The sequence below is a fragment of the Paraburkholderia sp. EG286A genome, assembly GCF_040965375.1.
Taxonomy (GTDB): Bacteria; Pseudomonadota; Gammaproteobacteria; order Burkholderiales; family Burkholderiaceae; genus Paraburkholderia.
Genome location: NZ_JBFRCB010000003.1, coordinates 1,250,170 through 1,306,682 on the forward strand (window position 1 = coordinate 1,250,170; position 56,513 = coordinate 1,306,682).

Annotated in this window: 50 protein-coding genes, 1 tRNA gene and 2 pseudogenes (2 of these 53 only partly in view); 22 read left to right on the top strand and 31 right to left on the bottom strand. The window is 65.6% G+C overall.

The features are described from left to right. The 13 genes and pseudogenes from clsB to AB4Y35_RS18530 form a co-directional block, all read right to left on the bottom strand. Positions 1–740 (bottom strand): annotated as a pseudogene (gene clsB / locus AB4Y35_RS18470) (cardiolipin synthase ClsB) (its annotated part extends 553 nt beyond the left edge of the window); the annotation flags it as partial. A 103-nt stretch (positions 741–843) separates the two neighbouring features. After that, positions 844–1,320 carry a dihydroneopterin triphosphate diphosphatase gene (gene nudB, locus AB4Y35_RS18475; RefSeq protein ID WP_368687541.1) on the bottom strand — a complete coding sequence of 159 codons (477 nt, stop codon included), beginning with the start codon at positions 1,318–1,320 and terminating at the stop codon, positions 844–846. A gap of 148 nt (positions 1,321–1,468) precedes the next feature. After that, positions 1,469–3,274: an aspartate--tRNA ligase gene (aspS, locus tag AB4Y35_RS18480; RefSeq protein WP_069262905.1), complete on the bottom strand. Its 1,806-nt coding sequence runs from the start codon at positions 3,272–3,274 to the stop codon at positions 1,469–1,471. A gap of 63 nt (positions 3,275–3,337) precedes the next feature. Further along, positions 3,338–3,979, bottom strand: coding sequence for a DUF502 domain-containing protein (locus AB4Y35_RS18485; RefSeq protein WP_042266455.1), 642 nt, complete (start codon positions 3,977–3,979; stop codon positions 3,338–3,340). 98 nt (positions 3,980–4,077) lie between these two features. Beyond that, a complete protein-coding gene (locus tag AB4Y35_RS18490; RefSeq protein WP_368705352.1) occupies positions 4,078–4,434 on the bottom strand; it encodes an FmdB family zinc ribbon protein in 357 nt (118 codons plus the stop codon). Positions 4,435–4,651: 217 nt separating this feature from the next. Continuing rightward, positions 4,652–5,302, bottom strand: a complete 651-nt coding sequence (locus AB4Y35_RS18495) for a methyltransferase domain-containing protein (protein WP_368705353.1) — start codon at positions 5,300–5,302, stop codon at positions 4,652–4,654. 27 nt (positions 5,303–5,329) lie between these two features. Beyond that, a complete protein-coding gene (ubiB, locus tag AB4Y35_RS18500; protein WP_368687537.1) occupies positions 5,330–6,907 on the bottom strand; it encodes a ubiquinone biosynthesis regulatory protein kinase UbiB in 1,578 nt (525 codons plus the stop codon). An 18-nt stretch (positions 6,908–6,925) separates the two neighbouring features. Then, entirely contained in the window at positions 6,926–7,561 is a 636-nt protein-coding gene (locus AB4Y35_RS18505) for an SCP2 domain-containing protein (protein WP_368687755.1), read from the bottom strand. A gap of 171 nt (positions 7,562–7,732) precedes the next feature. After that, positions 7,733–8,749 carry a Tim44 domain-containing protein gene (locus tag AB4Y35_RS18510; protein WP_368705354.1) on the bottom strand — a complete coding sequence of 339 codons (1,017 nt, stop codon included), beginning with the start codon at positions 8,747–8,749 and terminating at the stop codon, positions 7,733–7,735. Between the two features lie 36 nt (positions 8,750–8,785). After that, positions 8,786–9,517 (bottom strand): bifunctional demethylmenaquinone methyltransferase/2-methoxy-6-polyprenyl-1,4-benzoquinol methylase UbiE, encoded by a 732-nt coding sequence (ubiE, locus tag AB4Y35_RS18515; protein ID WP_133182926.1) that lies wholly within the window; start codon positions 9,515–9,517, stop codon positions 8,786–8,788. Positions 9,518–9,607: 90 nt separating this feature from the next. Further along, positions 9,608–10,021 (bottom strand): gamma-butyrobetaine hydroxylase-like domain-containing protein, encoded by a 414-nt coding sequence (locus AB4Y35_RS18520; protein ID WP_368705355.1) that lies wholly within the window; start codon positions 10,019–10,021, stop codon positions 9,608–9,610. Positions 10,022–10,099: 78 nt separating this feature from the next. Continuing rightward, the gene (locus AB4Y35_RS18525) at positions 10,100–10,525 is read right to left on the bottom strand and encodes an HIT family protein (protein ID WP_342921248.1); all 426 of its coding nucleotides are present in this window, start codon (positions 10,523–10,525) and stop codon (positions 10,100–10,102) included. Positions 10,526–10,566: 41 nt separating this feature from the next. After that, a complete protein-coding gene (locus AB4Y35_RS18530) occupies positions 10,567–14,619 on the bottom strand; it encodes a DUF3683 domain-containing protein (protein ID WP_368705356.1) in 4,053 nt (1,350 codons plus the stop codon). A gap of 549 nt (positions 14,620–15,168) precedes the next feature. Here AB4Y35_RS18530 and ilvA point away from each other — a divergent pair. Genes ilvA through queF form a run of 3 tightly spaced genes read left to right on the top strand, consistent with a single transcriptional unit; the run spans position 15,169 to position 18,449 of the window. Continuing rightward, positions 15,169–16,695 (top strand): threonine ammonia-lyase, biosynthetic, encoded by a 1,527-nt coding sequence (ilvA, locus tag AB4Y35_RS18535; protein WP_368705357.1) that lies wholly within the window; start codon positions 15,169–15,171, stop codon positions 16,693–16,695. A gap of 12 nt (positions 16,696–16,707) precedes the next feature. Further along, a complete protein-coding gene (locus AB4Y35_RS18540) occupies positions 16,708–17,628 on the top strand; it encodes a 5'-nucleotidase (protein WP_368705358.1) in 921 nt (306 codons plus the stop codon). Next, the gene (gene queF / locus AB4Y35_RS18545; RefSeq protein WP_368705359.1) at positions 17,625–18,449 is read left to right on the top strand and encodes an NADPH-dependent 7-cyano-7-deazaguanine reductase QueF; all 825 of its coding nucleotides are present in this window, start codon (positions 17,625–17,627) and stop codon (positions 18,447–18,449) included. The genes AB4Y35_RS18540 and queF overlap by 4 nt, the downstream gene beginning before the upstream one ends. Positions 18,450–18,533: 84 nt before the next feature. Here the strand turns inward: queF and mtgA are convergent, their stop codons facing one another. The 5 genes from mtgA to mpl form a co-directional block, all read right to left on the bottom strand. Next, positions 18,534–19,307, bottom strand: coding sequence for a monofunctional biosynthetic peptidoglycan transglycosylase (mtgA, locus tag AB4Y35_RS18550; protein ID WP_368705360.1), 774 nt, complete (start codon positions 19,305–19,307; stop codon positions 18,534–18,536). A gap of 36 nt (positions 19,308–19,343) precedes the next feature. After that, positions 19,344–20,219 (bottom strand): shikimate dehydrogenase, encoded by an 876-nt coding sequence (gene aroE, locus AB4Y35_RS18555; RefSeq protein ID WP_368705361.1) that lies wholly within the window; start codon positions 20,217–20,219, stop codon positions 19,344–19,346. Then, on the bottom strand, positions 20,216–22,342 hold the full coding sequence (locus AB4Y35_RS18560) for an RNB domain-containing ribonuclease (protein WP_368705362.1): 2,127 nt from the start codon (positions 22,340–22,342) through the stop codon (positions 20,216–20,218). Before AB4Y35_RS18560 ends, aroE begins: the two co-directional genes overlap by 4 nt. Positions 22,343–22,422: 80 nt before the next feature. After that, positions 22,423–22,998: a YqiA/YcfP family alpha/beta fold hydrolase gene (locus AB4Y35_RS18565; protein ID WP_368705363.1), complete on the bottom strand. Its 576-nt coding sequence runs from the start codon at positions 22,996–22,998 to the stop codon at positions 22,423–22,425. Further along, a complete protein-coding gene (gene mpl, locus AB4Y35_RS18570; RefSeq protein WP_368705364.1) occupies positions 22,995–24,386 on the bottom strand; it encodes a UDP-N-acetylmuramate:L-alanyl-gamma-D-glutamyl-meso-diaminopimelate ligase in 1,392 nt (463 codons plus the stop codon). Before mpl ends, AB4Y35_RS18565 begins: the two co-directional genes overlap by 4 nt. Positions 24,387–24,636: 250 nt before the next feature. On the opposite strand from mpl, the gene AB4Y35_RS18575 reads away from it, so the two are divergent. From AB4Y35_RS18575 to AB4Y35_RS18620, 10 genes are all read left to right on the top strand, one after another. Continuing rightward, positions 24,637–25,281 carry a UDP-N-acetylmuramate--alanine ligase gene (locus tag AB4Y35_RS18575; RefSeq protein WP_368687526.1) on the top strand — a complete coding sequence of 215 codons (645 nt, stop codon included), beginning with the start codon at positions 24,637–24,639 and terminating at the stop codon, positions 25,279–25,281. 11 nt (positions 25,282–25,292) lie between these two features. After that, positions 25,293–25,859, top strand: coding sequence for a TlpA family protein disulfide reductase (locus AB4Y35_RS18580; protein ID WP_368705365.1), 567 nt, complete (start codon positions 25,293–25,295; stop codon positions 25,857–25,859). Between the two features lie 194 nt (positions 25,860–26,053). Beyond that, the gene (aroQ, locus tag AB4Y35_RS18585) at positions 26,054–26,506 is read left to right on the top strand and encodes a type II 3-dehydroquinate dehydratase (protein ID WP_042270394.1); all 453 of its coding nucleotides are present in this window, start codon (positions 26,054–26,056) and stop codon (positions 26,504–26,506) included. Between the two features lie 97 nt (positions 26,507–26,603). Beyond that, positions 26,604–27,071, top strand: coding sequence for an acetyl-CoA carboxylase biotin carboxyl carrier protein (accB, locus tag AB4Y35_RS18590; protein WP_324157120.1), 468 nt, complete (start codon positions 26,604–26,606; stop codon positions 27,069–27,071). A 196-nt stretch (positions 27,072–27,267) separates the two neighbouring features. Then, positions 27,268–28,635, top strand: coding sequence for an acetyl-CoA carboxylase biotin carboxylase subunit (accC, locus tag AB4Y35_RS18595; protein ID WP_042270391.1), 1,368 nt, complete (start codon positions 27,268–27,270; stop codon positions 28,633–28,635). Between the two features lie 3 nt (positions 28,636–28,638). Further along, positions 28,639–29,535, top strand: coding sequence for a 50S ribosomal protein L11 methyltransferase (gene prmA / locus AB4Y35_RS18600; protein WP_368705366.1), 897 nt, complete (start codon positions 28,639–28,641; stop codon positions 29,533–29,535). Between the two features lie 136 nt (positions 29,536–29,671). Beyond that, positions 29,672–31,042, top strand: coding sequence for a zinc-ribbon and DUF3426 domain-containing protein (locus tag AB4Y35_RS18605; RefSeq protein WP_368705367.1), 1,371 nt, complete (start codon positions 29,672–29,674; stop codon positions 31,040–31,042). Positions 31,043–31,148: 106 nt separating this feature from the next. Next, complete coding sequence (tpx, locus tag AB4Y35_RS18610) at positions 31,149–31,649, top strand: thiol peroxidase (protein WP_133182953.1); 501 nt, start codon at positions 31,149–31,151, stop codon at positions 31,647–31,649. A gap of 101 nt (positions 31,650–31,750) precedes the next feature. Beyond that, entirely contained in the window at positions 31,751–32,692 is a 942-nt protein-coding gene (locus AB4Y35_RS18615) for a carbohydrate kinase family protein (protein ID WP_368705368.1), read from the top strand. Between the two features lie 43 nt (positions 32,693–32,735). Further along, complete coding sequence (locus tag AB4Y35_RS18620; protein ID WP_368694013.1) at positions 32,736–33,212, top strand: glycine zipper 2TM domain-containing protein; 477 nt, start codon at positions 32,736–32,738, stop codon at positions 33,210–33,212. A 261-nt stretch (positions 33,213–33,473) separates the two neighbouring features. On the opposite strand, the gene AB4Y35_RS18625 is transcribed toward AB4Y35_RS18620, so the two are convergent. From AB4Y35_RS18625 to AB4Y35_RS18655, 7 genes are all read right to left on the bottom strand, one after another. Further along, positions 33,474–33,974, bottom strand: coding sequence for a histone H1-like DNA-binding protein (locus AB4Y35_RS18625; protein ID WP_368705369.1), 501 nt, complete (start codon positions 33,972–33,974; stop codon positions 33,474–33,476). Positions 33,975–34,002: 28 nt separating this feature from the next. Further along, a complete protein-coding gene (locus AB4Y35_RS18630) occupies positions 34,003–34,329 on the bottom strand; it encodes a hypothetical protein (protein WP_368705370.1) in 327 nt (108 codons plus the stop codon). A 93-nt stretch (positions 34,330–34,422) separates the two neighbouring features. Then, positions 34,423–35,646, bottom strand: a complete 1,224-nt coding sequence (locus AB4Y35_RS18635; RefSeq protein ID WP_028207823.1) for a ribonucleotide-diphosphate reductase subunit beta — start codon at positions 35,644–35,646, stop codon at positions 34,423–34,425. Positions 35,647–36,200: 554 nt separating this feature from the next. After that, a complete protein-coding gene (locus AB4Y35_RS18640; RefSeq protein WP_368705371.1) occupies positions 36,201–39,191 on the bottom strand; it encodes a ribonucleoside-diphosphate reductase subunit alpha in 2,991 nt (996 codons plus the stop codon). 559 nt (positions 39,192–39,750) lie between these two features. After that, on the bottom strand, positions 39,751–40,380 hold the full coding sequence (gene ampD / locus AB4Y35_RS18645) for a 1,6-anhydro-N-acetylmuramyl-L-alanine amidase AmpD (protein WP_368705372.1): 630 nt from the start codon (positions 40,378–40,380) through the stop codon (positions 39,751–39,753). Beyond that, a complete protein-coding gene (locus AB4Y35_RS18650; protein WP_368705373.1) occupies positions 40,377–40,703 on the bottom strand; it encodes a PP0621 family protein in 327 nt (108 codons plus the stop codon). The genes ampD and AB4Y35_RS18650 overlap by 4 nt, the downstream gene beginning before the upstream one ends. A gap of 22 nt (positions 40,704–40,725) precedes the next feature. Further along, on the bottom strand, positions 40,726–41,655 hold the full coding sequence (locus AB4Y35_RS18655) for a cytochrome c biogenesis protein CcsA (RefSeq protein ID WP_342924467.1): 930 nt from the start codon (positions 41,653–41,655) through the stop codon (positions 40,726–40,728). A gap of 105 nt (positions 41,656–41,760) precedes the next feature. Here AB4Y35_RS18655 and ffh point away from each other — a divergent pair, with 105 nt between their 5' ends. Together ffh and AB4Y35_RS18665 are read left to right on the top strand one after the other, a co-directional pair. Beyond that, positions 41,761–43,128: a signal recognition particle protein gene (ffh, locus tag AB4Y35_RS18660; protein WP_069268510.1), complete on the top strand. Its 1,368-nt coding sequence runs from the start codon at positions 41,761–41,763 to the stop codon at positions 43,126–43,128. A gap of 147 nt (positions 43,129–43,275) precedes the next feature. Continuing rightward, positions 43,276–43,827, top strand: coding sequence for a hypoxanthine-guanine phosphoribosyltransferase (locus AB4Y35_RS18665; RefSeq protein WP_028207817.1), 552 nt, complete (start codon positions 43,276–43,278; stop codon positions 43,825–43,827). Positions 43,828–43,913: 86 nt separating this feature from the next. On the opposite strand, the gene AB4Y35_RS18670 is transcribed toward AB4Y35_RS18665, so the two are convergent. Together AB4Y35_RS18670 and AB4Y35_RS18675 are read right to left on the bottom strand one after the other, a co-directional pair. Next, positions 43,914–44,513 (bottom strand): MarC family protein, encoded by a 600-nt coding sequence (locus tag AB4Y35_RS18670; protein WP_342924464.1) that lies wholly within the window; start codon positions 44,511–44,513, stop codon positions 43,914–43,916. A 35-nt stretch (positions 44,514–44,548) separates the two neighbouring features. After that, the gene (locus AB4Y35_RS18675) at positions 44,549–46,285 is read right to left on the bottom strand and encodes a proline--tRNA ligase (RefSeq protein WP_368687515.1); all 1,737 of its coding nucleotides are present in this window, start codon (positions 46,283–46,285) and stop codon (positions 44,549–44,551) included. Positions 46,286–46,550: 265 nt separating this feature from the next. On the opposite strand from AB4Y35_RS18675, the pseudogene AB4Y35_RS18680 reads away from it, so the two are divergent. Beyond that, positions 46,551–47,099: pseudogene (locus tag AB4Y35_RS18680) on the top strand (RNA pyrophosphohydrolase); the annotation flags it as partial. Between the two features lie 260 nt (positions 47,100–47,359). Continuing rightward, the gene (locus tag AB4Y35_RS18685; RefSeq protein ID WP_342924462.1) at positions 47,360–47,929 is read left to right on the top strand and encodes a CNP1-like family protein; all 570 of its coding nucleotides are present in this window, start codon (positions 47,360–47,362) and stop codon (positions 47,927–47,929) included. A gap of 91 nt (positions 47,930–48,020) precedes the next feature. Here the strand turns inward: AB4Y35_RS18685 and proB are convergent, their stop codons facing one another. The 4 genes from proB to rplU form a co-directional block, all read right to left on the bottom strand. Next, positions 48,021–49,139: a glutamate 5-kinase gene (gene proB / locus AB4Y35_RS18690; RefSeq protein WP_042270350.1), complete on the bottom strand. Its 1,119-nt coding sequence runs from the start codon at positions 49,137–49,139 to the stop codon at positions 48,021–48,023. Between the two features lie 85 nt (positions 49,140–49,224). Further along, entirely contained in the window at positions 49,225–50,328 is a 1,104-nt protein-coding gene (cgtA, locus tag AB4Y35_RS18695; RefSeq protein WP_368705374.1) for an Obg family GTPase CgtA, read from the bottom strand. Between the two features lie 183 nt (positions 50,329–50,511). After that, positions 50,512–50,775, bottom strand: a complete 264-nt coding sequence (gene rpmA / locus AB4Y35_RS18700; RefSeq protein WP_028207811.1) for a 50S ribosomal protein L27 — start codon at positions 50,773–50,775, stop codon at positions 50,512–50,514. 26 nt (positions 50,776–50,801) lie between these two features. Next, positions 50,802–51,113, bottom strand: coding sequence for a 50S ribosomal protein L21 (rplU, locus tag AB4Y35_RS18705; RefSeq protein WP_007180329.1), 312 nt, complete (start codon positions 51,111–51,113; stop codon positions 50,802–50,804). A 293-nt stretch (positions 51,114–51,406) separates the two neighbouring features. On the opposite strand from rplU, the gene AB4Y35_RS18710 reads away from it, so the two are divergent. The 5 genes from AB4Y35_RS18710 to AB4Y35_RS18730 all read left to right on the top strand — a co-directional run. After that, positions 51,407–52,399: a polyprenyl synthetase family protein gene (locus AB4Y35_RS18710; RefSeq protein ID WP_368687512.1), complete on the top strand. Its 993-nt coding sequence runs from the start codon at positions 51,407–51,409 to the stop codon at positions 52,397–52,399. A gap of 37 nt (positions 52,400–52,436) precedes the next feature. After that, a tRNA-Pro gene (locus AB4Y35_RS18715) sits at positions 52,437–52,513 on the top strand. 197 nt (positions 52,514–52,710) lie between these two features. After that, positions 52,711–54,030, top strand: coding sequence for an HlyC/CorC family transporter (locus AB4Y35_RS18720; protein WP_368705375.1), 1,320 nt, complete (start codon positions 52,711–52,713; stop codon positions 54,028–54,030). 156 nt (positions 54,031–54,186) lie between these two features. Further along, entirely contained in the window at positions 54,187–55,401 is a 1,215-nt protein-coding gene (locus tag AB4Y35_RS18725; protein ID WP_368705376.1) for a GspE/PulE family protein, read from the top strand. After that, on the top strand, positions 55,398–56,513 hold the 5' portion of the coding sequence (locus AB4Y35_RS18730) for a type II secretion system F family protein (protein WP_368705377.1). 105 nt of this gene lie beyond the right edge of the window; the window shows 1,116 of its 1,221 coding nt (coding positions 1–1,116); the start codon lies at positions 55,398–55,400; its stop codon lies beyond the right edge, outside the window. Before AB4Y35_RS18725 ends, AB4Y35_RS18730 begins: the two co-directional genes overlap by 4 nt.

The window sequence follows — 56,513 nt, forward strand, 5'->3', positions numbered from 1 at the left end:
GCGACGAACGCCACGCAGGGCACCTGCGCCGCGCGCGGATCGCGTACGCTCGCGCGCAGGCGCTCGCGCAGACGCGTGAAGAAGCGTTTCGCGCGCGACGAGCGCACCGTGGGCGCAAGCGCGCGCAGCGCGTCGTCGACGATCTGCGTGGGGCGCCCCACCGTGTGGCCGGTGGGATGCGGCGACATGAAGCCCGCGCTCGCGGGCACGCCGGGTGAGACCTGCTGGGGCAGCGGCGGCCGGTAGCCGAGCCGGATACGCCGCCACTGCTGTTCGATCGCGAGCCGCACGTCCACGACCACGGGGCCAGACAGCTCGACGGCGAAATCCCAGCGCGCATACGGCAGCCGGTGGCCGTCCTGCTCGAAATCGTCGATCACGTTGATGCCGCCGCAAAAGGCAAACTGGTCGTCGATCACGGCGAGCTTGCGGTGCGTGCGCGAAAAGCCGAAGCGCCCGAAGATGTGCGGGTTGTAGACGCGGTGCTCCACCCCCGCGCCCAGCCAGGTCTCGAACAGCGCGATGCGCGGCGAGCCGATGCCGTCGGTGATGACGCGCACGCGCACGCCGCGCGCCGCCGCGCGCATGAGCGCGTCGGAGAGCGCGCGGCCGATGTCGTCGTCGCAGAAGATATAGGTTTCGAGCGCGACGTCGCGCTCGGCGGCGTCGATGCGTTCGATCATCGCGCCGAACAGACCGGCGCTCGAGCCGAACAGGCGCACGTCGTTGCCGCTCGTGAAGCGATAGCGCGAACGATAGCGCCGGCCAAGCAGCGCCTCGCGCAGCCTCACCACGCGCTGCGATTCAATGCCGGGATCGGTACTGGTTTCGCTCATGTTGCGCTCACCCGCGTCCTTCACGTAGCCGCATGGGCAGTTGCAGAATGGCCTCGCGGTTCGACCACGAGAAGCACTTCGCCGCCGCCTGCTCGTAGGGCAGCCACACATACGCCGTATGCTCGCGCGGCGCGAGCGTGACGACTGTGCCCGTGGGCACTTCCAGGCTGAACCAGTGCTCGGTGTTGCGCGTGACGCCGGGCGCATAGCGATGGCGCCACACGGGATAGATTTCGTACTCGATCTCGTGGTGCCAGTCGAGCAGCGCCGCCTGCGGAACCTCCACCGCACCGACGGCAATACCCGTCTCCTCGCCCACCTCGCGCACGGCGGTTTCGGCGAACGGCTCGTCGAGGCGATCTTTCGAGCCGGTGACCGACTGCCAGAAACCCGGCCGGTCGGCGCGTTCGATGATCAGGACCTCCAGTTGCGGCGTATGGATGACGACGAGTACGGATTCCGGAATCTTCGGCGGCTTCTGCATGGTGATGGAGCGTGGGGAGGAACGCGCGCTGCGCGCTTGCGGCGCGTCTAAAGGTAATTTAACGCAAAAAGCAAAAAAGGCGCACGATGCGCCTTTTTTGTTGTTGCGATGCAAAAGCCCTGACGGGCCTTCGCAGCCGGAATGCGGCTTACTGCGCCGTCTTCTGCTCGGGCTGACGCAGACGGATGTGCAGTTCGCGCAGCTGGCGCTCGTCCACCGGGCTCGGCGCCTGCGTGAGCAGATCCTGCGCGCGTTGCGTCTTCGGGAACGCGATCACGTCGCGAATCGAATCGGCGCCGGCCATCATCGTGACGATGCGGTCCAGGCCGAACGCGATACCGCCATGCGGCGGCGCGCCGTATTGCAGCGCGTCGAGCAGGAAGCCGAACTTCGCGCGTGCTTCTTCCGCATTGATCTTGAGCGCGCGGAACACCTTGCTCTGCACGTCTTCCTGATAGATACGCACCGAGCCGCCGCCGATTTCCCAGCCGTTCAGCACCATGTCGTAAGCCTTGGCGAGGCAGCGGCCCGGATCCGTTTCGAGGTATTCCAGGTGCTCGTCCTTCGGGCTCGTGAACGGGTGGTGCGCGGCCACGTAGCGGTTTTCTTCCTCGTCGTACTCGAACATCGGGAAGTCGATCACCCACAGCGGCTTCCAGCCCTTCTCGACGAGGCCGTTGGCACGGCCGAACTCCGAGTGGCCGATCTTCAGGCGCAGTGCGCCGAGGCTGTCGTTCACGACCTTCGCGCGGTCTGCCGCGAAGAAGATGATGTCGCCGTCCTGCGCGCCGGTGCGCTCGAGGATCGCGGCGATCGCGGCGTCGTGCAGGTTCTTGACGATCGGGCTTTGCAGACCGTCACGGCCCTTCGCGGCTTCGTTGACCTTGATCCACGCGAGACCCTTCGCGCCGTAAATGCGCACGAATTCCGTGTAGCCGTCGATGTCGCCACGCGACAGCTCGCCGCCCTTCGGCACGCGCAGCGCCGCGACGCGGCCGTCCTTCGTGTTGGCCGGTGCGCTGAACACCTTGAAGTCGACGTCCTTCATGGCGTCGGTCAGCTCGGTGAATTCGAGCTTCACGCGCAGGTCCGGCTTGTCCGAACCGAAGCGGCTCATGGCTTCCGCGTACGGCATGATCGGGAACTTCGCGTCGAGCTCGACATCGATCGTTTCCTTGAACACGTGACGCGCCATGTCTTCGAACAGGTCGCGGATTTCCTGCTCGCCGAGGAACGACGTTTCGCAGTCGATCTGCGTGAATTCGGGCTGACGGTCGGCGCGCAGGTCTTCGTCGCGGAAGCACTTGACGATCTGGTAGTAGCGATCGAAGTTCGCCACCATCAGGAGCTGCTTGAAGAGCTGCGGCGACTGCGGCAGCGCGAAGAACTGGCCTGCGTTCACGCGCGACGGCACGAGGTAGTCGCGCGCGCCTTCCGGCGTGCTCTTCGTGAGCATCGGCGTTTCGATGTCGATGAAGCCGAGCGCGTCGAGATACTTGCGCACGGCCATCGTCACGCGGTAGCGCAGACGCAGGTTGTGCTGCATCTGCGGACGGCGCAGGTCGAGCACGCGATGCGTGAGGCGCGTGGTTTCCGAGAGGTTGTCGTCGTCGAGCTGGAACGGCGGCGTGACCGACGCGTTGAGCACCACGATTTCGTGGCACAGCACTTCGATCTTGCCGCTCGTGAGGTTCGCGTTGACCGTGCCTTCCGGACGATTGCGAACGAGACCCTTGACCTGCACGCAGAACTCATTGCGCACGCCTTCGGCGATCTTGAACATTTCCGCGCGGTCCGGATCGCAGACGACCTGAACGAGGCCTTCGCGGTCGCGCAGGTCGATGAAGATGACGCCGCCATGGTCGCGGCGGCGCTGCACCCATCCGCACAGCGAAACAGTTTGGCCCAGCAGCTGTTCGGTCACCAGACCGCAGTATTCAGATCTCATCGACATGATGTTCGTCTTTCGTTATGCATGAATGAACGGGAGCGGCGCGCGGCAGCGCGTCGTCCGGTATTAAAGCGGAGGATCGATGGGGCGGCGTGGTGAGGTTGCCGGCGCGACCACGCCCATCGAAACAATATACTTGAGCGCGGCGTCGACGGTCATGTCCAGCTCGACCACCTCGCTCTTTGGCACCATCAGGAAAAAGCCCGACGTCGGATTCGGCGTAGTCGGGACATAGACGCTCACGTGATCTTCCTGCAGGTGGTTGACCACGTCGCCGCCGGGAATGCCGGTGAGAAACGCGATCGTCCACGAACCCTTGCGCGGGTATTCGATCAGGAGCGCTTTGCGAAATGCATTGCCGTTGCTCGAAAGCAGTGTATCGGAAACCTGCTGGATGCTGCCGTACAGCGGTCCGATGATCGGAATGCGGCGCACCAGCGCGTTCCACCACTCCACCAGCTTCTGCCCGATGAAGTTATGCGTGAGCAGACCGACCCCGAAGATGAACGCGAGCGTGAGCACCGCGCCGAGTCCCGGCAGGCGCACGCCGAACATGCGCTCCGGCCGCCACGATTCGGGCAGCAGCAGCAGCGTCTGATCCATCGTGCCGATCACGAGGTTCAGCACCCACAGCGTGATGGCCAGCGGCACCAGCACCAGCAGGCCGGTCAGGAATACCGATTTGAACGTCGCTTTCTTGATCGTCATGTACACCGCCATGCGGGCCGCGCGCGGCAAACGGGCTGCCGGCGCGGCTTCGGCGCAGCGCGGGTCCCCGGGAATGCAGGGATCGCGCCGCAGGTTTTTCAGGTCGAGGCTGCCGGGCTGGGCGTGCTCGCTGGGCTGCTCGCGGCGGGCGCGGCTGCACCCGCATCGCTGGAAGCGCTCGCGGCGGCCTCGCCGGCCGGCTTGCTGCCCTCCGCCGACGCGTTTTCGCCAGTCGCCTGCGCGCCAGTCGCCGCCGCGCTCTTGCCGCCGTTGCCGCCGCGGAAATCGGTGACGTACCAGCCCGAACCCTTCAGCTGGAAGCCCGCTGCGGTGACCTGCTTGCGAAAGGTATCCGCGCCGCAGCTCGGGCACTGCGTCAGGGGCGCATCGCTCATCTTTTGGAGCACGTCCTTGTCGAAGCCGCACGACTCGCAGCGATAAGCGTAGATCGGCATGATCTCTATCCTGATGAAATTCTGATAATTGCTTGCAAAGCCTTGAATTATAGCCGCAAACCAGGATCGCCCCTGGCATTTACCGGGGTGGGGTGTCCTGCAGGGAGGTCGGCGGGTTGCGGCTGCCTCGATACAGATGAGGGCAGGTTGCGCGCACATCAAGAGCGCGCGCGGCCAGGCAAGGCGGCGAGCGCACGGCGTGAGCGCGGCGGAACGCTCAAACGGGCGACGGCGCGACGTCGTTGCGGCGCCACACGAGCCAGCGCTCGCGCCCGACGAACACGGGCAGCGAGTCGGCCACGGGCTGATCGTCGGCCAGCGTGAAGTACGGCGTAAGCAAGGCGTCGAGTTCGTCGCGCGCGATCGCGAACGGCGGCCCCTTGGGCGTCTCGCCGATGAAGAAGTAGCCCGCGAGCAACGCGCCGGGCGGCAACAGCTGGGCCATGCGGGCGGCGTAGCTCGCTCGCTGCGCCATGGGCAGCGCGCACAGGAACGCGCGCTCGAACGCCCAGGCCGGCGTGAACGGCGGCGTGTAGGCGTAGAAGTCCGCCTCTTCGACGACACCCGCGTACGGCCCCAGCGCCGTGCGCGCGCTCGCGACCGCGGCCGGCGCGAAGTCGATGGCGCGCACCGTGCGGCCGCGCTCGGCGAGCCAGCGGGCCTCCCAGGCGTTGCCGCAGCCCGGAATCAGCACCGCGGCCTCGGGGTGCGCCGTGGCGAAGGCTTCGAACTGGCGCTGCACGCCCGCCTGATCCCACGGCGTGAAGCCGCGCGCAAAGCGCTCGTCCCAGAACGAGGGCGACGCCGGGTCGCGGGTTTCGAACTCGGGCACGTCGCCCGGTTGCGTCGGCAGGGTCGGGTCGCTCATCGTCTCACTCCTTGTTCTCGTGGTCCGTCAGCCGCCGTAGGCGAACGCGAGCCACACGCGCGCCGCCACCATGCCCACGCCCACGGCCACGCCGAACACGAGCAGGCCCTGCAGCAGGCGGTTGGTGCGGCGTTGCTCGGCGAGCATCGCGCGGATCGTCTCGTCGTTCGCGAAGCCGCCCGGCTCCTGGCGGTGCAGCAGCACCTGGTGCACGAGGCGCGGCAATTGCGGCAGCGTCTTGCTCCATTGCGGCGCTTCGATCTTGAAGCGCTCGTACCAGCCGCGCAGGCCGATCTGCTCGGTCATCCAGCGCTCGAGATACGGCTTCGCCGTCTTCCAGAGATCGAGCTCCGGATCGAGCGAGCGCCCGAGACCCTCGACGTTGAGCATGGTCTTTTGCAGCAGCACGAGCTGCGGCTGGATTTCCACGTTGAAGCGCCGCGAGGTCTGGAACAGGCGCAGCAGCACCTGGCCCAGCGAAATGTCCTTCAACGCCCGGTCGAAATACGGTTCGCACACGGCGCGAATCGCGCTTTCCAGCTCTTCCACGCGCGTATTGGGCGGCACCCATCCCGATTCGATATGCAGCGTCGCGACGCGGTGATAGTCGCGCTTGAAGAACGCGAGAAAGTTCTGCGCGAGGTAGTTCTTGTCGAAGTCCGACAGCGCGCCGACGATGCCGAAATCGAGCGCGATATAGCGGCCGAAATGCGCGGGATCGAGACTCACCTGAATGTTGCCGGGGTGCATGTCGGCGTGAAAGAAGCCGTCGCGGAACACCTGCGTGAAGAAGATCTCCACGCCCTCGCGCGCGAGCTTCGGAATGTCCACGCCCGCCGCCCGCAGCTTGTCCACCTGGCTGATCGGCACGCCGACCATGCGCTCCATCACGAGCACGTTGGCCGTGCTGAATTCCCAGTACATTTCCGGCACGAGCAGCAAATCGAGGCCCGCGAAATTGCGGCGCAACTGGCTGCCGTTGGCGGCCTCGCGCATGAGGTCGAGCTCGTCGTGCAGGTACTTGTCGAATTCGGCCACCACTTCGCGCGGCTTCAGGCGCTTGCCGTCGGCCCACAGCCGCTCGGCCCACACGGCGATATCGCGCAGCAGCGCGAGGTCGGAGTCGATCACCGGACGCATGTTCGGCCGCAGCACCTTGATGGCCACCGGCTTGCCCGCGTGCTGGCCCGACTTCACCTTGGCGAAGTGCACCTGCGCAATCGACGCGCTCGCCACCGGCACGCGTTCGAACTCGTCGAAGATCGTGTCGACCGGTGCACCCAGCGACTTCTCGATCAGGCCGATCGCCACGTTCGAATCGAACGGCGGCACCTGGTCCTGCAGCTTTGCCAGTTCGTTGGCGATATCGGGCGGCAGCAGGTCGCGGCGCGTGGACAGCACCTGGCCGAATTTCACGAAGATCGGGCCGAGGCTTTCCAGCGCGAGACGCAGACGCAAGCCGGGCGGATCGTCGAAGCGACGGCCGATCGTGGTGATGCGCAGGAGCAGCGCGACACGCCGGTCGTTGATCCGGCTCAACATCATCTCGTCCAGGCCGAAGCGGATGACGGTGAAGAAAATCTTGAGGAAACGCAGAAAACGCATGTCTGGGGGGCCTGTTGACTAGCGCGAACCGCGCGGCGCAGCGCTTTGGCTCCCGCCGCCGGCCGGTGATTTTTGTTCGAGCCGCTCGATGCGCTTTTCCACGCGCGCCAGCGCATCGCGTGCGCGCGACAGCTCCTCGTTGAAGCCGTCGAGCTCGGCGCGCCGCACGAGCTGCGGATTTTCGTCGAGCAGATATTCCGTGACCGAGCCGAGCACGTTGCGCCCGGTGCGCAGGGCCTGCTCGCTTGCGGCGCGCGCGAGCGTGGCGATGCGTGAAGCCGGCGCGTCGCCGATCAGCTTCGCGAGGTCCTCTTCGGGCTCCCAGCGCAGATGCTCGGCGAGCTTGCCGATGACCTGCGCAAACTCGGCATCGCCCTCGATCTTCACGTGCTTCATCACGGCCGCCTGGCCGCCCTGCATGAACGACGAGAGCGCGCCCGCGGGCAGCGACAGCGTCACATCGACGTCGCCTGCATCATGGTCCTCGACCGCGCCCAGATAGCCGTCCGGCTGCACGAGCAGCGTGAGCACGACGGGCGGACAGGTGAGGCGAGCCGTCTTGCCGGCATAGGGGGCGAGACGCTCGCGTGCCCACGTTTCGCGGGCGAGCAGGTGGTTGACGGCAGCAGCGAAGGGCTTGGCGGCAAGAGTCATCGGCATGGAATAAGAAAACCCGCTCGGGCACAAGCCCGGGCGGGTTCCTATTGTAACGTTCGAGCCACAGTATCGCGCCGCCGCCCTGCCCTGTCTCATGCGGCGCGGCGCCCGGAAGGCGCCGCACGCCGATCTGGATCAAGTCACGAGCCGCGCGGCCCGGGTGCCGGCTCAGTGAGATTCGACCTGCTGGATGCCCGCGAGCAGCCAGCCTTCGCCCGACGTGCGCGACTTCGAGAGATTCCACACCTCGACGAACGGCGCGGCCGGCTCGCCCATGGCTTCGCGAATCAGGCCGGAGAAACGCACGCTCGCCAGGTATTCGCTGCCGCGGTCCTCAACGCCGAGCAGGTCCGCGTTGAGCTGCACGACGTCGGTTTGGTTGGGCTGCGCGCCGCGGCCCGCGAGATCGACGCGAATTTCGGCGAACATCTCGGGCGTCGTGAATTCGCGGATGTCGTCCATGTTGCCGGCGTCCCACGCGGCCTGCAGGCGCACGAAGTAGACCTTGGCATTGCGCACGAAGGCTTCGGTGTCGAAGCCGGCCGGAATCGATGCAGCTGCCGGCGTATCGATGTTCGGCGTGCTGACCGGATTGGCTTCAGGCGCGAGGTACTGCCCCGTGGGCGGTGCGGTGTAGCGCGGCTCCTGCGGCTGATACCCGCCCGACGACGGGTTCATGCTGTTCGACGAGTACCCGCCCTGGTACGCGGGTTCCGTGGCACGGCGGCGGCTCATGAACTTGCGGATCAGCCAGACGGCGATAAAGGCGATGATCGCGATCACGATCATGTTGGCCATCATGCCGGCAAACGCCTCGCCAAGACCGAAGTGCGAAAGCAGCGCGGCGATGCCGAGACCGGCCGCGAGGCCCGCGATCGGTCCGAGCCAGCGATTGCGCGCCGGTGCGGCCGCAGGCGTGGGAGCCGGCGTGCCGGGAGCGCGCTGGGCTCCGGCCTGCTGCGCGGGATTCGTGGGGGTGGGCTGGGCCGGCGGCGGCGTGGTGCTGCGCTGCGTAGCCGTGGACGACTGCTTGCCGAAACTGCGGCCGCCACCCATGCGGCGAGCCTCTGCATCGAACGATGCGAGGCTGCCGGCAATCATCACGCCGGCAAGGGCCAGGACGCCGATTCGTCTGGCCCATGACGATGAAAGCTTTTTGGAAGCAACGTTGCAGGGCTCAGACATGGCGGAAATTCCTTTAAAGACAGTGAGTTGGGAACACTAATACTTTGTGCCGACGTGTAAGGCTACCACGCCAGCTGACAAATTGTAATATTTGACGGCGTCGAGGCCGACTTGTTCCATCATGGTCTTGAGTGTTTCCTGGTCCGGATGCATGCGGATCGATTCCGCGAGGTACTGGTAGCTGTCCGCGTCCTGGGCGAAGCGCTTGCCGAGCCACGGCAGCACCTTGAACGAGTAGACGTCGTACGCCTTCTTGAGCGGCTCCCAGACCTTCGAGAATTCGAGCACGAGCACGCGCCCGCCCGGCTTGAGCACGCGGCGCATCTCGGCGAGCGCGGCGTCCTTATGCGTCATGTTGCGCAGCCCGAAAGCCACGGTCACCACGTCGAAGTAGTTGTCCGGAAAGGGGATTTTCTCGGCGTCGCACAGGAGCGCCGGCGTGATCACGCCGTTGTCGATGAGGCGGTCGCGGCCCACGCGCAGCATCGACTCGTTGATGTCGGTGTGCCAGACCTCGCCCGTGGGGCCCGCCTTCTTCGCGAACGCCATGGAAAGGTCGCCGGTGCCGCCGGCGATGTCGAGCACCTTCGCGCCGGGCCGGATGTTCGCCTGCGCGATCGTGAACGCCTTCCACGCGCGGTGCAGCCCGCCCGACATCAGATCGTTCATCAGGTCGTAGTTCGAGGCGACCGAGTGAAACACGCCGGCCACCTTCTTCGCCTTGTCCTGTTCGTCGACTGTCTGATAGCCGAAGTGGGTTTTGCTCATCGCGCTCGTCCTTTCGCGGAAGGGTGTTCTATTGGTGTGCTGCGCCGCCTCTGTCAGAGATGCGGCGGGGCTGGATCGTAACAGGAAGCGTCAGTGGCAATGGCCATGCGCGGCAGGGGGCGCCGCCATGGGGGCGTCGCGCTCGACGCCCGCCGTCTTCAGTCTGGCGAAATATTCCGCCCAGAGTTCGTCCTGGCGCGTGGCGAGCTCGTAGAGCTGGTCCCACGAGTAGATGCCGGTGTTGTGGCCGTCGGAGAACGTGGGCTGCAGCGCGTAGTTGCCGACACCTTCGAGCGCCGTGATCGTCACCTCGCGCTTGCCCGTCTGCAGCGTTTCCTGGCCGGCGCCGTGCCCGCGCACCTCGGCCGAGGGCGAATACACGCGCATCAGCTCGAAGGGCACGCGGTAGCTCTCCCCGTTCGCATACTGGAGTTCCAGCACGCGCGAAACGGCGTGCACCACGACGCCGGTCGGCACCGGCGTATCGGATTTCAGTCCACTCATGTTCGTTCCCGCTGTTGGACGCGTACTGGACGCAATTGGTCGCGCATTGGACGCTCACCGCCCCCGCCTGCTCAGGCCTTAAGCCTGCTCCATTTCCTGGCGTACCGCGTCGCGCAGCAGCGTAGCCTGCGCGCGGCGCTGGCCCAGCATCGCCTCGGACACCGTGCGCTGGCGCGGCGCCCAGACGGGCAGCGGGAAATGGGCATCGTTCGTGAAGCGCGGAATGACGTGCCAGTGCACGTGCGGCACCTGGTTGCCGAGGCTCGCCAGATTCACCTTCGATGGCTGCATGACGCGGCGCAGTGCACGCTCGACGGCGTACACGGCGCGCATCAGATGTTCCCGGTCGGCCGCGCCCAGGTCCGAGAATTCGGCGACGTGCGCATTCCAGATGACCCGGCAAAAGCCGGGATAGTCGGCCTCGGCAGTCGCGAGCACGACGCGCATGCGCTCGTCCTGCCACAGCAGATCGCCGCCTTCCTCACTGCAGAATACGCATGTCATCGTCGTCCTCGAACCCGTTCACGGAAAATTGAGCGCTGCCATTAGACCAGCACGCGCTCGATTCCGCCATTGTTCGCGTTCTGAACGTAGTCCGCCATCCAGTTTTCGCCAAGTATGTGGCGGGCGATTTCCACCACGATGTAGTCGGCTTCGATGTTGGCGTCTTCGTTGTACCGCGACAGACCCTGGAGGCAAGACGGGCAAGACGTGAGAATCTTGACGTCCTGCGTCGTACCCTGCCCGCCCGCTTCCTGCTGCGTCGCCGGCTGCACCCCGTTCGCGCCGTTGCCGACGATCGGAATGCCGCGCAGCTTCGCCGCGCCCTTGCGGATTTCCTCTTCCTTGCGGAAACGCACCTGCGTCGAAACGTCCGGGCGCGTCACGGCCAGCGTGCCCGATTCGCCGCAGCAGCGATCGTTCTTCTCGATCTTGTAGCCGTCCTTTTCAGAACCCATCAGCTCATTGACGAGCTTGACCGGATCCATCGTCTTGATCGGCGTGTGGCACGGGTCGTGGTACATGTAGCGCGTGCCCGTCACGCCGTCGAGCTTGATGCCCTTCTCGAGCAGGAACTCGTGGATGTCGATGATGCGGCATCCCGGGAAAATCTTGTCGAATTCATAACCCGCAAGCTGGTCGTAGCAGGTCCCGCACGACACCACGACGGTCTTGATGTCGAGGTAATTGAGCGTGTTCGCGACGCGGTGGAACAGCACGCGGTTATCGGTGACGATCTTCTCGGCCTTGTCGTACTGGCCCGAGCCGCGCTGCGGATAGCCGCAGCACAGGTAGCCCGGCGGCAGCACCGTCTGCACGCCCGCTTGCCAGAGCATCGCCTGGGTGGCGAGGCCCACTTGCGAGAACAGACGCTCCGAGCCGCAGCCGGGGAAGTAGAACACCGCTTCCGAATCGACGTTCGTCGTCTTCGGGTTGCGGATGATCGGCACGATCTTGTTGTCTTCGATGTCGAGCAGCGCGCGCGCCGTCTTCTTCGGCAGGTTGCCCGGCATCTTCTTGTTGACGAAGTGGATCACCTGCTCGACCACGGCCGGCTTGCCCGTCGATGCGGGCGGCAGCGCCGTCTGCTTCTTCACGACCTTCTTGAGCAGGTCGTTGCCGAGGCGCTGCGCCTTGTAGCCCACGCCCATCATCGCGGTGCGCGCGAGGTTGATGGTCTGCGGGTTCGTGGCGTTCAGGAAGAACATGCCCGCCGCGTTGCCCGCGTTGAACTTCTTCTTGCCCATCTTGCGCAGCAGATTGCGCATGTTCATGGTCACGTCGCCGAAGTCGATCTTGACCGGGCACGGCGTCACGCACTTGTGGCAGACCGTGCAGTGGTCGGCCACGTCGTTGAACTCATCCCAGTGCTTGATCGACACGCCGCGGCGCGTCTGCTCTTCGTACAGGAACGCCTCGACCAGCAGCGACGTGGCGAGAATCTTGTTGCGCGGGCTGTAGAGCAGGTTCGCGCGCGGCACGTGCGTCGCGCACACCGGCTTGCACTTGCCGCAGCGCAGGCAGTCCTTCACCGAATCGGCAATCGCGCCGATGTCGGACTGCTTCATGATGAGCGACTCGTAGCCCATCAGGCCGAACGACGGCGTGTAGGCGTTGCGCAGGTCGGCGCCTTCGAGCAGCTTGCCCGCGTTGAAGCGGCCTTGCGGATCGACGCGCTGCTTGTAGGCGCGGAACTCGGCGATCTCTTCGTCAGTCAGGAATTCGAGCTTCGTGATGCCGATGCCGTGCTCGCCCGAGATCACGCCGTCGAGCGAACGCGCGAGCTTCATGATGCGCGCGACCGCATGGTGCGCGTCCTGCAGCATCTCGTAGTTGTCGGAGTTGACGGGCAGGTTCGTGTGCACGTTGCCGTCGCCGGCGTGCATGTGCAGCGCCACGAACACGCGGCCGCGCAGCACCTTCTTGTGGATCGCCTGGGTCTCTTCGAGGATCGGCTTGAATTCGCCGCCGTTGAAAATCTTGCGCAGTTCCGCACGGATCTCCTGCTTCCACGAGATGCGCACCGTGCGGTCCTGAGTCACGTGGAAGACGTTGGCCTCGGGCTGCGCGTCCACGCGGTCGGCGAACTTCTCCGCCAGCGCCTCGTAGCCCAGCTGCACGAGATAGTGCTGCGCCTCGCGCAGCGACAGATCGAGCTTCTCGCCCACGAAGGTCCAGCGCTCGCGAACGCGCTTGAGCAGATCGAGCGCCTGCTGGACGCGGTCTTCGAGCAGTTCCGCGGAGGGAATCTCGTTCGCGTCGTCGGTCTTGCCGAGCGGCAGCTTGCCCGCCTTGAAGAACGCTTCGAGCGCGTCGACCAGTTGCAGCTTGTTCTTGATCGACAGCTCGATGTTGATGCGCTCGATGCCGTCCGTGTACTCGCCCATGCGGTTGAGCGGGATCACGACGTCTTCGTTGATCTTGAACGCGTTGGTGTGCTTGGCAATGGCGGCCGTGCGGCTGCGGTCGAGCCAGAAGCGCTTGCGCGCCTCGGCGGACACCGCGACAAAGCCTTCGCCGCTCTTGCCGTTGGCCATGCGGATCACTTCCGAGGTCGCGGCGGCCACGGCATCGGCGTCGTCGCCGACGATGTCACCGATCAGCACCATCTTCGGAAACGCGTTGCGCTTGCTCTTGGTCGCGTAGCCCACGGCGCGCAGGTAGCGCTCGTCGAGGTGCTCGAGGCCCGCGAGAATCGCGCCGCCCTGCTTCGACGTCTCGAACAGGTAGTCCTTGATCTCGACGATGCTCGGAATCGCCTCGCGCGCCTGGCCGAAGAACTCCAGGCAGACCGTGCGCGTATGCGCGGGCATCTTGTGCAGCACCCAGCGCGCGGACGTGATGAGCCCGTCGCAGCCTTCTTTCTGCACGCCCGGCAGGCCGGCGAGGAACTTGTCGGTGACGTCCTTGCCGAGGCCTTCCTTGCGGAAGCGCTTGCCTTCGATATCGAGCGATTCGGAGCGCAGCAGCTTTTCGCCCGGCGCGTATTCGCCGTCGAACCACTTCAGCTCGAAGCGCGCCACGGGAATGTCGTGGATCTTGCCCATGTTGTGGTCAAGACGCGTGACTTCGAGCCAGTTGCCCTGCGGGTCGACCATGCGCCACCAGGCGAGATTGTCGAGCGCCGTGCCCCACAGCACCGCCTTCTTGCCGCCCGCGTTCATCGCGACGTTGCCGCCGATGCAGGACGCATCGAGCGAAGTCGGATCGACGGCGAAGACGAAGCCCGCGGCGTCGGCGGCCTCGGTCACGCGGCGCGTGACCACGCCCGCGCCCGAGAAAATCGTCGCGACCTTGCGGTTCACGCCCGGCAGGTCGGTCATCTCGACCGGACCGAGCTGCTCGAGCTTTTCGGTATTGATGACGGCCGAGAACGGCGTGAGCGGCACCGCGCCGCCCGTGTAGCCCGTGCCGCCTCCGCGTGGAATCACGGTGAGACCGAGTTCGAAACAGGCCTTGATGAGGCCGGCGATTTCGGCTTCGGTATCGGGCGTGAGGACGACGAACGGATATTCCACGCGCCAGTCGGTCGCGTCGGTCACGTGCGAGACGCGCGCGAGGCCGTCGAAGCGGATGTTGTCCTTCGCCGTGCGCTTGCCGAGCACCTTGGTCGCGCGGCGGCGCAGGTCGGCCATCTTCTCGAACTCGCCCGCGAAGGCGTCGATGGCGCGGCGCGTGGCGCCGACCAGTTTTTCGACGCGCGCAGCGCGGTCCACGCCTTCCTTGTCGGTGTGCTCCTGCAGGTCGGCGCGGCGGCGCTTCTCGATTTCGGCGAGGCGGTGGTTCAACGCCTCGATCAGGAGCGCGCGGCGCTTCGGATTGTCGAGCAGATCGTCCTGCAGATACGGGTTGCGGCGCACGACCCAGATGTCGCCCAGCACTTCGTAGAGCATGCGCGCCGAGCGGCCGGTGCGGCGCTCCGCGCGCAGCTCGGCGAGCGCGTTCCATGCGTCTTCGCCGAGCAGGCGGATGACGATTTCGCGGTCCGAAAACGACGTGTAGTTATAGGGAATCTCGCGCAGGCGCGGTTCGATGTCGGTGGCCACGGCGGCGGCGGCGGCGGCGCCGTGAGGATCGAAAACTTGAGGTGCGTTCATGGTTGGACGACTCTTTGGGCCAGTCCCGCGCACGGCTCGCGGCCGCTGCGACGGATACTGACGGGGCGCGTGGGGCGCTATTCTGAAATCGTGTCCGCCTGTGGCAGGCTGCGGACGAAAGGGGTGGGGAGGCACATGGCGGCAACGCTCACGCCGATGGTTCCCCGGCGCTCGGATTTAGCGACACGATCGTGCGTGGCGGGCGTGCCGCTGCGCCGCCGGGCGGGTTACGCGCCGTGCGGGCGTCAAATGGGCTGTCCGAGGTTGCCAGTGCATCATCCGATCCTTGTTTCGAAAAAGGATTTTACCGCATGATCCGCACCCGCGCTGACGCTGCGTGGGAACTTGCTGAACACACAAGATTCACTTGCGTTGACGGACGATTCGCGCCCGATTACGCCCGCTTTGACGAAGATTTGCCTTCCGGCCGGTCGGCGAATCGCGCCGCCGCACCCAGCACCAGCCACCTGCCCGTGCCGCCAGCGCGGGAGCCGTTGGCGCTATCATTTACGCTTTCCCGCCCTGAACCCGCGCCCGGCGCGCCCTCGCATGGCCTCCCACGACGATTACCTGAAGAAAATCCTCACCGCCCGCGTCTACGATGTTGCCCGCGAGACCGAACTCGAACGCGCCCCGAACCTCTCGGCGCGCCTGCGCAACGCCGTGTTCCTCAAGCGCGAGGACAACCAGCCGGTGTTCTCCTTCAAGCTACGCGGCGCCTACAACAAGATGGCGCATCTCACGCCCGCGCAGCTCGAGCGCGGCGTGATCACCGCCTCGGCGGGCAATCACGCGCAGGGCGTGGCGCTGTCGGCGGCGAAGCTCGGTGTGAAGGCCGTGATCTGCGTGCCGGTGACCACGCCGCAGGTGAAGGTCGATGCGGTGCGCGCCCACGGCGGCGCGACCGTCGAGGTCGTGCAGGCCGGCGAGTCGTACAGCGACGCCTACGCCCACGCCGTGCGCCTGCAGGAAGAACGCGGCCTGACCTTCGTGCATCCGTTCGACGATCCCCACGTGATCGCCGGCCAGGGCACCGTGGCGATGGAAGTGCTGAGCCAGCATCAGGCCCCGATTCACGCGATCTTCGTGCCGATCGGCGGCGGCGGCCTGGCGGCGGGTGTGGCGGCGTACGTGAAGGCCGTGCGCCCCGAGATCAGGGTGATCGGCGTGCAGACCGACGATTCCTGCGCAATGGCGCAGTCGATCGAGGCGGGCAAGCGCGTGGAACTCACCGAAGTCGGCCTGTTCTCGGACGGCACGGCCGTCAAGCTCGTGGGCGAGGAAACCTTCCGCCTGTGCCAGCAGTATCTCGACGAAGTGCTCACGGTCGATACCGACGCGCTTTGCGCCGCGATCAAGGACGTCTTCCAGGACACGCGCAGCGTGCTCGAACCCGCAGGCGCACTGGCCGTGGCGGGCGCAAAGCAGTACGCGGAACGCGAGGGCATCGAGGGGCAGACGCTGGTGGCGATCACCTCGGGCGCGAACATGAACTTCGACCGCATGCGCTTCGTGGCCGAGCGCGCCGAGGTGGGCGAGGCGCGCGAAGCGGTGTTCGCCGTGACGATCCCCGAGGAGCGCGGCAGCTTCAAGCGCTTCTGCGAGCTGGTCGGCACGCGCAGCGTGACCGAGTTCAACTACCGCATCGACGACGCCGAACGCGCGCACATCTTCGTGGGCGTGCAGATCCGCAACCGCGGCGAGTCGCAGCAGATCGCGAAGACCTTCGTCGATCACGGCTTTCCGAGCGTCGATCTCACGGGCGACGAGCTGTCGAAGCAGCACATCCGCTACATGGTGGGCGGTCGCTCGCCGCTCGCGCACGACGAACGTCTGTTCCGCTTCGAGTTTCCGGAGCGGCCGGGTGCGCTCATGCGTTTCCTTTCGTCGATGGCGCCGAACTGGAACATCAGCCTGTTCCACTACCGCAACCAGGGCGCCGACTACAGCTCGATTCTGGTGGGCATCCAGGTGCCCGCGGCCGAAGACGCCGAGTTCCGCCGCTTCCTCGCCACGCTCGGCTATCCGCATTGGGAAGAGACGAGCAATCCGGCGTACCGGTTGTTCCTCGCGTAACGAGCGGCCATCGTGTCCGTTTCGCTTTCCGACAAGCTCGTCGTCGCCATTTCGTCGCGTGCGCTCTTCGATTTCGAGGAGGAAAACCACGTGTTCGAGGCCGGCGACCTGCAAGCCTACGAGGCGCTCCAGCGCGAGCGCCTGAACGTGCCCGCGCGGCCAGGCGTGGCGTTCGCGCTGATCCGCAAGCTGCTCGCGCTCAATAACGGCGCACATCACGTGGAAGTCGTGATCCTCTCGCGCAGCGATCCCATCAGCGGTCTGCGTGCGTTCAGCTCGTGCCGCGAACACGGGCTCGACATTCAGCGCGGCGTGTTCACGCGCGGGCGCGAGCCGTGGCACTACCTCAAGCCGCTCAACGCGTCGCTGTTTCTCTCCGCGAATCCGGCCGACGTGAAGAGCGCGCTCGACGCCGGATTCCCGGCCGCACGCGTCTTTCCGGAATCGGCGACAATGGCGGAACGCAACGCGCACGAGATTCGCATTGCGTTCGACGGCGATGCGGTGCTGTTTTCCGACGAAGCCGAGCAGATTTTCCAGAGCAAGGGGCTGTCCGCCTTCGTGAGCCACGAGCGCGACAACCGCGAACTGCCGCTCGCGCAAGGCCCGCTGCAGCCGCTGCTGGCCGCACTCAACCGTCTGCAGAAGCTCGCCGACGCGAACGCGCAAATGCGCATCCGCACCGCCCTCGTCACCGCGCGCTCGGCGCCGGCGCACGAGCGCGCAATCCGTACGCTGATGGCCTGGAACATCGAGATCGACGAAGCGATGTTCCTCGGCGGACTCGACAAAGGCCCGTTCCTGCGCGAGTTCGAACCCGATTTTTTCTTCGACGACCAGATCCGCACCTGCGAATCCGCGCGCTCGGTCACGGCCACCGGGCACGTGGCAAGCGGCGTGACCAATCTCGCAACCGAAGCCAACGCATCATGACTCCCGACCAATCTCCGCTCGGCAAGGCCTCCACCTACACCGAGCAATACGACGCTTCGCTCCTGTTCCCGATCCCGCGCGCCGGCGCGCGCGAGCAGATCGGCATTGGCGCGCAACTGCCCTTCTTCGGCAGCGATATCTGGAACGCCTACGAGCTTTCGTGGCTCAACGCGCGCGGCAAGCCGCAGATCGCGATCGCCACGTTCTTCATTCCCGCCGACTCGCCGAACATCATCGAATCGAAGTCGTTCAAGCTCTATCTGGGCTCGTTCGCGCAAACCCCGTTCGAATCGGCCGATGCGGTGCGCGACACGATCAAGCGCGATGTGACGGCGGCGTGCGGCGCATCGGTTTCGGTGCGGCTCGATCAGCCGGGCGCATTCGGCAAGATCCCGTTCGAGGAGTTCGACGGCCTTTCGCTCGATCGCCTCGACCTCGACACGGAAATCTATCACCCGGACCCGACGCTGCTGAAGGCGGCCTTCGACGAAGCCCCGGTAGAAGAAACGCTGATCTCGAACCTGCTCAAGTCGAACTGCCCGGTGACGGGCCAGCCCGACTGGGGCAGCGTGCAGATCCACTACGTCGGGCCGCAGATCGATCAGGCGGGCCTGTTGCGCTACATCATCTCGTACCGCAATCACACGGGCTTTCACGAGCAGTGCGCCGAGCGCATCTTCATGGACATCCTGCGCGAATGCAAACCGGACCGGCTCGCCGTCTACGCGCGCTACACGCGGCGCGGCGGCCTCGACATCAATCCGTTTCGCACCAACTTCAACATGCCGATGCCGGATAACGCGCGGCTCGCGCGCCAGTAAGCGGAAGTTCGCAGCCGCCGGTAAAAAGCAAAACGCGCCGCAGAGACGGCGCGTTTTTCATTGGCGTGGTGATTCGATGGCGCTTCAATGCGGCAGCTCGGCCGCCCCCATGCGCCGTGCAATCACGGCGGTGCGCTGCGCGAGATACGCCGAGTTGCGATGCTCGTCGAAGTACTTGGGACGCGGCAGCATCACTGCGAGCCGCGCCGACTGCCACGGCGTGAGCTTCGCGGCGCTCGTGCGGTAGTAGTAGCGCGCGGCGGCTTGCGCGCCGTACACGCCGTTGCCCCACTCCACCGAATTCAGATAGATCTCGAAGATGCGCTCCTTGTCGAGCAGCGTCTGCAGCATCCACGTGATGATGAACTCCTGGCCCTTGCGGATGTAGCTCTGCTCGCGCGAGAGGAACAGGTTGCGCGCGAGCTGCTGCGTGATGGTCGAGCCGCCGCGCACGATATGGCCGCGCTGCTTGTTCTTTTCCCACGCCTGGAGAATGGCGTCGGTTTCGTAGCCGTTGTTGTTGACGAAATTCGCGTCCTCGGACGCGATGATCGCGCGCTTCAGGTTGCGCGAGATCTGGTCGTACGGCACCCATTCGTGCTGGATCGAGAGACCGGGGCGCTCGGTGGAAAGACGCGCGGCGTCGGTGCGCATGAACGCCGTGGTTTGCGGATCGACGAAGTTCCAGAGCGCGATTTGCGCGAAGTAGAAGAGTTGCGTGGCGATCCACGCCATCGCGCACACCGAGACGACCCAGGTCAGCCAGCGCAGCGCGCCGGGACGTTTGCGCGACTGCGCGCGCCGCCCGCTGCCGCTCGCGGCCGCCGCGGCTTGCGCACCGATGGCTTGCCTGCGCATGGCGTCGTCTCCGTTCTGTGCGAGAGGCGCTGGGCGTTACGCGGCCTGCGCGGCGAGCTGCGCGCGCAATGCCGCCAGCACCGGCGCGCCCTCGGGACGCACGCCGCGCCACACGAAGAACGACTCGGCGGCCTGCTCGACCAGCATGCCAAGGCCGTCGGCCGCGCGCGCGCCGAGTGCCTGCGCGTGGCGCATGAACACGGTGGGCTGCGCGCCGTACATCATGTCGTAGGCGAGCGTACCGGTGCCGAACGCGCGCTCGTCGCACTCGGGCAAGGCCGCATCGAGGCTGCCCGCCGTCGCGTTCACGATCACGTCGTAGGGCTTGGGATCGAGTGCATGAGGGCCACCGCCGTTGAGCATGCAGCCGAACTCGCCCGCCGCGCCTGCGAACTGCTCGATGAGCGCGTGCGCCTTGGGCGCCGTGCGGTTCACGATGGTGATCTCGCGCGGCCGGCGCTCGAGCATCGGCAGCACGACGCCGCGCGCCGCGCCGCCCGCGCCGAGCAGCAGCACGCGCGCCCCTTCGAGCGCAACGCCGAGGTTCACCTCGATGTCGCGCACGAGGCCGAAGCCGTCGGTGTTGTCGCCGAAAATGCCGTCCGCGTCGAAGCGCAGCGTGTTGACCGCGCCCGCCGCCGCCGCACGCGGCGAGAGCTTGTGCGCAAGCGCGTGCGCTTCCAGCTTGAACGGCACGGTCACGTTCAGGCCGCGACCGCCCGCCGCGTGAAAGGCCTGCACATGCTCGACGAAACCGTCGAGCGGCGCGAGCAGGCGGTCGTATTCGACGCGCTCACCCGTTTGCAGCGCGAACTGCGCGTGGATGTACGGCGACTTGCTGTGCGCGACCGGGTTGCCGACGACGGCGTAGCGGTCGGCGCTCACAACCGGCTTCGACTCGCTGGCACTCATTCGCGCGGCTCCGTGGCGTGCTGTTCGCTCGATTGTTCTTCTGCCGCGGGCGCGTCGCTTGCCGCCTCGCCTTCTGCGTCGCCTGCTTCCGCGACGGCTTCCGCTTCGCTTTGCGCGGACTCGTCGGCGGCTTCGATCAGCTCTTCGTCTTCGCCCGTATCCTCTTCGGCCTGCTCGCCGCTCGTCACGACGGGCGCGTCGAGCACGCGCAGCATGCGCACCGAAGCCTCGATGGTCAGCTCGTCGATCGACAGCACTTCCATCATCAGACGGGTGCCGCGCGCGTGCACGCCGAGCGCGGGCACGTGCATGAGCAGCGGCACTTCCTCGAAGCGCACCAGGTCGTCCTTCACCACGCTCGCCGGGAATTCGCGGCGCGGCTCGCGGCCCGCCTCACCGCGCATCTCCTGCTGCAGCCAGCGCAGGCACCAGAAGTACTCCATGCGGCGCTGATGGTCGGCGTAAGCGGTGTAGGTCTCGTCGAAGCCCTGCACGACGGCGAACAGATCGGCGTCCTTGGGCTTGAACGGCGCGACGAGCTTGGCGGCCACGCCGTGCTCCACGCAGGCGAGCAGCTGCCACTGGTTCACGAGGTCCACATAGCGGCGCAGCGGCGAGGTGCTCCACGCATACTGCGCGACGCCGAGGCCCTCGTGCGGCGCGGCGTTGGTCTGCATGCGCGTGCGCTTGGGACCGGTCGGCGCGCCGAACGCGCGCTGCGAGCGATAGATGCCCGGCACGCCATGATCGTGCAGGAACGCGCCCCACGTGGAGTTGGCGAGAATCGCCAGCTCCGCGACGATCATATCGAGCGGCGAGCCGCGGCGGCGCGGCGAGATGGTCACATGCTCGCCTTCCACGTAGAAGTTGAAGTCGGTGTTGCGCTGGACTTCGCGGCGCAGGCCGTAACCGGCGCGCGCCTGCTGGCGCTTCTCGAACAGCGCCTGCGCGAACGGCCACAGCACGGCGATGTCGTCCTTGTGCGGATACTCGCCCGTGCCCGCTGCGAGCGTCTCTTCGGTGACGACTTCGTCGAGCGTGTTGTGACGCAGATTGTTCTTCACGAACACGCGCTCGGCGCGCGTTTCGGTCGCGACGATCTCCTGCGTCTCGCGGTTCACGATGCAGTAGAGCGAAAGCGCCGGGCGCAGACCGCCTTCCTTGAGCGTGAACGCGTCGACGAAATCGTCGGGCAGCATCGTGATCTTGTCGCCGGGCATGTAGACCGTCGAAAGACGCGTGCGCGCGATCGTATCCGCCGTGTCGCCGCGCTGGATGCCGAGCGCGGGCGCCGCGATGTGAATGCCGATGCGCACGCGGCCGTCGGCCAGATGCTCGATCGAGAAGGCGTCGTCGATTTCGGTCGTGGTGACGTCGTCGATCGAAAACGCCTGCACGTGCTCGGCGGCGTCGGGCAGATCCTCGGGCAGCGTGCCCACTTCGACGGGCGGGAAACCCGTGCCGTGCGGGAAGAAGTCGGCGAGGAAACGTGCCTCGTGCAGCGCGCGCGGCGAAGCGATGCCGCCGTTCTCGAGCATGAGGCGCGGCATCGAAATGCCGCGCGCGGCGGCCGCCGCTTCGAGCGCCTTGTATTCGATCGAATTCTTGTCGGGCTTCGTGAGAAGGCCGAGCGCTTTGCCCTTGAACGCCTCGGGCAGTCCACCCGCCTTCAGCTCCTCTTCGTAGCCGGCCTGCACCAGCGCCTGCTGACGCTTGCGCTCGAGCGAGGCGAGCGCCATCTTGAGCTGCTCTTCAGGCGCGCGCTGATACTGGCCGCGTCCCTTGCGGCGAAAGTACACGGGCGAGCCATGCAAGCGCAGCACGAGCGCGGCGCGCTCGACAGGGCCATAAGTTTCGCCAAAGTACTCGCTTGCGAGCGCCGTATAGGCGAATTCATCAGCCGGCGCGCACTCCCACAGGAAGTCCAGATCGATCTCCTGGGCGGCAGCGTCCGCCTGCTCCAGCAGTTCACTCGCGGCCGGCTTCTCGAACTCGATCAGCACATCTTTCGCGCGCACCTTGGCGCGCCGGCCGCCCGGCAGCTCGACCTGAAATGCATCGCCCTGGCGCGACAGCACGCTGCCGGCCTTGAAACTGCCCGATTCCTCAAAGAAAACGTTCACTCAATACTCTCGTTCAGACTTGCTTCGACCGCCGGCGCGGCGCGCGGGCGGTGCTGTATACATATAGGCGTTCGCACGCATCAGGCGGCGTCGCAGAAACGGATCACTTCGTCGACGTAATCTGCGAACTCGCTGATGCCATGATCGCTGCCTTCGATCAGGTGTGTGGGCACACCCGGATAGTGCGCGAGCATCTCGCGGTAATCGAGCACTTCGTCACCGGTCGCGGCGACCAGATAGTAGCGCGCGGGTTGCGTCACCTTCGTCACGGCCAGCGCGCGCAATTCTTCCAGATGACGCGGTTCGACGACGATGCTGCCGCCGCCGTGCCAGAGCGGCTGCTCGCCGAGATACTTCGACAGATCGCGGTCAGGCACCACGGCGGGGTTCAGCAGCGCGGCGTGCCAGCCGTGCTTTTCCGCGAGATGCGTGGCGAAGTAGCCGCCGAGCGAACTGCCGATGAGCGTGACGCGCTCGCCCGGCTTCCATTGCGCGCCGATCTCCCGCTCGGCGAGCGCAATGGCGTCGCGTGGCGAAACCGGCAGCGTCGGGCACAGCCATTCGCCGCTGCGTCCCAGCTCGGCCATGCGCGCCGCCAGCAGGCGCGCCTTGAACGACTGGGGCGACGAGCGAAAGCCGTGCAGATAGACGATCACGCCGCGCTCCGTGCCGAGAGCGCATCGAGCAGCTTTTGATGCACGCCGCCGAAGCCGCCGTTGCTCATCACGAGCACCTGGTCGCCGGGGCGTGCGGCTGCGACGACCGCCTTCACGAGCGCGTCGAGATCGTGGAAGGCGCGGGCCTTCTCACCGAGCGGCGCGAGGGCACCGGCGAGGTCCCAGCCGAGCGCATCCTTGCCGCTCGCTGCGCCGTAGCCGAACACGAGGTCGGCGTCGGCGAGACTGGCGGGCAGCTGCGCCTTCATCACGCCCAGCTTCATCGTATTCGAGCGCGGCTCGAGCACGGCGAGGATGCGCGTGTTTTCGTGGCCGACGCGCGTGCGCAGGCCGGCGATCGTCGTTTCGATGGCCGTGGGATGGTGGGCGAAGTCGTCGTAGACGGTCACGCCGTCGACGCTGCCGCGCACTTCCATGCGGCGCTTCACGTTGCGGAACGTGGCGAGCGAGGCCGCGGCCTGAGCGGGCGGCACGCCCACGCTGCGCGCGGCGGCAATCGCCGCGAGCGCGTTCAGGCGGTTGTGTTCACCCTGGATCTGCCAGTCCACCACGCCTGCACGTTCGCTGTTGTGATAGACGGCGAAGCGCTCGTCCACGGCCACGCCGTCTTCCGCCGGCAGCGCCTGCCAGCCGCCATCCACGCCGAAGCGCTCCACGTCGCTCCATACGCCGCGCGTGAGCACGCGTTCGAGCGCGTCCGAGCGGCCGTTCGTGACGATGCGGCCCACGCCCGGAATCGTGCGCACGAGATGATGGAACTGCGTTTCGATCGCCGCGAGATCGGGGAAGATGTCGGCGTGATCGAATTCGAGGTTGTTGAGCAGCGCCGTGCGCGGACGGTAGTGAACGAACTTCGAGCGCTTGTCGAAGAACGCCGTGTCGTATTCGTCGGCTTCGATCACGAAGAAGCTCGAATCGGTCAGACGCGCCGACACGCCGAAATTCAGCGGCACGCCGCCGATCAGAAAGCCGGGATTCAGGCCCGCGTCTTCGAGCAGCCACGTGAGCATCGAGCTCGTGGTGGTCTTGCCGTGCGTGCCCGCCACCGCGAGCACCCACTTGTCGCGCAGCACGTGGTCGCCGAGCCACTGCGGACCCGACGTGTACGGCAAGCCGCGATTGAGGATCTCCTCCATCAGCGGGTTGCCGCGCGTGACCACGTTGCCGATCACGTAGAGATCGGGCTTGAGTTCGGTCTGGCTCGCGTCGTAACCCTCGATGAGGCGGATGCCCTGCGCTTCGAGCTGGGTGCTCATCGGCGGGTACACGCCGGCGTCGCAGCCGGTCACCGTGTGGCCCGCGCTGCGCGCGAGCACCGCGAGTCCGCCCATGAACGTGCCGCAGATGCCGAGGATATGGATGTGCATAAGCCTGTCGCGCCGCGCGGGCGTCGTGAACGCGTTGATCGGTTTGATCGGGTTGAAAAGGACGGGGAAGCTGGAACGACGGCAGCCCTGCGCCGCCGCAGCAAAGAACCGGTATTGTACCCGAGGCCCTGAGCCCTATTGGCTCGACCTCGGCCCCCGCAGCGACGGAAAATCCCTGGGCACCCCGGCAGCGGGTGTGGCGCAGTGGCCGCCTGCAGGAGCCCAGGGCGATCTCTAGTATGATTGAAGGATGGTTCGCAGATCACATTTCGATCCCCAGCGCGTGCGCGAGGAAATCGCCATCGCGGCAGCAAGGATGATCGCCGAGGACGGCCTCGACTACGCCACCGCCAAACGCAAGGCAGCCCGGCAGGTGGTCGGGGAAACGCGTATCGAAGGCACCTGGCTGCCCGACAACGACCAGATCGAGGAAGAGATCCGCGAATATCAGGCCCTCTTTCAGAGCGACAGCCAGCCGGTGGTGCTGCGCCGCCTGCGCGAGATCGCGCTCGAATGGATGCAGCGGCTCGAGGCGTTCAATCCGTTCCTGACCGGCGCGGTGCTCAACGGCACGGCGGGCGAGCACTCCGACATCCATCTGCAGATTTTTTGTGACAACGCGAAGGATGTCGCGATCTGGCTCCTGAACGCGAACGTGCAGTACGACGTGTCGGAAACGCGCCATTTCGCGGCGCGCGGCTTCGTGGAGACACTGAGCTTCATGTGGCGTCCGTCACGCGCCGAGGAGCCGGTGGGCATACACGTTGCGCTCTACAATACGGACGACTTGCGCGGCGCCGTGCGCGCCGACGCGCGTGGCAGGCTGCCGCGCGCCAATGCGCAGGCCCTCCAGGCGCTGATCGACGAGAGCGGCGCCACTTCTTCCACAACCTGATAACGGCAGCGATGAACACGAAGCGGATTCTGGCCGGCGTGGCAGTGGCGGCAATCGCCGCAGGCGGCGGCATACTGGCTGGGCACTGGGCAACGAGCGGCAGTGCCGGCGTGGCCGACGCGGCCTCGGTAAGCGCGGCGCCGGCGAGCGGCAAGCAGAATGCGGTCGGCCAGCTCTGGTCGGCGGCGGTCACGAACCCTGACGGCAAGGCGCAATCGCTTGCCATCTACAAGGGCCGGCCGATCGTGGTCAACTTCTGGGCCTCCTGGTGCGGCCCGTGCGTCGAGGAAATGCCGGAGCTTTCCGCGCTCCAGCGCGAGTACGCGAAGAAGGGGATTCAGTTCGTCGGCGTCGGCGTGGATTCGGCCGCGAACATCAGGACGTTCCTCAAGAAGGTGCCCGTCGATTACCCGATCTACATCGCCGGCTTCGGCGGCGCGGACGTCGCGCGCGCATTCGGCAACAACGCAGGCGGCTTACCTTACACGGTGGTAATCGACGCGAACGGCGCCGTTCGTGCGACAAAATTAGGGCAAATCAAGCCGGACGAGCTTCGGCGCACGCTCGACGCGCTTTGACGCAGCGGAATGTTTGACACAATCTTAAGCGCCATAACGTAGCTTTTGCCGTGAGAATCCTGTCATTTGACTGAAGATCGGCCTAGACCCTCGCCGCAAGGCGTAGTCAGGGCCATATCCCCTTATCGGAAAACTAGACAAATTTCTCTAATCGGCGCTAAAGTTCGCGCAATTCCACGGAAAAAGAAGCGACCATGACGCGACTGCTGGTTCTGCACGGCCCCAACCTCAATCTTCTCGGCACCCGGGAACCGGAGGTGTATGGGCGCGTGACGCTGCCGCAGATCGATCAGGCGCTCTCGGACCGTGCCGCGGACGCCGGCGTCGAGCTCGCGACCTTCCAGAGCAACCACGAAGGCGCGCTGGTCGACCGCATCCAGTCGGCCCGCACCGAGCAGACCGACTTCATCCTGATCAACCCGGCCGCGTACACGCATACGAGCGTGGCGATCCGGGATGCGCTGGCAGGCGTCGGCATCCCGTTCGTCGAGATTCACCTGTCGAACGTGCATCGCCGCGAGTCCTTCCGGCACCATTCGTATTTTTCCGACCAGGCCGAAGGCGTGATTTGCGGCCTCGGCTGGAAGGGTTATCTCTACGCGCTCGAATACGCGCTCGACCGGCTCGCTGCCCGGTCGGCGGCCTGATTCCCGCGCCGGATGACCGTCAATACCTGAACAACAACCCGTGCCGGGACGCGCGCGCCCCGGCACTTCACGTATTCAAAGTAAAAGGGGCTGCACCATGGATCTACGTAAGCTGAAGACTCTGATCGACCTCGTCTCCGAATCGGGCATCTCGGAGCTCGAAGTGACCGAGGGTGAAGGCAAGGTGCGCATCGTCAAGAACGCGCCGCCCGTTTACGTGCAGCCGGGCCCCGCGCAATACGCGGCGCCGGTCATGGGCGCTCCGCTCGCCGCGCCCGCCCACGTCGGCGACGCCGCCGCTGCGGCTCCCGCCGCGCCCGCCGTGCCGCAAGGCCACGTCGTGACCTCGCCGATGGTGGGCACGTTCTACCGCGCGCCGTCGCCGGGCGCCGACCCGTTCGTCCAGGTCGGCGACACGGTCAAGGAAGGCCAGACGCTTTGCATCATCGAAGCGATGAAGCTGCTCAACGAGATCGAGTCGGATACGGCCGGCGTGGTCAAGGAAATCCTCGTCGAGAACGGTCAGGCAGTCGAATACGGCCAGCCGCTCTACGTGATCGCCTAAGTTTTTCTGCGCGCGGCGGCGGCCTTCTTTTTTGGCCGCGCCGCGTTTGTCGCGTTTGGCGCCCCATGACGGCGACGCACGTGACAGATCCTCTGCGTTTTACATGGGATCGCAGTAACCGCTAAAGCGCTAACTCCGATCGACAGGCGTGCGCAGATACGACTTGCGACGCCCATTGATGAGTCGAATACCCACCATGTTTGAAAAAATCCTCATTGCCAATCGTGGCGAAATCGCGCTCCGCATCCAGCGCGCGTGCCGCGAACTCGGCGTCAAGACGGTCGTCGTCTATTCGGAAGCCGACAAGGAAGCCAAGTACGTGAAGCTCGCGGACGAGGCGGTCTGTATCGGCCCGGCGCCTTCGAACCTCTCCTACCTGAACATGCCGGCGCTCATCAGCGCGGCCGAAGTCACCGACGCAGAAGCGATCCACCCCGGTTACGGCTTCCTCTCCGAGAACGCCGATTTCGCCGAGCGTGTGGAGCAGTCGGGCTTCACGTTCATCGGCCCGCGCCCGGAAACGATCCGCATGATGGGCGACAAGGTCACGGCGAAGCAGACCATGATCAAAACCGGCGTGCCCTGCGTGCCGGGCTCGGAAGGCGCACTGCCCGACGATCCGAAGGAAATCGTGAAGATCGCGCGCGCGATCGGCTACCCCGTCATCATCAAGGCGGCGGGCGGCGGCGGCGGGCGCGGCATGCGCGTCGTGCACACGGAAGCGGCGCTCGTGAACGCGGTCAACATGACCCGCGAGGAAGCCGGCCGTGCGTTCGGCAACCCGCAGGTCTACATGGAGAAGTATCTCGAGAACCCGCGTCACATCGAGATCCAGATTCTCTCGGACTCGTTCAAGAACGCCGTGTGGCTCGGCGAGCGCGACTGCTCCATGCAGCGCCGCCACCAGAAGGTGATCGAGGAAGCGCCGGCGCCGGGCATCGCGCGCCGCCTGCTCGATCGCATCGGCGATCGTTGCGCCGACGCCTGCAAGAAGATGGGCTACCTCGGCGCGGGCACGTTCGAGTTCCTGTATGAAAACGGCGAGTTCTACTTCATCGAAATGAACACGCGCGTGCAGGTCGAGCACCCGGTCACCGAGCTGATCACGGGCATCGACATCGTGCAGGAGCAGATCCGCATCGCCGCGGGCGAGAAGCTCTCGTTCCGCCAGCGCGACATCCAGCTGAAGGGCCACGCGATCGAGTGCCGTATCAACGCGGAAGATCCCTTCAAGTTCACGCCGTCGCCGGGCCGTCTCACGTCGTGGCACATGCCGGGTGGCCCTGGCGTGCGCGTCGACTCGCATGCCTACAATGGCTATTTCGTGCCGCCGAACTATGATTCGATGATCGGCAAGCTGATCACCTACGGCGCGACGCGCGAGCAGGCCATTCAGCGCATGCGCATCGCGCTCTCGGAAATGGTGGTCGAAGGCATCCAGACCAACATCCCGCTGCACCGCGAACTGATGCTCGACGCGAAGTTCGTCGAGGGCGGCACGAGCATTCACTACCTCGAAAGCCGTCTGGCCGAACGTCAGGCAGTGAAGAAGGACGAAGCGTAATTCATGAGCTACCGGGAACTGATCGTCGAGCTCGAACGTGACCGCGCGGAAGAACTTTCCGACGCGCTGATCGAGCTTGGCGCCCTCTCGGTGTCGGTGGAAGACGCCGACGCCGACACGCCCGACGAGCAGCCGCTCTTCGGCGAGCCGGGCCTCACACCCGAGCGCACCGCATGGCAGCATTCGCGCGTGATTGCGCTGATCGGCGCCGATCAGGATCCCGCCGTGCTGCTCATGGCCGCTTCGAACGAGCTGGGTCTCACGCAAACGCCGAAGTTCTCGCTGCGCGAAGTCGAGGAGCAGGACTGGGTTCGTCTGACGCAATCGCAGTTCGACCCGATCCAGATCGGTGAGCGCATCTGGGTCGTGCCGTCGTGGCACGATGCCCCGGACCCGAACGCGCTCGTGCTCGAACTGGACCCGGGCCTCGCGTTCGGCACGGGCAGCCATCCCACCACGCGTTTGTGCATGGAATGGCTCGAACAGCACGTGCAGCCCGGCAATTCGCTGCTCGACTACGGCTGCGGCTCGGGCATCCTCGCGATCCTCGCGAAGAAGTGCGGAGCGAATCCGGTGATCGGCATCGACATCGACCCGCAGGCGGTCGACTCGGCGCGCCACAACAGCGAGCGCAATCGCACGGAGGTCACCTACGGCCTGCCCGACGATTGCCCCGCCGGCGAGTTCGACATCGTCGTCGCCAACATTCTGTCGAATCCGCTCAAGCTGATGGCCTCGATGCTCTCCTCGCGCGTAAAGCCGGGCGGACGCATCGCACTTTCGGGCATCCTCGCGCGCCAGGCCGAGGAAGTCGCGCAGGTGTACGCGCAGTGGATCGACATCTCGGTCTGGCGCGAACACGAAGGCTGGGTCTGCCTCGCGGGCACGCGGCGCGCGTAATCCCTGTGCGCTCCGATCGGGCTCGCACGCGCCTGATCGCGCCCCAAGCGGCAAGACCGAAGTCGTAGCCTGCGGTGGATTGCCAGTAGAATGCGGGTATCACCAATCCTCCGGTCTACCCAGATCCTCGGCCCACATGCTTCTGGCAACGCGCTGCCCCTTCTGTGAAACCGTATTCCGCATCCAGCCCACGCAGCTTGCCGTGCGGCGAGGCCTCGTGCGTTGCGGACATTGCCAGGAAGCGTTCGACGCGTCGGGCAGTTTGTACGAGATGCCCGAAGGTGGCGACTTTACGCGCGCGGTGCCCGTTGCTGCCGAAATCGCAGCCAGCCTGACCTCGCCGCCATCGGAGCCCGCTTCACGCTTTGCTGCGCAGCCCGCTTCGGGACTCGCTTCACAGTTCGCATCGCAGTCACAGTCCACTTCGCAGCAGCCCGATGTTCAGCCTGATCAGGCGGATCAGCCCGCAGCCGCGCCATCGCAAGAGCCGCCCCCCACGCTGGGCGCCACCCCCAATTTCACGAATCGCACGTGGGACCCGTGGGCACCGCCGCAGGACACCCAGCGCGATCCGCGCCTGAAATACGACGCCGACAAACTGCCAGGGGCAAGCGTTGCCCGTGGCGCCTCGCCAGGGGTTGCGCCCGGAGCCGAGTCGCGGGTCGCCTTCGACGACGAACCGACGCTCGGGCGCGCACCACAACAAGCTGCGCCGCACGCGCCGGCGGCACCCGCAGCAGCACCGGTACCGCCGCCCCGGCAGCCCGCAGCCGCCGAACCCTTCCCGCCCGCCGCGCGCTGGACGCGCAGCGAGCCGAACCTGGGCACGGGCGGCCCGACCGAGCCGACCTTTTCGGCCAACGAAGCATCGGCTGCGGCTCGCATGAACGACCCGGAGCCCGCACTCGGCCCGCGCACCCGCGAAGCCGCACCGGAGCCCGCGTTCAGCGCGCTCTCGCCCAACGACGGCGCCTCACCGTTCGCCGTCACCCGCGAAGCGCCCGCCCGCCCGCGCGGCTCGCGCGGCCTCGTCTGGCGCATTCTCGGCACGCTCATCGCCATCCTGCTGCTCGCGCTGCTCGTCGTGCAGATCGCGTGGTGGCAGCGCGAAACGGTCATGGTCTACTGGCCCGACTCGCAGTCGCTCTATCAGCAGGCGTGCGAGCAGCTCGGCTGCCGCGTGCTGCCGCCGCGCGACATCGACGGCCTGCTGGTCGAGCCGTCCGATCTGCGCCAGGTCGACAACGAGCCGCATCACCTCGAACTGAAAGTGCCGCTGCGCAACCGCTTCAACGTGGCGCTCGCGTACCCCGCGATCGAGCTGTCGCTGCTCGACCGGCAGAACAACATCGTCGTGCGGCGCGTGCTATGGCCGCAGGACTACGTCACGCCCGGCACGTCGATCGAAGCCGGTCTGCCCGCACGCACCACGCAGACCATGATCGTGCGGCTCGACACGGGCGACGTGGTGGCGTCGAACTTCCGCATCGAGATTTTCTACCCCTGATTTTCCGTCTGTACGCGGGTGCACTGGCGTGCCCCGCGCATTTCCCGGCGTCCCGCATCGCGCGGGTGCGCCATTCACCACACCATGCATTCCCGGAGAGCACATCATGAGTCAAGTCACGCTAGGCGGTAACCCGATCGACGTCGCCGGCACCTTCCCGAGCGTCGGCCAGAAGGCCCCGGCGTTCTCGCTCGTCGGCAAGGATCTGAAGCCTGTCTCGCTCGCCGATTTCGCCGGCAAGCGCAAGGTGCTGAACATCGTGCCGAGCCTCGACACGCCGACCTGCGCCACCTCCACGCGCAAGTTCAACGAAGCCGCCGCCGGCCTGAACAACACGGCTGTCGTCGTGATCTCGGGCGACCTGCCGTTCGCCGCCGCGCGCTTCTGCACGACCGAAGGCATCGCCAACGTCGTCACGGCCTCGACCTTCCGCGGCCATGAATTCGCGCAAGCCTATGGCGTGGACGTGACGAGCGGCCCGCTCACCGGCCTGACCGCGCGCGCCGTCGTCGTGCTCGACGAAAACGACAACGTCCTGCACGCCGAGCGCGTTGGCGAAATCAAGAACGAACCGAACTACGACGCCGCACTCGCCGCGCTGAAGTAATCCGGCGGCGGCGCACACTCACTCAGAGCCTGCTTGCTGATGCCAATGCGCAGGCCGGTGCGCCGCCCCTTCCCCTACCACGCCCTACAGGAATTTCCGCCTTGGCTACGCTGATCTGCGGCTCGCTCGCCTACGACAACATCATGACCTTCGAGGGTCGCTTTCGGGAGCACATCCTGCCCGAGCAGGTGCACATCCTGAACGTGAGCTTTCTGGTGCCGACGATGCGCCGCGAGTTCGGCGGCTGTGCCGGCAACATCGCGTACGCGCTGCATCTGCTCGGCGGCGACGCCCGCATCATGGCGACGCTCGGCGCCGCCGACGCACGCCCGTACCTCGAACGCCTCGACACGCTCGGCCTCTCGAAGGCGCACGTGCGCGTGCTGGAAGATACGTGGTCCGCGCAGGCGATGATCACGACCGACCTCGAGAACAACCAGATCACCGCGTTCCACCCGGGCGCGATGATGCAATCGCATTTGAACCGCGCCGACGAAGCACCCGGCATCAAGCTCGGCATCGTCGCGCCGGACGGCTTCGACGGCATGGTCCAGCACGTCGAGCAGTTCGCGAAGGCCGGCGTGCCGTTCATCTTCGATCCGGGCCAGGGCCTGCCGCTCTTCGACGGCGCCTCTTTGCGCCGCGCGATTGAACTTGCGACCTACGTAGCGGTCAACGACTACGAAGCCAATCTTGTCAGCCATCGCACCGGCTGGTCGTTCGACGAAATCGCCAGCCATGTCGACGCGCTGATCATCACGCGCGGCGAGCACGGCTCGCAGATCTACCACAGCGGCAAGATCGAGGAGATTCCTCCGGTCAAGGCCGCTCAGGTGCTCGACCCGACCGGCTGCGGCGACGCTTTCCGCGGCGGCCTGCTCTACGGCATCGAGAACGGCCTCGACTGGGCAACCACGGGGCGTCTCGCGAGCCTGATGGGCGCGCTCAAGATCGAGCATCTCGGGCCGCAAAACTATGCGCCCACGCGAGCGCAGATCAACGAACGGTTCAAGGAGGCATTCGGCTACGAACTGCCGAACTGAACGCGGGTGCCGCACACGAACGGCGCCCATTGGAGCTACGGGAATGAAAATAACAAGTCGTCTGATTGTTGCAGCCATGCTCGCGGGGTCGCTCGCGATGTCGGGCTGCGCCTACAACAGCAGTTCCGCCGATGTGTACACGGCCTCGCAGGCGCAGCGCGAGCAATCGGTGCGCATGGCCACGGTCGAAAGCGTACGCGCGGTAAAGATCAGCTCGAACAACGGCCAGCCTAGCGGCCTTGGCGCGATCGGTGGCGGCGCGCTCGGCGCGGTGGCCGGCAGCCAGATCGGCGGCGGCACGGGCTCGATCGTCACCGGCATCATCGGCGGCATTGCGGGCGCCGTGGCCGGCAACGCGGTCGAGAACGGCGTCGCCATGCGCGACGGCCTCGAGATCACGGTGCGCCTCGACAACGGCGACTACCGCGCCATCACGCAATCCGCGACCGGCGAAGTCTTCAACGCGGGCGACCGCGTGCGGCTGCTCTCGAGCGGCGGCGTGACGCGCGTCACGCACTAAAGCTTTCCCCTGTACCGCAGCGGCGCCTCGCGCCGGATGCGGAACCTCAGGCGCATGTGCTCCCCTGTGCATGCGCCTTTTTTCATGCCCGCGCGCGGCATGCGGGTGACCTCACCCCAACTATTACGAACTCCAGACGAAAAAAATCCCGCCGCGGACAACCCAGCGACGGGATCGGGATCGAGCCTTGCGCATCAAGCCGCCCGGCCCGGCCAACGAAGCGCGCGTACGACGTACCTTGCGCGCTTCGTCTCGGACTGCTTACGGACGGCTGCCGGTCGGGAACGGCCATGCTGCGGCCGGGTTCAGGGCAGTCTTGACCGTTGCTGCGGGCGCGGACGGTTGCGCAGCAGGGGCAGCAGGTGCGGCAGCGGCCTTCGCAGGCGCCTTCTTGGCAGCCTTCTTGGCGGCAGCCTTCTTCGCAGGGGCAGCCTTCTTGGCAGCAGCCTTCTTCGCAGGCGCCTTCTTGGCGGCAACCTTCTTCGCAGCAACCTTCTTGGCTGCGGCCTTCTTCGCCGGCGCTGCCTTCTTCGCAGCAACCTTCTTCACGGCGACTTTCTTGGCTGCAACCTTCTTCGCTGCGGCCTTCTTCGCCGGTGCTGCCTTCTTCGCAGCAACCTTCTTCACGGCGACTTTCTTGGCTGCAACCTTCTTGACCGCGACCTTCTTCGCTGCGGCCTTCTTCGCCGGTGCTGCCTTCTTCGCAGCAACCTTCTTCACGGCGACCTTCTTAGCCGCCGGTTTCTTCTTGGCAGTAGCCATTTTTTTCTCCTTCAGGTTCAGATGAGAGTCAGTTCAAACTACACCCTTCGTCAAAACCCGCTTCCCGCGAACGCTTCTCACGGCGCACGCTGCGAAGCGGGCTATTCATCGGCGTACGCTGATCCTGCGCGCTTACGCTAATGAATGCGGTAAGGCGCGCCGTGCCACGAGGCACAGCGCGCCAAGTCATTCCGGCGTCGGCTACCGACACCGGGCAACGTTCGTTGAAAGCGGCAGCCTCACGACACGCGAAGCCTGCGCGCTTTTCCGGGGGGAAGTTTGCCCATCCCTCTGAAGGGTTCGCAAAGTGCCTGTCACGTCGATGAGCCAGCCTGGCTCCGGGCATGCTTTGCATCAGGCGTTCCTGCTCCTAATCATCATGCCGGTCAAGGCGCCTGCACGGCGCCTCGCGGCAACCCCAAAAGACTTGCACCGCAGTGCGCCCGGGTTATTCCCAGGACAGCGCACCGCCCGTCTGATATTCGATCACGCGCGTCTCGAAGAAGTTGCGTTCCTTCTTCAAGTCGATCATCTCGCTCATCCACGGGAACGGATTTTCTTCGTTCGGGAACAGCTGATCGAGACCGATCTGCTGGCAACGGCGGTTGCAGATGAAGCGCAGATAGCTCTTGAACATCGATGCGTTCAGACCGAGCACGCCGCGAGGCATGGTGTCCTCGGCGTAGCGGTACTCGAGGTCGACCGCATGCTTGAACAGTTCGGTGATCTCCGCACGGAACGCCGGGGTCCACAGGTGCGGGTTTTCAAGCTTGATCTGGTTGATGAGGTCGATGCCGAAGTTGCAGTGCATCGACTCGTCACGCAGGATGTACTGGTATTGCTCCGCTGCGCCGGTCATCTTGTTCTGGCGGCCGAGCGCGAGAATTTGCGTGAAGCCGACATAGAAGAACAGGCCTTCCATGATGCAGGCGAACACGATGAGCGACTTGAGCAGATTCTGGTCGGCTTCGAGCGTGCCGGTCTTGAACGACGGATCAGTCAGCGTCTGGATGAACGGGATCAGGAACTCGTCCTTGTCGCGGATCGACTTGACCTCGTGGTACGCGTTGAAGATCTCGCTCTCGTCCAGACCCAGCGACTCGACGATGTACTGGTAGGCGTGCGTGTGGATCGCCTCTTCGAACGCCTGGCGCAGCAGGAACTGGCGGCATTCGGGCGCCGTGATGTGCCGGTAGGTGCCGAGCACGATGTTGTTCGCGGCGAGCGAGTCGGCGGTCACGAAGAAGCCGAGGTTGCGCTTGACGATGCGGCGCTCGTCCTCGGTCAGACCGTTCGGGTCCTTCCACAGGGCGATGTCGCGGGACATGTTGATTTCCTGCGGCATCCAGTGGTTCGCACAGCCCGCCAGGTATTTTTCCCAAGCCCACTTGTACTTGAACGGGACCAGCTGATTCACGTCGGTCTGGCCGTTGATGATGCGCTTGTCGGCGACATTCACGCGCGCTTCGGTCGAGACCGGCGCTTGCGGCGGCGGTGCGACGGCGAAGTCGCTGGCGAAGATGTTGGTCGCCGTGGAAGCCTGTGGAGCGGAACGCAGACCAAACTGCACCTCGGCAGCCTGGACAGCCTGACCCGCGGGGTTGCGCATTGCGTTTTGCTGCGCACCGCTCGACGGAGTTACGGCCGTGATCTCGTCATCCCAGTTGAGCATAAATGTCACCATCAATTTAGATCGGTTTGTACCATCTTTTCGTGAGCGATAAAAGGGTTCGCACACGAAAAATCCTGTTTTCGATTCGCGTTGCGACCTCGATACAACACTTTGTTATCGCATCGTGTCGATTGCATCGCGTGAGCACTGTGTAGAGAGCAGTGATTCGTCGTGCTCACTTCGCATGTGCGAGGTGCTTCGAAGGTCTTCGCGACATCGAGAGCGTGTGTGAAAGACGGGGTTCGCCGCGCGCTTTTCGCTCGCGCTGCGAGTGCGTTTTCACTCGCCGCTCACTGCCTGCCGCGCGCGGCGCTGGAAGCTCGCGCGGCCTTGAGTCTTGTCCCTGCGAGAAACTCCAGGGATTCCTTCCTGTTGCCTCTTTCGCGTAGCGCAACGCGCGTGGTGCGAGTTGCCGGGAGAGTCGGCGCGCATTGCGCGCGCCTCGTTCGTTGTTACATCTCGCTACGACTGCTTCGACTACTGTTTACTACGGATGCTGCGGTCCTCGCATGATGCGAGCGGCGTTGCACCGCACGCATCATGCGCAGCCAGCTTTACTGGCAAGCCTCGCACTCTTCGAAGCCGGGGTCGCCCGGACGCATCATGCACACCGGACCGTCTGCTTCCGGCGCCGCTTCAACCGCGGCTTCCGGTGCGGCCTGCATCGTGGTCGAGCCTGCTGCACCGCCGAATGCGCCGCCCGTTGCACCGCCGAACGCGCCGCCTGCATTGCCGCCGCCTTCGCCGCCCGTCGGCACGGCGTTGAGCGCGCCGTGCGCAACCGTCGACTTCTCGACGTGCGTCGCCCCCATCGTGCGCAGGTAGTACGTGGTCTTCAGACCGCGCACCCATGCGAGCTTGTAGATCTCGTCGAGCTTCTTGCCCGATGCGCCGGCCATGAAGATGTTCAGCGACTGCGCCTGGTCGATCCACTTCTGGCGACGCGATGCGGCTTCGACGAGCCACGTCGGGTCGACTTCGAACGCCGTTGCATACACAGCGCGTAGATCGGCCGGCACGCGGTCGATGCGCGAGAGCATGCCGTCGAAGTACTTCAGGTCGGCGACCATGACTTCGTCCCACAGCCCGCGCGCCTTCAGGTCGCGCACCAGGTAGTCGTTCACCACCGTGAATTCGCCCGAGAGGTTCGACTTCACGTAGAGGTTCTGGAACGTCGGCTCGATGCAAGGCGACACGCCGATGATGTTCGAGATGGTCGCGGTCGGGGCGATCGCGATGCAGTTCGAATTGCGCATGCCGTGCGTCGCGATGCGCTCGCGCAGCGACGTCCAGTCCATCGACTCGCTCGAGTCGACTTCGACGTAGCCGCCGCGTGCTTCGGCGAGCAGCTTGAGCGTGTCCTGCGGGAGGATGCCGCGATCCCACAGCGAGCCGCGGTAGGTCGAGTAGCGGCCGCGCTCGGCTGCCAGCTCCGTCGACGCCCAGTACGCGTAGTAGCAGACGGCTTCCATCGAGCGGTCGGCGAACTCCACGGCTTCCTGCGAAGCAAACGGCGTGCGCAGAACGTGCAGGCAGTCCTGGAAGCCCATGATGCCCATGCCCACCGGACGGTGCTTCAGGTTCGAGTTGCGCGCCTTCGACACCGCGTAGTAGTTGATGTCGATGACGTTGTCGAGCATGCGCATCGCCACGCTGATGGTGCGCTTGAGCTTGTCGTGGTCGAGCGCGTACGTGCCGTCGGCCTGCTCCACCATGTGCGCGACCAGGTTCACCGAGCCCAGGTTACACACGGCGATTTCGCTGTCGCTGGTGTTCAGCGTGATTTCCGTGCACAGGTTCGACGAGTGGACGACGCCCACGTGCTGCTGCGGCGAACGGATGTTGCACGGATCCTTGAACGTGATCCACGGGTGACCCGTTTCGAACAGCATGCCGAGCATCTTGCGCCACAGCTGCGCGGCCGGCAGCTTCTTGAACAGCTTGATCTCGCCGCGCGCGACCTTCTCTTCGTAAGCCGTGTAAGCCTGTTCGAACTCGGCGCCGAACTTGTCGTGCAGATCCGGGCAGGTCGAGGGCGAGAAGAGCGTCCAGTCGCCGCCTTCCATCACGCGCTTCATGAACAGGTCGGGAATCCAGTTCGCCGTGTTCATGTCGTGGGTGCGGCGACGGTCGTCGCCCGTGTTCTTGCGCAGCTCGAGGAATTCTTCGATGTCGAGGTGCCACGATTCCAGGTACGCGCACACCGCGCCCTTGCGCTTGCCGCCCTGGTTCACGGCGACCGCCGTGTCGTTCACGACCTTCAGGAACGGCACGACGCCTTGCGACTTGCCGTTGGTGCCCTTGATGTGCGAGCCGAGCGCGCGCACGCGCGTCCAGTCGTTGCCCAGACCGCCGGCGAACTTCGAGAGCAGCGCGTTGTCCTTGAGCGCCTCGTAGATGCCGTCGAGGTCGTCGGCCACCGTCGTGAGGTAGCACGACGAGAGCTGCGAGCGGTGCGTGCCCGAGTTGAACAGCGTGGGCGTGGACGACATGAAGTCGAACGACGAGAGCACGTTGTAGAACTCGATCGCGCGCGCTTCGCGGTCGATCTCGTTGAGCGAGAGGCCCATCGCGACGCGCATGAAGAATGCCTGGGGCATTTCGATGCGCGTGCCGCCGACGTGCAGGAAGTAGCGGTCATAGAGCGTCTGCAGGCCGAGGTAGCCGAACTGCAGGTCGCGGCCCGCGTCGAGCGCGTTGCCCAGACGCTTGAGGTCGAACTGCTGCAGCTTGTCGTCGAGCAGGCCCGCTTCCACGCCGCGCTTGATGAACTGCGGGAAGTAGTCGGCGTAGCGCACGGCCATTTCGGCTTGCGTCACTTCCTCTTCGAGAATTTCGCGACGGATCGTGTGCAGCAGGATGCGCGAGGTCACCTGGCTATACGCCGGGTCCTTTTCGATCATCGTGCGCGCAGCGAGGATGGCCGAGTCGTAGACCTGGCTCATCGGCACGCCGTCGTACAGATTCTTCACCGTTTCCGCGACGATCGGGTCGGCGTTGACCGCGTCGCCGAGACCGTCGCACGACGAGTCGATCAGCGCGCGCAGCGCCTGCATGTCGAGCGGGCGCGTCACGCCGTTGTCCGTGACGTTGATACCGGGCGCTGCGGGCGCGGCCGTTTCCGGCGCGTTGGCGCGTTCCTGGTTGCGCTTCTCGCGATACAGCACGTAGGCGCGCGCGACGTTGTGCTCGCCGCCGCGCATCAGCGCGAGTTCGACCTGATCCTGGATGTCTTCGATATGGAACGTGCCGCCGTTCGGGCGGCTGCGCACGAGTGCGCGCACGACGTTCTGCGTGAGCTGCTCGACGAGCTCGCGAACGCGCGCCGAAGCCGCGCCCTGGCCGCCGTTCACGGCGAGGAAGGCCTTCGTCATCGCGATCGCGACTTTCGAAGGTTCGAACGACACCACGCTACCGTTGCGGCGAATCACCTTGTGGTCGGCGAACTGCTGCGCGCTCGTCTGGCCGTCTTGCGGTTGGCCACCCAGCGTGTGCGCGGCGGGCGCGCCTTCATACCGGGTCGAGACGTTATCGGTCGTTTGCATGTGCAAAGCTCCTGGGTCCTGGAAAGGTGCGAAGAGAGTTCGCGGATTAAGACGGACGCCGACGTCGTGCCCCCGTGTGCACGCTCGATCGGGCAGAGAAAAAAGTCCAGCCTGGCGAGGCTGCCGGATGCGACAAGGCAGATGAATCACGGACTGCTTCGGTCTTCATCGTGGATGTCGCGATCATTGGCTGTACCTTCTCTCTCGATTACAGCCGGTGCGCCGGTTCTCTCGGCCGACGGCACCGTACAAAGTTTCTGTTTTTTCTATGCTGGTAACGCGCGCGGCGCCTTGCGAGTGAAGCGGGGCGCCGCGGTACAACACAACATATGGTGTGAAGCCTTGTTTCGGGTACCAAGTATAGTGGAAGAAACAGTACGATCAAATGGCTTTTTTTGCTGGTCCTATCTTGACAAGGCCACAAGCCAAGCAGCGCGGGGCCTGGCGGCGAATGCCCCTGCAAGTGGTCTGCGAGGCGCGCGCGAAGACCCTGCGTTTGCGCGCGAGCGGTGCTTATTTCTTGTGCAGCCGGAGAGGGTTCAGCGGGCGTTCGAACGTGTCACGACGCCGCGTTCTGCGCGCCGTGCCCCTGGATATAGGGGAAGCTGGCGTCGGCGAGCTGCGTATCGTGTTTGAGGCGCGCCCAGTCGAAGTGCGGGCCGGGGTCGGTCTTGCGCCCAGGCGCGATGTCCGAATGGCCCGCCAGCGCCTCGATCGGATAGTGCGCGACGAGCGCCTTCACGAGCGCGGCGAGCGTGGCGTATTGCGGCGCCTCGAAGGCCGTCGTGTCGCTGCCTTCCAGCTCGATGCCGATGGCGAAATCGTTGCAGCGCTCGCGCCCGAAGAAGCTCGACGCGCCCGCGTGCCACGCGCGCTCGTCGCACGAGACGAACTGCTCGAGCGCGCCATCGCGATGAATGACGAAGTGCGCCGAGACGCGCACGCCGCGCAGGTTGGCATCGAAGTACGGATGCGCGTCGCAGTCGAGGCGGTTGAGAAAGAGATCGGCGATCTCGGGGCCGCCGAAGACGTTGGGCGGCAGGCTGATGTTGTGGACGACGATGAGCGTCGGCACGGCGCCTTGCGGACGGGCCTCGAAGTTGGGCGAAGGCAGGCGGCGCGCGCCGGACACCCAGCCCTGCGCATCGACTTCGTACGCGCGCGATCCTGGCGATGCAGCAGCGCTCATCGTGCGGGGCGATCCTGGGCCGTGGTGCGCGCGTCGTACGCGCGCGCGTGCTCGGAACTGCAGAACGAGCGCGTGCCGACATTCACCGATTCGCTGCGCGGCGCATGCACACCGCACTCGGCGCAGCGCACCATCGGCTCGGGCAGCGCAGGTTTGCCGCTCGCGCTCGCGCCGCCATTGGCGCTGCGCGCGGCGCCCTGCCCCGGCTGCGCGCCCTGCCCCGGTTGGGCACCGGCACGCGTTTGCGTCTGCGCCCGGCGCAGCGCCTTGACGAACCACTGTCCGACCACGAACAGCAGGACGAGGAGAAGAATCTGTCTCATCGGAACACGCGACTCATACGACTCAAACCACGGGGCGGTGCAGCAGCACCTCGAAGACGAAACGGCTGCCCACATAAGCGAGCAGCAAGGCGATGAACGATGCGATCACCCAGCGCAGCGCAGCGCGGCCGCGCCAGCCGGAAATCTTGCGCGCGGTGAGCAGCGCGCCGAACATCAGCCACGAAAGAATCGCGAAGACGGTCTTGTGATCGAGCGAAAGCGGCCGGTCGATCAACTGCTCGCTGAACACGATGCCCGAGACGAGCGTGGCCGTGAGGAGCACGAAGCCCGCGCCGATCAGGCGGAACAGCAGCTTTTCCATGGTGAGGAGCGGCGGCAGCGTCTCGATCCAGTTCGAGAGCCAGCCGCCGCCGCGATTGCTCGCGTTGCGCTGGAAGCCCGCGCCCTTCAGGGCATGCAGCCGGCGCTCGACGGCGAGCATCAGCACTGCATGCAACGCGGCGATCGCAAAGAGCCCGTAGGCAATGTTCGCGATGACGAAGTGCAGCTTGAACATCGGCGCGGCCGCATAGGGCAGCACGCGCACGCCGCCGAACACGAACGGCAGGATCGACGCGACGGCCGCCAACGGCAGCAGCAGCAGGCGCAGGCCGTCGAGCGCAAAGAAAAAGCTCTCGATCCAGTAGATGCCGGCGCCGAGCCAGAACATGGCCGACAACGCGAAGGCGAAGCCGAACACCATTTCGTTGGCGGGGAAGATCGTCATGTGCAGGAGCACGCCGTGCGCGGCGAGCGCGACGAAGAGCAGCGCACGCGAAAGCGGGCCGAAGGTCCGCGCGCGCAGGGCGTCGCCGCCCGCGCCGAGCGTCACCGGAACGGGCGGCACGCTGCCGAGCAGCGGCGCGGTGCCCGCGCGGCGCAGCGCACGCCAGTCGGCGGCGCACAATCCGCCGTACAGGAGCACGGTGAGGGCATACAGTACAATATCCATGTTCGAAGTTTACTATAGGCCCCCTGGCCGCGCGGGATCGCGACGAAACGCGGCGCGTTCCCGTTTTGCGCGCGCGGGCCGGGCCGCACTGCTCACCGCCTCCCCATGCTCGACAATCTCACTCAACGGATGGCGCGCGTCGTCAAGACGCTGCGCGGCGAAGCCCGGCTGACCGAAGCCAATACGCAGGAAATGCTGCGCGAGGTGCGTCTCGCCCTGCTCGAAGCGGACGTGGCGCTGCCCGTCGTGCGCGAATTCATCGCCAAGGTGAAGGAGAAGGCGCTCGGCGAGGAAGTGATCTCCAGCCTCTCGCCGGGCCAGGCGCTCGTCGGCGTGGTGCAGCGCGAGCTGACCGCCGTGATCGGCGGCGACTACGAAGGCCGTGCTGCCGAACTCGATCTCGCCGTCACGCCGCCTGCCGTCATCCTCATGGCGGGTCTGCAGGGCGCCGGTAAGACCACCACCACCGGCAAGCTCGCCAAGCTCCTGCGCGAGAAGTACAAGAAGAAGGTCCTCACCGTTTCGTGCGACGTCTACCGCCCTGCCGCTATCGCGCAGTTGAAGACGGTGACGGAACAGGTCGGCGCCGACTTCTTCCCCTCGCAGCCGGACCAGAAGCCCGTCGAGATCGCCGCCGCGGCGGTCGACTGGGCCAAGCGCCACTATCACGACGTGCTGCTCGTCGACACGGCCGGCCGCCTCGGTATCGACGAGGCGATGATGAACGAGATCACCGCGCTGCACGCCTCGCTCAAGCCCGCTGAAACGCTCTTCGTGGTGGACGCCATGCTCGGCCAGGACGCGGTCAACACCGCGAAGGCGTTCAACGACGCCCTGCCGCTCACCGGCGTCGTGCTCACCAAGCTCGACGGCGACTCGCGCGGCGGCGCGGCGCTCTCCGTGCGCCACATCACGGGCAAGCCGATCAAGTTCGTCGGCGTCGCGGAAAAGCTCGACGGCCTCGAGGTGTTCCACCCGGACCGCATGGCGAACCGTATTCTCGGCATGGGCGACATTCTCGCGCTCGTCGAGGAAGCGCAGCGCGGCGTGGACGTGCAGGCCGCGCAAAAGCTCGCCGACAAGGTCAAGAAAGGCGGCGACTTCGACCTCAATGACTTCCGCGCGCAACTTTCGCAGATGAAGAGCATGGGTGGCCTGTCGTCGCTCATGGACAAGCTGCCCGCGCAGTTCCAGCAGGCCGCCTCGGGCGCCAACATGGGCCAGGCCGAGAAGCAGATGCGCCGCATGGAAGGCATCATCAACTCGATGACGCCCGCCGAGCGCGCCAAGCCCGAGCTCATCAAGGCCACGCGCAAGCGCCGCATCGCGGCGGGCGCGGGCGTGCAGGTTCAGGAAGTCAACCGCATGCTCAACCAGTACGAGCAGATGCGCACCATGATGAAGAAGCTCAAGGGCGGCAATCTGCAGAAGATGATGCGCGGCATGAAGGGCATGATGCCCGGCATGCGCTGATCCCGCGGGCCGCGCGGCGCACATCGCGCGCACGGCGGCCCCACTCGACGCGGCGCGCGACGGACCAAATGCGCGGGTTTATGCTGTAGCGCGCGCCGCCGTTATTTTCCACACTTCAGTAGCTACAGCTACCTTCCCGCCAGAGTCATGAATCGCGAAGAAGCCCTGCACATTTTCCGCCACTCCGAAGAGATCGTTTCGGAGGGCGACGTCAATGCGTCGATCGGCCGGATGGCCGAAGCCATCCGCGCCGAGATCAGCGAGGACTTCCCGCTCGTGCTGTCGGTGATGGGCGGCGCCGCCGTGTTCACCGGCATGCTGCTGCCGCACCTCGACTTCCCGCTCGAGTTCGACTACATCCACCTCACGCGCTACCGCAACGCGATCAAGGGCAGCGCCGAGATGCAGTGGCGCGTGGCGCCGCGCGAGTCGGTGAAGGACCGGGTGGTGCTCGTGCTCGACGACATCCTCGACGAAGGCGAGACGATGGCCGCGATTCGCGACCGCATCATGGACATGGGCGCGAAGCGTTTCCTCTCGGCCGTGCTGTGCGAGAAGACGCTCACGAAGGCCAAGCCGCTGCATCCCGACTACTGCGGCTTTTCGGTGCCGGACCGCTACGTGTTCGGCTGCGGCATGGACGCCAAGGGTTACTGGCGCAATCTGCCGACCATCCGTGCGCTGACCGAAGGCGCCTGAAGCGCTTCTGAGGCAATCGGAGCGTCATGAAAAAAGCAGCCCGCGGGCTGCTTTTTTATTGCCTGCGACGCGCGCTGCACGCGGCGTCAGAGGTGATGCACGAAGGTCGCGATCCCCGCGAGGATCATCTCCACCGATATCGCCACGAGCACGAGGCCCATCAGCCGCTCGAAGGCCGTCACCACGCGCTCGCCGAGCCACTGCTGGATGCGCTCCGCCATCACCAGCACGACCGCGCAGATCACCATCGTCACGACGAGCGCGGCCACCCATTCATAGAGTTTGCCGGGCGCCTGCGAGGTGAGCAGCATGACCGTGGCGAGCGCCGAAGGCCCCGCCAGCGCGGGAATGGCGAGCGGCACGATGAGCGGCTCGCCGCCCTTGTCGCCACTGCCGAACGGGCCGCCCGGATGCGGAAAGATCATGCGCAGCGCGATCAGGAACAGCACGATGCCGCCGCCGATGCGCAGCGAGGTATCGGTGAGCCCCATCATGCGCAGGAAGCTGTTGCCGGCGACCATGAAGATCAGCAGGATCACGAACGCGATCGCGACCTCGCGCAGGATCACGACCGCGCGGCGCTGCTTGGCAACGCCGCGCAGGCAGCTGATGAAGAGCGGAATATTCCCGAGCGGGTCGGTGATGAGGAGCAGCAGGACCGTAGCGGACAGAAAACTGTACTCCACGCTCGCAGCGCTCCTTTAACCGGGATGGACCGTCGTTAAACCGCGAGTGCCGCGCGGATCTTCTGTGCCACCGTCTGCGCGGCCTCATCGGCCGCCAGCAGCGTCGCTTCGGTATCGCGGCGGCCCTGGTACTCGATCTTGCCGTCCTTCAGGCCGCGCTCGCCGATCACGAGACGATGCGGCACGCCGATCAGCTCCCAGTCGGCGAACATCACGCCCGGACGCTCGCCGCGGTCGTCGAGAATCACGTCCACGCCTGCTTCGAGCAGTTCGTTGTAGACGCGCTCGGCGTGCTCGCGCACGAGCTCGCTGCGGTCCATACCCATCGGGCACACGACGACCTGGAACGGCGCAATCGACTCAGGCCAGATGATGCCCTTCTCGTCGAAGTTCTGCTCGATGGCTGCACCGAGGATACGCGTGACGCCAATGCCGTAGCAGCCCATCTGCATCGGCGCCGGCTTGCCGTTCTCGGCGAGGAACGTGGCGTTCATCGCTTCCGAGTACTTCGTGCCGAGCTGGAACACGTGGCCCACTTCGATGCCGCGGCAGATGTCGATCACACCCTTGCCGTCGGGCGAGGGATCGCCCTTCTTCACGTTGCGGATGTCGGCGACGACCGGCTCCGGCAGGTCGCGGCCCCAGTTCACGCCCGTGGTGTGGAAGTCGACTTCGTTCGTGCCGACCACGAAATCGCTCATGTTCGCGACCGTACGATCGGCGATCACCTTGACCGGCTTCTTCGTGTTAAGCGGTCCGAGGTAGCCCGGCGGCGTGCCGAACCACTCGACGATTTCCGCTTCGGTCGCGAAGCGGAAGCCGCTCAGGCCTTCGAGCTTGCCGACCTTGATCTCGTTCAGGTCGTGGTCGCCGCGCAGCATCAGCAGCCAGATCGTGGGCTCGGCGCCTTCGTTGTCCGTCGCGAGGATGATCGACTTGATGGTGCTTTCGAGCGGGATGCCGAGCAGCTCGGCGACGGCTTCGCACTTGGCCGCGCCCGGCGTGGGCGTTTTCGTCAGCGCCTGCGTGGGCGCGCCGCGCTGCGCGATGAGCGGCAGCGCTTCGGCGGCTTCGACGTTGGCCGCGAAGTCCGAGCTCGGGCAGTAGGCGATGTCGTCCTCGCCCGTTTCCGCGATCACGTGGAATTCGTGCGAGCCGCTGCCGCCGATCGAGCCGTTGTCGGCCGCGACCGCGCGGAACTGCAGGCCCAGTCGCGTGAAGATGCGCACGTAAGCGTCGTACATCTTCTGGTACGAGAGCTTGAGACCTTCGACGTCCTTATCGAACGAGTACGCGTCCTTCATGATGAATTCGCGCCCGCGCATCACGCCGAAACGGGGACGGATTTCGTCGCGGAACTTCGTCTGCACCTGATAGAAGTTCACCGGCAGCTGGCGATAGCTCTTGATCTGGCCGCGCGCGATGTCGGTGACGACCTCTTCGTGCGTCGGGCCCATCACGAAGTCGCTCTGCTTGCGATCCTTGAAGCGCAGCAGTTCCGGCCCGTATTGTTCCCAGCGACCCGATTCCTGCCACAACTCGGCCGGCTGCACGGCCGGCATGAGCAGCTCGATGGCGCCGGCGCGGTTCATTTCCTCGCGCACGATCTGCTCGACCTTGCGGATCGAACGCAGACCGATCGGCAGATAGTTGTAAATGCCGCCAGCGATGCGACGGATCATGCCCGCGCGAACCATCAGCTTGTGGCTGACGATTTCCGCGTCAGCGGGCGCTTCCTTCAGGGTGCCGATAAAGAAACGGGAGGCTTTCATTCAAATTATCCAAAAGCGGCGGCCCGGTGCAGACCGCCCGAAGAAGTGACCAACGGAGGAGTTCACGAACCCACCATTATGACAACGCGCCGGGCGCCGTGCTGATGACGCCGGCCAGATTCGAAGCCGATTGCGCCCCGAGACCGTTTTGCGCGGTCTCGGCCATTCGCTCAACTTTCCGGACGCCGGGTCACGGAGGGCGGGTGCGTGAGGGCCGTTATCTGTTTATAATCAAAGCAATTTTAAAGGATTCGAAGGTGGTTGTATGCTGGATCGTGAGGGGTTTCGCCCGAACGTCGGCATCATCCTCTTGAACGCGCGAAACGAGGTGTTTTGGGGCAAGCGGGTTCGCGAACATTCCTGGCAGTTTCCGCAAGGGGGCATCAAGTATGGTGAAACCCCCATGCAGGCAATGTTTCGGGAGTTGCACGAAGAAACCGGTTTGCATCCGGAGCACGTCAAGATCGTCGGTCGCACACGCGACTGGTTGCGTTATGAGGTGCCGGACAAGTTCATCAAGCGCGAAGTGCGCGGCCATTATCGCGGCCAGAAACAGATCTGGTTTCTGCTGCGTATGGTCGGGCGCGACTGCGATATCTGCCTGCGGGCAACGGAGCATCCCGAGTTCGATGCGTGGCGCTGGAATGAATACTGGGTGCCGCTCGAGGCGGTCATCGAGTTCAAGCGCGACGTCTATCAGCTCGCGCTGACCGAGCTTTCGCGCTTCCTGCGCCGGCCCGCGCCGCGTCAGGAGCGTCTGGGCGTGCAGGCTCACGAGGTGCGCTACCCGCGCATCGTGACGTCGGCGCACGCAGACGCGGTGCACGCCGAGCCGTATGAGGTTGCACCGGAAGGCGTAGCCGAACGTACGCCGCGTACGCCGATCGAAAGCGATTGCGCGTCGGCGCAGAGTATCATCGAGCCTGCGCAGGACGAGCAGGATCAAGGGGCTTGAGCCAACGCAAAGAACGCCCGAACCGGCGGGGCCCGGCGCATCACGCGCCGGGTCCCGCCGGTTCGCATTCGCGGCGCCGTTCGTTCGTAACGCGCGCCCGTGCTTCGAGGAAAACCAATTTGAAACGATTTGCTCTTGCTGCGGCATGCGCCGCAGGCGGTGTGCTGCTTGTGTCAGGACTGGCCGCGTGCTCCAGTTCCGGTCCCACGAACAAGGACGACAGCGCGTTCGTCTACCTTCTGGACCGCAAGGGCGAATGGCAGGAAAACAAGCTCGAAGGCCTGCCGCCGCTGCCGCAGGCCGGCGCGACGCTGCTGCCGTTCGACGTCTCGAACAACTCGCCGCTCAAGTTCGCCATCGACCCCGCATCGCTCACGGTCGGCACGGATGGCGTCGTGCGCTACACGATCGTCATCACGAGCCCGAGCGGCGCGCGTAACGTGAACTACGAAGGGATTCGCTGCGACACCTACGAGTGGCGCCTCTACGCGAGCCTCGACGCCGATCACAACGGCTGGGACCAGACCGTCGCGAACAACTGGTCGCGCATCGAGAACGGCACGCTCAACGCGTACCAGTCGAGGCTCTATCAGGACTACTTCTGCGCCAACAAGATGCCGATCGCGAAGGCGTCGACCCTGATCGAAAACCTGCGCTACGGCCGCACGCAGTCGACGCTGGTGCGTTAACTGCCTTTGATGGGCATGAAAAAGCCGCTGCGGCCTTTGGCCACAGCGGCTTTTTAACTTCTGGCGATGCGCGGCTGGCCAGGAACGGCCGTCAAACCAGCACGAGATTGTCGCGGTGAATCAGCTCCGGCTCGAGCATATAGCCGAGGATGCCCTCGATCTCGCCGCTCGGATGACGCTGGATCAGCTTCGTTTCCGCGCTGCTGTAGTTGGTGAGCCCGCGCGCCACTTCCACGCCCGCGCCGTTCAGGCAAGCGATCACCTCGCCGCGCGCGAACGCACCCTGCACACCGGTCACGCCGATGGGCAGCAGGCTCTTGCCGTCTGCCGTGAGCTTCTGCACCGCGCCGTCGTCGATCACGACGTGGCCGCGCACCTGCAGGTGGTCGGCCATCCACTGCTTGCGCGCCGCCATGCGCGCCGTACGTGCGATGAGTTGCGTGCCGATCGCCTCGCCCGCGGCCAGACGCACGAGCACTTGCGCTTCGCGCCCGCTCGCGATCACCGTGTTCGCGCCGCTATGTGCGGCACGCTTGGCCGCGAGGATCTTGGTGAGCATGCCGCCGCGGCCGATGCTCGACCCCGCGCCGCCCGCCATTGCCTCGAGCTCCGGCTTGCCTGCGTCGGCTTCCTGCACGAGCGTCGCGCTCGGGTCCTTGCGCGGGTCGGCCGTATACAGGCCGCTCTGGTCGGTGAGGATGATGAGCGCGTCGCCTTCGATCAGGTTCGCAACGAGCGCGCCGAGCGTGTCGTTGTCGCCGAACTTGATTTCGTCGGTGACCACGGTGTCGTTCTCGTTGATGATCGGCACGACGCCGAGGCGCAGCAGCGTGAGCAAGGTGGAGCGCGCATTGAGATAGCGTTCGCGGTCAGCCAGGTCGGCATGCGTGAGCAGGATCTGCGCAGTGCGGATGTCGTGCTCGGCAAAGCGGCTCTCATAGACCTGGGCAAGCCCCATCTGCCCGACTGCGGCGGCAGCCTGAAGCTCGTCGATCTCGCGCGGCCGCTTCGTCCAGCCGAGCCGTTGCATGCCTTCGGCGATCGCGCCCGAACTCACGAGCACGACTTCCTTGCCTTGCGCACGCAGCGCCGCAATCTGCGCGGCCCAGCGGCCGATTGCCGCATGATCGAGCCCGCGGCCGTCGTTGGTGACGAGGCTCGAACCGACTTTCACTACCAGACGCCGCGAATCGGCGATGACGGAACGCATGCTGCGCGGTCTCCCAAATGACTGATGACGCGTGAAGTTTCCCCGGCGCGGCGTGCGCGGCTCGCGCGCCGGCCGGTGCAGCGAATTACTCCTGCGGCTGCTCCGCGTTCCCACCTTTGCCCTCGCGGAAGCGCACGTCGGAGGCGAGGTCTTCGGCTTCGGCAGCACGGCGCGCGTCCGAGTGCGCGGAGACGTAGTCGTACACCGCGTAACACAGGTTTTCGCAGCCCTGCCCCGTGAGCGCGGAAATCTCGAACACGGGACCGTCCCACTCGAAGCGCTTCACGAAGTCCGCAATGCGCGCGGCGCGCTCATCCTCCGGCACCATGTCGAGCTTGTTCAGCACGAGCCAGCGCGGCTTGTCATAGAGCGTCTCGTCGTACTTGCGCAGCTCGCCGACGATCGCCTTCGCCTCGACAACCGGATCGACGCTTTCGTCGAACGGCGCGAGGTCGACCAGATGCAGCAGCAGGTTCGTGCGCTGCAGATGGCGCAGGAACTGGTGACCGAGGCCCGCGCCTTCGGCGGCGCCTTCGATCAGGCCCGGAATATCGGCGATCACGAAGCTCTTGCTCGGCCCCACGCGCACCACGCCCAGATTCGGCGCGAGCGTCGTGAACGGGTAGTCGGCGATCTTGGGCTTCGCGTTCGACACCGAGGCGATGAACGTGGACTTGCCCGCGTTCGGCATGCCGAGCAGGCCGACGTCGGCCAGCACCTTCAGTTCCAGCTTGAGCATGCGGCGCTCGCCGGGCTTGCCGTCGGTCTTCTGACGCGGCGCGCGGTTCGTGGACGACTTGAAATGCAGGTTGCCGAGGCCACCCGCGCCGCCCTTCGCGACCATCACCTGCTGCTCGTGCTCGGTCAGGTCGGCGATCAGCTCGCCCGTGTCCTGGTCGGTGATGACCGTGCCCACCGGCATACGCAGCGTGATGTCGTCGCCGCCCTTGCCATAGCAGTCGGAGCCGCGGCCGTTTTCGCCGTTGCGCGCCTGGTGCTTCTTCGTGTAGCGGTAGTCGATGAGGGTGTTGATGTTGCGGTCGCCGACGGCGTAGACGCTGCCGCCGCGCCCGCCGTCACCGCCGTCCGGCCCGCCGAACGGGACGAACTTCTCGCGTCGCATCGACGCGCTGCCATCGCCCCCATCGCCGGCGATGACTTCGATCTTCGCTTCGTCAATGAACTTCATGAGTTACTCCGTCCCGTGGATATCGATATTTTGCCCGCCATGGCCGAAACTGGCCAACAACGCACCGCAAGTCAACGGAAGCCCGTTACGACCCCGAAAGACTGCGGATAAATAAAAAGGCCCCGCAAACTTCGCGGGGCCTTCCTTGCGTCGCGTGCAGCCCGCTCGCGAGCGGTCTAAAGCTTAGGCCGCTGCCGGGACGACGTTGACCAGTTGCTTGTTGGCTGCGCCCTTGATCGTGAACGCGACGTGGCCGTCGACCAGCGCGTAGAGCGTGTGGTCCTTGCCGATACCGACGTTCAGGCCCGGGTGCATGCGCGTGCCGCGCTGGCGAACGATGATGCCGCCTGCGAGGATCGCCTGGCCGCCGTACACCTTCACGCCAAGTCGTTTCGACTCTGAGTCGCGGCCGTTACGTGACGACCCGCCTGCCTTTTTGTGTGCCATTTGTTTGCTCCTTTACCTGCGTGCGCTTACGCGTTGATCGCGTCGATGCGCAGTTCGGTGTAGTTCTGGCGGTGGCCGCCATGCTTCTGGTAGTGCTTCCGGCGACGCATCTTGAAGATGGTCACTTTGGCGTGTCGGCCTTGCGACACAACGGTGGCCTTGACGGAAGCCCCACTGACCAGCGGCGTACCGAACTTAATCGATTCGCCTTCGCCCACTGCGAGAACCTGGTCGAGCGTGATTTCTGCGTCAATGTCAGCCGGTATCTGTTCTACTTTAAGTTTTTCGCCAACGGCAACTTTGTACTGCTTGCCGCCGGTTTTTATGACCGCGTACATTGAGAACCTCACTCTGAGTAATCTTTTCAGGCACACTGCGCGCCCGAAACCTTAGATTATACATAGAGTTAGCTTCGCGGTCAAAAGCTGTGCAAGTCCGTTGCGCGAGTGCGCGCGAGGGATCCTGGGCCCGCCAGACGGCCTCCAGGGCTATCCGCACAGCATAGCGCCAGCATCCATGCGGCCGTCCGGGCCGCGAGAAAATAGAGGGAGCCATCGGCAGGACGGTAGCGGAGCGTCCGGCATGCTGTCGATTCGCCTTATAATCCGCGGCACTACCCCTATTTGCCATCATGTCGTCCACCGCCACCCCATCCCCCAGCGCAGCCACCCTGCTTGCCCCCATCGCCAGTGACATGGAGCAGGTGAATCGTGTCATCCGGCAGAGCCTGGCGTCCGAGGTGATGCTGATCAACCAGATCTCCGAGTACATCATCGGCGCGGGCGGCAAGCGGCTGCGTCCGGCGCTCCTGCTGATGGTGGCCGGCGCGCTCGGCGACCACGGCACGGAGCGCCATGTGCTCGCGGCGGTCGTCGAGTTCATTCACACGGCCACGCTCCTGCACGACGACGTCGTCGACGAATCGGACCTGCGGCGCGGCCGCCAGACGGCCAACGCGCTGTTCGGCAACGCCGCCAGCGTGCTGGTGGGCGATTACCTGTACTCACGCTCGTTCGAGATGATGGTGGGCGTCGGCAAGATGCGCGTGATGGAAATCCTGTCCGCCGCCACGACGATCATCTCCGAGGGTGAAGTCCTGCAGCTGCTGAACATGCACGACGCCGACGTGGACACCGACCGCTACATGCAGGTGATCCGCTACAAGACCGCCAAGCTTTTCGAAGCCGCGGCGCAGCTCGGCGCGGTGCTTTCGGGGGCGGATGCGCGCACCGAGGAAGCCGCAGCCGAGTACGGGCGGCGCATCGGCACGGCATTCCAGATCATGGACGACTGGCTCGACTACACGGGCACGCCTGAATCGATGGGCAAGAACGCGGGCGACGACCTGCGCGAAGGCAAGCCCACGCTGCCGCTCATCTGGCTGATCGAGCACGGCACGGCGGCGGAAGCCGCGCTTGCGCGCGAAGCGATCGAGCAAGGCGGCACGACGCGTTTCGATGAAATCTTCGCGGCGATCACGCGCTCGGGCGCGCTCGAGCACACGCTGCAATGCGCGCGCACCGAGGCCCGGGCCGCCGCCGATGCGATTTCAGCGTTCCCCCCTTCCATTTACAAAGATAGCCTGCTAGAATTATGTTCTTACTCGACGACGCGCCAGTCTTGAAACAGACGAAGCAAGTTGTGGAGTCCAGCAGTCAATTCGGGGTGTAGCTTAGCCTGGTAGAGCGCTACGTTCGGGACGTAGAGGCCGGAGGTTCGAATCCTCTCACCCCGACCAGAATTCGAGAAAAAACCGCGCATGCATTGCGCGGTTTTTTTTCGTCTGTATCTCCTGCACTGCATCTTGTCCGGACAACTCGCGGCGCACCCGCCTCGCGCTGCCGGCAGCGGCCTCGTCCATTCGGCCAACCGCCCTGGAACTGCGGTACCCCTCTGTTATAGTTTCCCCATCCGCCCCCCTCATTGTCTCGACGCGTGGACCACCTTCCCTTATGGGCGCAGATTTGCGCCGTCTTCGTCCTGCTCATCTGCTCCAGCTTCTTCTCCATCTCCGAAACGGCGATGATGGCGCTCAATCGCCATCGGCTCAAATACCTCGCCAATCACGGCACGCTCGGCGCGAAGACCACCCAGAAGCTGCTCGCGCGCACCGACCTGCTGCTTTCGGTGATCCTGATCGGCAACAATCTCTTCAACACCATCATCCCGGTCCTCACGACCTCGATCGCGCTCCATACCTTCGGCCGCAATAACCTCGTGCTCTCGATCGCGACGGGCATCGTCGCGTTCCTCATCATCGTGTTCGCGGAAATCACGCCGAAGATTGTGGGCGCAACGTTTCCGGAAAAAATCGCGCTGCCCGCGAGCCTGCTGATCGCGCCGCTCATGCGTGTGACGAAGCCACTCATCTGGTTCGTCAACATGTTTGCGAACACCATCCTGCGCATCCTGCACATCAATACGCACAAGGCGCATGACCAGCGGCTCTCCACCGAGGAGTTGCGCACCATCGTGCTCGAGTCGGGCAGCTTCATGCCGACCAAGCACCGCAGCATCCTGCTCAACCTGTTCGATCTGGAAAACATCACCGTCGACGACGTGATGATTCCGCGCCGGCGCATCGAGGCGCTCGATTACGACGCCCCGCTCGAAGACATCCTCCATCAGCTCGAGACCTGCTATCACAACAAGCTGATCGTCTATCAAGGCGACATCGACCGCGTGCTCGGCGTGCTGCATGTGCGCAAGACGCTGGCCGCGCTGCACAACCAGGAATTCGAGCGCGAGACCCTGCGCGAACTGCTCGCCGAGCCGTACTTCGTGCCCACGGGCACGCCCGGGTTGCAGCAGCTTCAGTACTTCCAGGAGAGCCGCCACCGCATCGCGCTCGTCGTGAACGAATACGGCGAGATGGAAGGTCTCGTGACGCCCGAAGACATCATCGAGGAGCTGATCGGTGAATTCACCACGTCGATGCCGCGCAGCGGTACCGGACGCGGCGGGTGGAACGACGAAGGCGAATGTATCGTGCCGGGCAGCATGCCTCTGCGCGAACTCAATCGCTGGCTGCATATCAAGCTGCCCACGGATGGGCCCAAGACGCTCAACGGCCTGATCCTCGAAGTGCTCGAAGAGATTCCCGAAGGCGACGTGTGCCTGCAGATCGGCGACGTGAAGCTCGAAGTGCTGCGCAGCGACGACCAGGCCGTACGCACGGTCAAGCTCTTCAAGCCCGGCGCCAAGCCTCGCCAGGGCACGCTGCAAAAAGCGAAGAAGCTGCTGCCGGGACGTTAGCCGTTCGGCCAGGTGGCGGCGCGGTGCGCCGCACGCCATGATGAAGGCGTCATCTGTTCGAGGCGGCTTCGCGCCGGCAAGCCGATGCTTTCTACTCCTTATCGAGCGCGCCCCGTCGCCGCCACGGCTGCCGAAGGCGGTGCGGGCAGCGGAGCAATGGCACGCACACCTCCGCCTGTCTCCGCACCGCAACTCGACGACGCACCCGCCGTTCGCCTGCTCTCCGAAACGCTGCGTGAAACCGCCCGGCGCAACGCCTCCGATCTGCACATCGAGCCGATGGAACACGGCTGGCGCGTGCGTCTGCGCATCGATGGCGTGCTGCACGAAATGGCGCGGCCGCCTGCGCACCTGCGCGATGCGTTCGTCACGCGCATCAAGGTGCTCGCGCGCATGGACATCGCCGAGCGGCGCATTCCGCAGGACGGCAGGCTGCGGCTCGCGCCCTCGTCGGCGTCGCGCGCCGCCGATGACTATCGCGTGAATTCGCTGCCCACGCTGCACGGCGAAAAGCTCGTATTGCGCAGGCTCGAAGCGCTCCCCGCCGATCTGTCGCTTGCCGAACTCGGGCTCGACGAAGCGCAACAGCGCACCGTAGCCGATGCGATCGGCGCGCCGCATGGTCTCGTCCTCGTCACGGGCCCCACCGGCAGCGGCAAGACGCTCTCGCTCTACTGCTTCCTGCAAAGGCTCAACGGCACGACGCGCAATCTCTGCTCGGTGGAAGATCCCGCCGAAATCCAGCTCGCAGGCATCAATCAGGTCAACGTGCGCGAGAAGGCCGGGCTCACCTTTGCGGTAGCACTGCGTGCGCTGCTGCGCCAGGACCCGGACGTCATCATGATCGGCGAAATCCGCGACGAAGAAACCGCCAGCGTGGCCGTCAAGGCCGCGCAGACCGGCCATCTCGTCCTCTCGACCGTGCACACGAACGACGCCAGCGCGGCCTGCGCACGGCTCGTCGACATCGGCGTCGAACCGTACAACCTGGCGGCCTCGCTGCGGCTCGTCACGGCGCAACGTCTCGTGCGGCGGCTATGCCCGCAATGCCGCGTGCGCGGCGAAGCTTCGCCGGCGGCGCTCGTCGCGGCGGGACTGAACACGCACGACGGTGACATGACCCAGCCTTATATTGCGCGCGGCTGCGAGGCTTGCCACGGCATCGGCTATCGCGGCCGCGTGGGAATTCACGAGGTCTTGCCGATCTCGGAGACCATCCGCGACCTGATCGTCACAGGGCGCGGCGCGCACGAAATCGCTCGCGCAGCACGCAGAAGCGGTGTGGCAACCCTGCGCGACGCGGCGCTCGCACGCGTGCGCGACGGCACCACGAGCCTCGCCGAAGCGCTTGCCGCAACAGAAGCGCCATGAGCGCCGCGCGCGCCCATCGCGGCCCATCCGAGTGGCGCTTCGTGTGGCGCGGTCTCGACGCATCGGGCACGACCAGGCGTGGCACGCTGATCGCGCTCGACGCCGCGGCTGTGCGCGCCGCGCTCAAGCGCGAGCGCATCACCGTGCTCGCCATCGAGCGCAGGTCGAGCGCAGGCGCGCCCAAGGCACGTCACGCGGACGTCACGCGCTTTACGCGCCAGCTCGCGAGCCTCCTGCGCGCCGGCCTGCCGCTCGCGAACGCGCTCGACCTGCTCGCGCTCTCGCCGGGACCGAACGGCATGCCGCGCATTGCCGCCGCGCTCGCGCGCGACATCGCCGGCGGCCTGCGCTTCGCCGACTCGCTCGCGCAACATCCGGCGCGTTTCAACGCGCTGTATTGCCAGCTCGTCGCCGTTGGCGAAGCCTCGGGTGCGCTCGCCGCCGTACTCGCGCGCCTCGCCGACGACCGCGAGCGCGCTGCCGCGCAGCGCGCCAAAGTGCGCGCCGCGCTCACCTACCCCGTCGCGGTGCTGCTGCTCGCGTTTGTCATTACCGCGGCGTTGCTGGTCTGGGTCGTGCCCACGTTCAAGCAGATCTTCGACGGCTTCGGCGCCGCACTGCCGGCGCCCACGCAGTTCGTGCTGACGCTCTCGGCGGGCGCCGCGCGCTGGAGCGTGCCGGCTGCCGTAGCCGCAGCCACCGTCACGCTCGCCCTGCAAGCGGGCTTGCGCCGCTCGGAAGCCGCGCGCGTCGCGTTCGGACGCACGCTGCTGAAGCTCCCGCTTTGCGGCGCGCTGCTCACCACCCTGTGCGCCGCCCGCTGGAGCCGTGCGCTCGGCACGCTGCTCGCCGCCGGCACGCCGCTCGCCGACGCCTTCGAGTCGCTCGCGCACGCAAGCGGCAACGCCTTCTTCGATCGCGCGAGCGCGGGCATCAGCGAGCGCCTGCGGCACGGCGAGCGGCTCGCCGCAGCCATGCGCGCGGCGGGATGCTTTCCGGCCGATGTGGTTCAGCCCGTTGCGGTCGCGGAAGAATCGGGCGCGCTCGATGCGATGTTGCTCGATGTGGCCTCGCTCGCCGACCGTCAGGTCGACGAAAAGATCGCGCTCGTG

Excerpts from the sequence above, each read along its gene's own strand:
- AB4Y35_RS18625 (WP_368705369.1), bottom strand. The coding sequence starts at position 33,974 with ATGGCTACTGCCAAGAAGAAACCGGCGGCTAAGAAGGTCGCCGTGAAG.
- AB4Y35_RS18575 (WP_368687526.1), top strand. The coding sequence starts at position 24,637 with ATGGTTCGCAGATCACATTTCGATCCCCAGCGCGTGCGCGAGGAAATC.
- AB4Y35_RS18640 (WP_368705371.1), bottom strand. The coding sequence starts at position 39,191 with ATGCAAACGACCGATAACGTCTCGACCCGGTATGAAGGCGCGCCCGCC.
- aroQ (WP_042270394.1), top strand. The coding sequence starts at position 26,054 with ATGACGCGACTGCTGGTTCTGCACGGCCCCAACCTCAATCTTCTCGGC.
- AB4Y35_RS18510 (WP_368705354.1), bottom strand. The coding sequence starts at position 8,749 with ATGTCTGAGCCCTGCAACGTTGCTTCCAAAAAGCTTTCATCGTCATGG.
- AB4Y35_RS18650 (WP_368705373.1), bottom strand. The coding sequence starts at position 40,703 with ATGAGACAGATTCTTCTCCTCGTCCTGCTGTTCGTGGTCGGACAGTGG.
- AB4Y35_RS18635 (WP_028207823.1), bottom strand. The coding sequence starts at position 35,646 with ATGCTCAACTGGGATGACGAGATCACGGCCGTAACTCCGTCGAGCGGT.
- AB4Y35_RS18525 (WP_342921248.1), bottom strand. The coding sequence starts at position 10,525 with ATGACATGCGTATTCTGCAGTGAGGAAGGCGGCGATCTGCTGTGGCAG.
- AB4Y35_RS18605 (WP_368705367.1), top strand. The coding sequence starts at position 29,672 with ATGCTTCTGGCAACGCGCTGCCCCTTCTGTGAAACCGTATTCCGCATC.
- ffh (WP_069268510.1), top strand. The coding sequence starts at position 41,761 with ATGCTCGACAATCTCACTCAACGGATGGCGCGCGTCGTCAAGACGCTG.
- AB4Y35_RS18675 (WP_368687515.1), bottom strand. The coding sequence starts at position 46,285 with ATGAAAGCCTCCCGTTTCTTTATCGGCACCCTGAAGGAAGCGCCCGCT.
- mtgA (WP_368705360.1), bottom strand. The coding sequence starts at position 19,307 with ATGCGCAGGCAAGCCATCGGTGCGCAAGCCGCGGCGGCCGCGAGCGGC.
- ubiB (WP_368687537.1), bottom strand. The coding sequence starts at position 6,907 with ATGCGTTTTCTGCGTTTCCTCAAGATTTTCTTCACCGTCATCCGCTTC.
- AB4Y35_RS18725 (WP_368705376.1), top strand. The coding sequence starts at position 54,187 with ATGGCACGCACACCTCCGCCTGTCTCCGCACCGCAACTCGACGACGCA.
- AB4Y35_RS18665 (WP_028207817.1), top strand. The coding sequence starts at position 43,276 with ATGAATCGCGAAGAAGCCCTGCACATTTTCCGCCACTCCGAAGAGATC.
- mpl (WP_368705364.1), bottom strand. The coding sequence starts at position 24,386 with ATGCACATCCATATCCTCGGCATCTGCGGCACGTTCATGGGCGGACTC.
- AB4Y35_RS18655 (WP_342924467.1), bottom strand. The coding sequence starts at position 41,655 with ATGGATATTGTACTGTATGCCCTCACCGTGCTCCTGTACGGCGGATTG.
- rplU (WP_007180329.1), bottom strand. The coding sequence starts at position 51,113 with ATGTACGCGGTCATAAAAACCGGCGGCAAGCAGTACAAAGTTGCCGTT.
- prmA (WP_368705366.1), top strand. The coding sequence starts at position 28,639 with ATGAGCTACCGGGAACTGATCGTCGAGCTCGAACGTGACCGCGCGGAA.
- aroE (WP_368705361.1), bottom strand. The coding sequence starts at position 20,219 with ATGAGTGCCAGCGAGTCGAAGCCGGTTGTGAGCGCCGACCGCTACGCC.
- cgtA (WP_368705374.1), bottom strand. The coding sequence starts at position 50,328 with ATGAAGTTCATTGACGAAGCGAAGATCGAAGTCATCGCCGGCGATGGG.
- accB (WP_324157120.1), top strand. The coding sequence starts at position 26,604 with ATGGATCTACGTAAGCTGAAGACTCTGATCGACCTCGTCTCCGAATCG.
- ilvA (WP_368705357.1), top strand. The coding sequence starts at position 15,169 with ATGGCCTCCCACGACGATTACCTGAAGAAAATCCTCACCGCCCGCGTC.
- AB4Y35_RS18520 (WP_368705355.1), bottom strand. The coding sequence starts at position 10,021 with ATGAGTGGACTGAAATCCGATACGCCGGTGCCGACCGGCGTCGTGGTG.
- accC (WP_042270391.1), top strand. The coding sequence starts at position 27,268 with ATGTTTGAAAAAATCCTCATTGCCAATCGTGGCGAAATCGCGCTCCGC.
- ubiE (WP_133182926.1), bottom strand. The coding sequence starts at position 9,517 with ATGAGCAAAACCCACTTCGGCTATCAGACAGTCGACGAACAGGACAAG.
- AB4Y35_RS18580 (WP_368705365.1), top strand. The coding sequence starts at position 25,293 with ATGAACACGAAGCGGATTCTGGCCGGCGTGGCAGTGGCGGCAATCGCC.
- AB4Y35_RS18530 (WP_368705356.1), bottom strand. The coding sequence starts at position 14,619 with ATGAACGCACCTCAAGTTTTCGATCCTCACGGCGCCGCCGCCGCCGCC.
- rpmA (WP_028207811.1), bottom strand. The coding sequence starts at position 50,775 with ATGGCACACAAAAAGGCAGGCGGGTCGTCACGTAACGGCCGCGACTCA.
- tpx (WP_133182953.1), top strand. The coding sequence starts at position 31,149 with ATGAGTCAAGTCACGCTAGGCGGTAACCCGATCGACGTCGCCGGCACC.
- ampD (WP_368705372.1), bottom strand. The coding sequence starts at position 40,380 with ATGAGCGCTGCTGCATCGCCAGGATCGCGCGCGTACGAAGTCGATGCG.
- queF (WP_368705359.1), top strand. The coding sequence starts at position 17,625 with ATGACTCCCGACCAATCTCCGCTCGGCAAGGCCTCCACCTACACCGAG.
- proB (WP_042270350.1), bottom strand. The coding sequence starts at position 49,139 with ATGCGTTCCGTCATCGCCGATTCGCGGCGTCTGGTAGTGAAAGTCGGT.
- AB4Y35_RS18490 (WP_368705352.1), bottom strand. The coding sequence starts at position 4,434 with ATGCCGATCTACGCTTATCGCTGCGAGTCGTGCGGCTTCGACAAGGAC.
- AB4Y35_RS18505 (WP_368687755.1), bottom strand. The coding sequence starts at position 7,561 with ATGACTCTTGCCGCCAAGCCCTTCGCTGCTGCCGTCAACCACCTGCTC.
- AB4Y35_RS18620 (WP_368694013.1), top strand. The coding sequence starts at position 32,736 with ATGAAAATAACAAGTCGTCTGATTGTTGCAGCCATGCTCGCGGGGTCG.
- nudB (WP_368687541.1), bottom strand. The coding sequence starts at position 1,320 with ATGCAGAAGCCGCCGAAGATTCCGGAATCCGTACTCGTCGTCATCCAT.
- aspS (WP_069262905.1), bottom strand. The coding sequence starts at position 3,274 with ATGTCGATGAGATCTGAATACTGCGGTCTGGTGACCGAACAGCTGCTG.
- AB4Y35_RS18485 (WP_042266455.1), bottom strand. The coding sequence starts at position 3,979 with ATGACGATCAAGAAAGCGACGTTCAAATCGGTATTCCTGACCGGCCTG.
- AB4Y35_RS18630 (WP_368705370.1), bottom strand. The coding sequence starts at position 34,329 with ATGCAAAGCATGCCCGGAGCCAGGCTGGCTCATCGACGTGACAGGCAC.
- AB4Y35_RS18495 (WP_368705353.1), bottom strand. The coding sequence starts at position 5,302 with ATGAGCGACCCGACCCTGCCGACGCAACCGGGCGACGTGCCCGAGTTC.
- AB4Y35_RS18710 (WP_368687512.1), top strand. The coding sequence starts at position 51,407 with ATGTCGTCCACCGCCACCCCATCCCCCAGCGCAGCCACCCTGCTTGCC.